47 protein-coding genes and 1 pseudogene (1 of these 48 running past the window's edge) are annotated in these 57,671 nt (G+C 69.9%); 26 read left to right on the top strand and 22 right to left on the bottom strand.

The window, feature by feature from the left end; translation table 11 throughout:
- The 4 genes in view from Amac_RS40220 to Amac_RS40205 are tightly spaced (at most 41 nt apart) and all read left to right on the top strand, a layout consistent with a single transcriptional unit that may run on beyond the window.
- Positions 1-402, top strand: the 3' end of a protein-coding gene (locus Amac_RS40220) for a hydantoinase/oxoprolinase family protein (protein ID WP_218041583.1). It extends 1,698 nt beyond the left edge of the window; 402 of the gene's 2,100 nt are visible here — the last part of the coding sequence; its start codon lies off the left edge, out of view; the stop codon is at positions 400-402.
- On the top strand, positions 399-1,301 hold the full coding sequence (locus Amac_RS40215) for a U32 family peptidase (protein WP_155359680.1): 903 nt from the start codon (positions 399-401) through the stop codon (positions 1,299-1,301). Before Amac_RS40220 ends, Amac_RS40215 begins: the two co-directional genes overlap by 4 nt.
- Before the next feature lie 9 nt (positions 1,302-1,310).
- Complete coding sequence (locus Amac_RS40210) at positions 1,311-2,849, top strand: hydantoinase B/oxoprolinase family protein (protein WP_155359679.1); 1,539 nt, start codon at positions 1,311-1,313, stop codon at positions 2,847-2,849.
- A 41-nt stretch (positions 2,850-2,890) separates the two neighbouring features.
- Positions 2,891-3,556 (top strand): DUF1989 domain-containing protein, encoded by a 666-nt coding sequence (locus Amac_RS40205; protein WP_155359678.1) that lies wholly within the window; start codon positions 2,891-2,893, stop codon positions 3,554-3,556.
- Between the two features lie 75 nt (positions 3,557-3,631).
- On the opposite strand, the gene Amac_RS40200 is transcribed toward Amac_RS40205, so the two are convergent.
- From Amac_RS40200 to Amac_RS40175, 6 genes are all read right to left on the bottom strand, one after another.
- Positions 3,632-4,714, bottom strand: a complete 1,083-nt coding sequence (locus tag Amac_RS40200) for a Gfo/Idh/MocA family protein (protein WP_155359677.1) — start codon at positions 4,712-4,714, stop codon at positions 3,632-3,634.
- Entirely contained in the window at positions 4,699-5,394 is a 696-nt protein-coding gene (locus tag Amac_RS40195) for a ThuA domain-containing protein (protein WP_155359676.1), read from the bottom strand. Before Amac_RS40195 ends, Amac_RS40200 begins: the two co-directional genes overlap by 16 nt.
- Positions 5,395-5,516: 122 nt before the next feature.
- Positions 5,517-6,533 carry a DUF4124 domain-containing protein gene (locus Amac_RS40190; RefSeq protein ID WP_155359675.1) on the bottom strand — a complete coding sequence of 339 codons (1,017 nt, stop codon included), beginning with the start codon at positions 6,531-6,533 and terminating at the stop codon, positions 5,517-5,519.
- 124 nt (positions 6,534-6,657) lie between these two features.
- Positions 6,658-9,897, bottom strand: a complete 3,240-nt coding sequence (locus Amac_RS40185) for an AAA family ATPase (protein WP_170322907.1) — start codon at positions 9,895-9,897, stop codon at positions 6,658-6,660.
- A 396-nt stretch (positions 9,898-10,293) separates the two neighbouring features.
- Positions 10,294-11,643 (bottom strand): DUF1996 domain-containing protein, encoded by a 1,350-nt coding sequence (locus Amac_RS40180; RefSeq protein WP_155359673.1) that lies wholly within the window; start codon positions 11,641-11,643, stop codon positions 10,294-10,296.
- A gap of 198 nt (positions 11,644-11,841) precedes the next feature.
- The gene (locus Amac_RS40175) at positions 11,842-14,301 is read right to left on the bottom strand and encodes a glycoside hydrolase family 3 C-terminal domain-containing protein (protein ID WP_155359672.1); all 2,460 of its coding nucleotides are present in this window, start codon (positions 14,299-14,301) and stop codon (positions 11,842-11,844) included.
- A 267-nt stretch (positions 14,302-14,568) separates the two neighbouring features.
- Here Amac_RS40175 and Amac_RS40170 point away from each other — a divergent pair, with 267 nt between their 5' ends.
- Both Amac_RS40170 and Amac_RS40165 read left to right on the top strand, forming a co-directional pair.
- A complete protein-coding gene (locus tag Amac_RS40170) occupies positions 14,569-18,021 on the top strand; it encodes a discoidin domain-containing protein (protein ID WP_246269017.1) in 3,453 nt (1,150 codons plus the stop codon).
- A 128-nt stretch (positions 18,022-18,149) separates the two neighbouring features.
- The gene (locus Amac_RS40165) at positions 18,150-19,961 is read left to right on the top strand and encodes a WD40 repeat domain-containing protein (protein WP_155359671.1); all 1,812 of its coding nucleotides are present in this window, start codon (positions 18,150-18,152) and stop codon (positions 19,959-19,961) included.
- Here Amac_RS40165 and Amac_RS40160 read toward each other — a convergent pair.
- Genes Amac_RS40160 through Amac_RS40145 form a run of 4 tightly spaced genes read right to left on the bottom strand, consistent with a single transcriptional unit; the run spans position 19,950 to position 23,492 of the window.
- Positions 19,950-20,522: a GTP-binding protein gene (locus tag Amac_RS40160; protein ID WP_155359670.1), complete on the bottom strand. Its 573-nt coding sequence runs from the start codon at positions 20,520-20,522 to the stop codon at positions 19,950-19,952. The genes Amac_RS40165 and Amac_RS40160 overlap by 12 nt on opposite strands.
- Positions 20,503-20,856, bottom strand: a complete 354-nt coding sequence (locus tag Amac_RS40155; RefSeq protein ID WP_155359669.1) for a DUF742 domain-containing protein — start codon at positions 20,854-20,856, stop codon at positions 20,503-20,505. The genes Amac_RS40160 and Amac_RS40155 overlap by 20 nt, the downstream gene beginning before the upstream one ends.
- The gene (locus Amac_RS40150) at positions 20,846-21,259 is read right to left on the bottom strand and encodes a roadblock/LC7 domain-containing protein (RefSeq protein WP_155359668.1); all 414 of its coding nucleotides are present in this window, start codon (positions 21,257-21,259) and stop codon (positions 20,846-20,848) included. Before Amac_RS40150 ends, Amac_RS40155 begins: the two co-directional genes overlap by 11 nt.
- A complete protein-coding gene (locus Amac_RS40145; protein ID WP_155359667.1) occupies positions 21,252-23,492 on the bottom strand; it encodes a sensor histidine kinase in 2,241 nt (746 codons plus the stop codon). The genes Amac_RS40150 and Amac_RS40145 overlap by 8 nt, the downstream gene beginning before the upstream one ends.
- A gap of 235 nt (positions 23,493-23,727) precedes the next feature.
- Here Amac_RS40145 and Amac_RS40140 point away from each other — a divergent pair, with 235 nt between their 5' ends.
- The 9 genes from Amac_RS40140 to Amac_RS40100 all read left to right on the top strand — a co-directional run bounded on the left by Amac_RS40140 (position 23,728) and on the right by Amac_RS40100 (position 33,466).
- Positions 23,728-26,838, top strand: coding sequence for an NACHT domain-containing protein (locus Amac_RS40140; protein ID WP_155359666.1), 3,111 nt, complete (start codon positions 23,728-23,730; stop codon positions 26,836-26,838).
- 59 nt (positions 26,839-26,897) lie between these two features.
- Positions 26,898-27,236 carry a PadR family transcriptional regulator gene (locus Amac_RS40135; RefSeq protein ID WP_155359665.1) on the top strand — a complete coding sequence of 113 codons (339 nt, stop codon included), beginning with the start codon at positions 26,898-26,900 and terminating at the stop codon, positions 27,234-27,236.
- The gene (locus tag Amac_RS40130) at positions 27,233-28,171 is read left to right on the top strand and encodes a hypothetical protein (protein ID WP_155359664.1); all 939 of its coding nucleotides are present in this window, start codon (positions 27,233-27,235) and stop codon (positions 28,169-28,171) included. Before Amac_RS40135 ends, Amac_RS40130 begins: the two co-directional genes overlap by 4 nt.
- A 220-nt stretch (positions 28,172-28,391) precedes the next feature.
- Complete coding sequence (locus Amac_RS40125) at positions 28,392-29,234, top strand: TnsA-like heteromeric transposase endonuclease subunit (protein ID WP_155359663.1); 843 nt, start codon at positions 28,392-28,394, stop codon at positions 29,232-29,234.
- Positions 29,231-30,082 carry a hypothetical protein gene (locus tag Amac_RS40120; protein ID WP_155359662.1) on the top strand — a complete coding sequence of 284 codons (852 nt, stop codon included), beginning with the start codon at positions 29,231-29,233 and terminating at the stop codon, positions 30,080-30,082. The genes Amac_RS40125 and Amac_RS40120 overlap by 4 nt, the downstream gene beginning before the upstream one ends.
- Positions 30,079-31,347 carry an ATP-binding protein gene (locus Amac_RS40115; RefSeq protein ID WP_155359661.1) on the top strand — a complete coding sequence of 423 codons (1,269 nt, stop codon included), beginning with the start codon at positions 30,079-30,081 and terminating at the stop codon, positions 31,345-31,347. Before Amac_RS40120 ends, Amac_RS40115 begins: the two co-directional genes overlap by 4 nt.
- Positions 31,348-31,372: 25 nt before the next feature.
- A complete protein-coding gene (locus Amac_RS40110; RefSeq protein ID WP_155359660.1) occupies positions 31,373-32,650 on the top strand; it encodes a TniQ family protein in 1,278 nt (425 codons plus the stop codon).
- Positions 32,651-32,796: 146 nt separating this feature from the next.
- Positions 32,797-32,997, top strand: a complete 201-nt coding sequence (locus tag Amac_RS40105; RefSeq protein ID WP_155359659.1) for a hypothetical protein — start codon at positions 32,797-32,799, stop codon at positions 32,995-32,997.
- 241 nt (positions 32,998-33,238) lie between these two features.
- Positions 33,239-33,466 (top strand): hypothetical protein, encoded by a 228-nt coding sequence (locus Amac_RS40100; protein ID WP_155359658.1) that lies wholly within the window; start codon positions 33,239-33,241, stop codon positions 33,464-33,466.
- Here Amac_RS40100 and Amac_RS40095 read toward each other — a convergent pair.
- Positions 33,456-33,794, bottom strand: coding sequence for a Het-E N-terminal domain-containing protein (locus tag Amac_RS40095; RefSeq protein ID WP_155359657.1), 339 nt, complete (start codon positions 33,792-33,794; stop codon positions 33,456-33,458). The genes Amac_RS40100 and Amac_RS40095 overlap by 11 nt on opposite strands.
- A 79-nt stretch (positions 33,795-33,873) precedes the next feature.
- Here Amac_RS40095 and Amac_RS40090 point away from each other — a divergent pair, with 79 nt between their 5' ends.
- The 3 genes from Amac_RS40090 to Amac_RS40080 all read left to right on the top strand — a co-directional run bounded on the left by Amac_RS40090 (position 33,874) and on the right by Amac_RS40080 (position 39,512).
- Positions 33,874-35,088 (top strand): NACHT domain-containing protein, encoded by a 1,215-nt coding sequence (locus Amac_RS40090; protein WP_170322906.1) that lies wholly within the window; start codon positions 33,874-33,876, stop codon positions 35,086-35,088.
- Positions 35,085-38,594: a hypothetical protein gene (locus Amac_RS40085; RefSeq protein ID WP_155359655.1), complete on the top strand. Its 3,510-nt coding sequence runs from the start codon at positions 35,085-35,087 to the stop codon at positions 38,592-38,594. Before Amac_RS40090 ends, Amac_RS40085 begins: the two co-directional genes overlap by 4 nt.
- Positions 38,595-38,801: 207 nt before the next feature.
- Complete coding sequence (locus Amac_RS40080) at positions 38,802-39,512, top strand: Clp protease N-terminal domain-containing protein (protein ID WP_155359654.1); 711 nt, start codon at positions 38,802-38,804, stop codon at positions 39,510-39,512.
- A gap of 7 nt (positions 39,513-39,519) precedes the next feature.
- Here the strand turns inward: Amac_RS40080 and rodA are convergent, their stop codons facing one another.
- The 6 genes from rodA to Amac_RS40050 are packed head-to-tail and all read right to left on the bottom strand — an operon-like array spanning position 39,520 to position 45,398.
- Positions 39,520-40,653 (bottom strand): rod shape-determining protein RodA, encoded by a 1,134-nt coding sequence (rodA, locus tag Amac_RS40075; RefSeq protein ID WP_155359653.1) that lies wholly within the window; start codon positions 40,651-40,653, stop codon positions 39,520-39,522.
- Positions 40,650-42,353: a penicillin-binding transpeptidase domain-containing protein gene (locus Amac_RS40070; RefSeq protein ID WP_155359652.1), complete on the bottom strand. Its 1,704-nt coding sequence runs from the start codon at positions 42,351-42,353 to the stop codon at positions 40,650-40,652. Before Amac_RS40070 ends, rodA begins: the two co-directional genes overlap by 4 nt.
- Entirely contained in the window at positions 42,346-42,843 is a 498-nt protein-coding gene (locus Amac_RS40065; protein WP_155359651.1) for a hypothetical protein, read from the bottom strand. Before Amac_RS40065 ends, Amac_RS40070 begins: the two co-directional genes overlap by 8 nt.
- Positions 42,843-43,565 carry a rod shape-determining protein MreC gene (gene mreC, locus Amac_RS40060; RefSeq protein ID WP_155359650.1) on the bottom strand — a complete coding sequence of 241 codons (723 nt, stop codon included), beginning with the start codon at positions 43,563-43,565 and terminating at the stop codon, positions 42,843-42,845. The genes Amac_RS40065 and mreC overlap by 1 nt, the downstream gene beginning before the upstream one ends.
- Positions 43,566-43,574: 9 nt before the next feature.
- Positions 43,575-44,783, bottom strand: coding sequence for a rod shape-determining protein (locus Amac_RS40055; protein WP_155359649.1), 1,209 nt, complete (start codon positions 44,781-44,783; stop codon positions 43,575-43,577).
- A 51-nt stretch (positions 44,784-44,834) separates the two neighbouring features.
- Positions 44,835-45,398 (bottom strand): TetR/AcrR family transcriptional regulator, encoded by a 564-nt coding sequence (locus tag Amac_RS40050; RefSeq protein ID WP_170322905.1) that lies wholly within the window; start codon positions 45,396-45,398, stop codon positions 44,835-44,837.
- A gap of 134 nt (positions 45,399-45,532) precedes the next feature.
- On the opposite strand from Amac_RS40050, the gene Amac_RS40045 reads away from it, so the two are divergent.
- The 3 genes from Amac_RS40045 (at position 45,533) to Amac_RS40035 (ending at position 46,805) form a co-directional block, all read left to right on the top strand.
- Entirely contained in the window at positions 45,533-46,177 is a 645-nt protein-coding gene (locus Amac_RS40045) for a DsbA family oxidoreductase (protein WP_155359694.1), read from the top strand.
- The gene (locus Amac_RS40040) at positions 46,174-46,407 is read left to right on the top strand and encodes a hypothetical protein (RefSeq protein ID WP_155359647.1); all 234 of its coding nucleotides are present in this window, start codon (positions 46,174-46,176) and stop codon (positions 46,405-46,407) included. Before Amac_RS40045 ends, Amac_RS40040 begins: the two co-directional genes overlap by 4 nt.
- 122 nt (positions 46,408-46,529) lie before the next feature.
- The gene (locus Amac_RS40035; RefSeq protein WP_155359646.1) at positions 46,530-46,805 is read left to right on the top strand and encodes a hypothetical protein; all 276 of its coding nucleotides are present in this window, start codon (positions 46,530-46,532) and stop codon (positions 46,803-46,805) included.
- Between the two features lie 40 nt (positions 46,806-46,845).
- Here the strand turns inward: Amac_RS40035 and Amac_RS40030 are convergent, their stop codons facing one another.
- A complete protein-coding gene (locus Amac_RS40030) occupies positions 46,846-47,814 on the bottom strand; it encodes an ROK family protein (RefSeq protein ID WP_170322904.1) in 969 nt (322 codons plus the stop codon).
- A gap of 2 nt (positions 47,815-47,816) precedes the next feature.
- Complete coding sequence (locus tag Amac_RS40025; RefSeq protein WP_218041581.1) at positions 47,817-48,422, bottom strand: SIS domain-containing protein; 606 nt, start codon at positions 48,420-48,422, stop codon at positions 47,817-47,819.
- A 136-nt stretch (positions 48,423-48,558) separates the two neighbouring features.
- On the opposite strand from Amac_RS40025, the pseudogene Amac_RS40020 reads away from it, so the two are divergent.
- Positions 48,559-49,746: pseudogene (locus Amac_RS40020) on the top strand (alpha-amylase family glycosyl hydrolase); the annotation flags it as partial.
- Between the two features lie 44 nt (positions 49,747-49,790).
- Positions 49,791-50,186 carry an alpha-amylase family glycosyl hydrolase gene (locus Amac_RS55575; protein WP_444978811.1) on the top strand — a complete coding sequence of 132 codons (396 nt, stop codon included), beginning with the start codon at positions 49,791-49,793 and terminating at the stop codon, positions 50,184-50,186.
- Here Amac_RS55575 and Amac_RS40015 read toward each other — a convergent pair whose 3' ends face one another.
- Positions 50,187-51,437, bottom strand: a complete 1,251-nt coding sequence (locus tag Amac_RS40015; protein WP_155359644.1) for an ROK family transcriptional regulator — start codon at positions 51,435-51,437, stop codon at positions 50,187-50,189.
- A gap of 117 nt (positions 51,438-51,554) precedes the next feature.
- On the opposite strand from Amac_RS40015, the gene Amac_RS40010 reads away from it, so the two are divergent.
- Genes Amac_RS40010 through Amac_RS40000 form a run of 3 tightly spaced genes read left to right on the top strand, consistent with a single transcriptional unit; the run spans position 51,555 to position 55,023 of the window.
- Positions 51,555-52,874 (top strand): ABC transporter substrate-binding protein, encoded by a 1,320-nt coding sequence (locus tag Amac_RS40010; protein WP_155359643.1) that lies wholly within the window; start codon positions 51,555-51,557, stop codon positions 52,872-52,874.
- Entirely contained in the window at positions 52,871-54,166 is a 1,296-nt protein-coding gene (locus Amac_RS40005) for an ABC transporter permease (protein ID WP_155359642.1), read from the top strand. The genes Amac_RS40010 and Amac_RS40005 overlap by 4 nt, the downstream gene beginning before the upstream one ends.
- A 2-nt stretch (positions 54,167-54,168) precedes the next feature.
- Positions 54,169-55,023 (top strand): carbohydrate ABC transporter permease, encoded by an 855-nt coding sequence (locus Amac_RS40000; RefSeq protein ID WP_373869927.1) that lies wholly within the window; start codon positions 54,169-54,171, stop codon positions 55,021-55,023.
- On the opposite strand, the gene Amac_RS39995 is transcribed toward Amac_RS40000, so the two are convergent.
- Positions 55,016-57,217, bottom strand: a complete 2,202-nt coding sequence (locus tag Amac_RS39995) for a glycoside hydrolase family 31 protein (RefSeq protein ID WP_155359641.1) — start codon at positions 57,215-57,217, stop codon at positions 55,016-55,018. The genes Amac_RS40000 and Amac_RS39995 overlap by 8 nt on opposite strands.
- The coding region (locus tag Amac_RS55570) for a glycoside hydrolase family 15 protein (RefSeq protein WP_218041578.1) at positions 57,214-57,671 on the bottom strand (458 nt) is incomplete at its 5' end. The genes Amac_RS39995 and Amac_RS55570, both read right to left, overlap by 4 nt.

Here is a 57,671-nt window from a genome sequence, read left to right as displayed (position 1 = left end):
TTCGCCGCCGAGTACAGCCGGATCTACGGCGTGCCGGCCGAGCACGGCGACGCCGAGGTGGTGACCTGGCGGATCCGCGCCTACGGCCGTTTCGACCGGCCCGAGCTGGTGCGCACGGTGCCGCCGGCGGCCTCGGGCGGGGCCGCGGGCCGGACCAGGCGGGTGTGGTTCCCCGAGACCGGCCTGGTCGATGCGCCGGTGCTGCGCCTGCTTGAGGAGCCGCCCGGCACCCGGGTGGTCGGGCCCGCGGTGTTCCAGATGCCGGAGAGCACCGCCGTGGTCGGCCCCGGCGACCTGGCCGAGATCGACGAGCACGGCAACCTGCACATCGCCGTCGCAGGATCATCCGGCCGGGCCGTGACCGAGCGGAGCGGGACCGAGCGGAGCGGGGCGACGGCATGATGCTCGACGAGATCCGCGGCTACCTGGCCGCGGCCGGGCTGCCCGGCCGGGATCCGGACACCCCGCCGACCAGCACGGGAAGGTTCGCCGACGGCGGCTGGTACAAGTGGGAGGTCGCCGGTGCCCTGCTCGGCCCGACCGTGCGCGCGCTGGCCGGGCGGTTGCGGCCGTACGGGATCAGGCTCCACCAGGTGACCAACACGGTCGGCACCATGCGGCTGCTCGACGCCGAGCTGGCCGACCTGGTGGCGGCGTGCGCCGAGCACGACGCACAGCTGAGGGTCGCGATCGGGCCGCGCGGCATGTTCGACATCGGCGGTCAGCGGCTCGCCGCCGGGGAGGTGGCCGCGGCCAGCGCCTACCGGCTGCGCGGCATGGAGCAGGTGGTGCGCGCCGCCGACGACGCGCTGCACGCCGCCGAGCTCGGGGTCCGCGGCTTCCTGGTCTTCGACGAGGGCGTGCTCTGGCTGCTCGACCGGATGCGGGCCGACGGGCTGCTGCCCGACACCGTACGGCTGAAGGCGTCCTCCAACATGGGCGCGGGCAACCCGCTGCACGCCAGGCTCCTGGCCGGCCTCGGCGCCGACTCCGTCAACCTTCAGCGTGACCTGGACCTCCGCATGATCGCCGCGGTCCGGCAGGCCACCCCGGCCGCGCTGGACCTGCACACCGACAACCCGCGCGCCACCGGCGGCTTCGTCCGCGGCTACGACGTGCCGGAGATGGTGCGGGTGGCCGCGCCCGTCTATCTGAAGTCGGGCAACGCCGCCCAGGACTTCGCCGACGAGGCCCCCAGCGAGGAGGCGGTCGGCCGGATCGCCCGGCAACTCGCCCTGGACGCGCAGCTCCTCGCCCGGCTGTTCCCTGAGGCCACCCCGTCCGACACCAGAGAGCTCTAGGAGACCACCATGATGACCTGGGATGCCGCGACGCTGCAGATCGTCTGGCAGCGGCTGATCTCGGTCGCGGACGAGATGGCGGCGGTGCTGCTGCGGACGGCGTTCAGCTCCGTCGTCCGCGAGTCCAACGACCTGGCCTGCGCGGTGCTCACCGCCGACCTGGACCTGCTGGTCGAGTACGGCAGGTCGGTGCCGGTGTTCACCGGGACGGTGGCAGGCACGGTCCGGGCCATGGTCGAGGAGATCGGCCGGGACCGGCTGGAGCCGGGCGACGTGCTCGCCACCAACGACCCGTGGGTCGGCAACACCCACCTGCCCGACCTGACGGCCGCCACCCCGGTCTTCCACAACGGGGAGATCGTGGCGTTCGTCGCCAGCATCTGCCACCTCTCCGACATCGGCGGCGCCTCCGAGGGCGCCTTCGCCCAGGACATCTTCGAGGAGGGCTTCTGCCTGCCGCCCGTGAAACTGGTCGAACGCGGGACCCCGAACGCGCTGATCCGGCGGATCCTGGCCCGCAACGTGCGGGTGCCGCGGCAGGTGCTCGGCGACGTGGACGCGCTGGTCGCGGCCAACGCCCTCGGCGTGCGGCGGATCACCGCGATGCTGTCCGACGACCCCGACCTGGACCTGACCGAGGCGGGCCGGCGGATCTGCGCCGCGACGGAGTCCGCGGTGCGCACCGCCATCCTGGGCATCCCCGACGGTTCCTACGGCGCCACGGTCGAGCTGGACGGGTTCGAGGAGCCCAAGCAGATCACGGTGACCGTCGAGGTCGCCGGGGACACGATGGTGGTGGACTACGCCAGCACCTCCGGCCAGAGCAGGTACGGCATCAACTCCGGCTCGCCGACCCTCGGCTACACCCGGTACGGCCTGGCCTGTCTGCTCGCGCCCGACCTGCCCAACAACGAGGGCGCGCTCCGCCCGGTCACGATCAAGATCCCGGACGGCTCGTTGCTCAATCCGGACAAACCCGCTGCGCTCAGCGCCAACTTCCCGGCGCACGCCATCCCGGCCGTGCTCTCCCGCGCGCTGCTCGGCCCGCTGCCTGCCAGGGTCGCGGCGGCGGCCGGCACCCCGTTCTGGGTGGTCGGCGTACGCGGCAGGGACGACGCCGGCCCGTTCGCCTCGCTGCTGTGCTTCAACGGCGGGCAGGGCGCGTGCGAGGGCCAGGACGGGCATCCCACGCTCAGCACGCCGAGCAACGTCTCCAACACCCCGGTGGAGGTGATCGAGGCTCAGACGCCGCTGCTGGTGGAACGGAAGACGATCGTGCGGGGCTCCGGCGGCGCGGGGGCCTGGCGCGGCGGCGACGGCCAGGAGGTCGTGCTGCGCAGCCTGCATGACGAGCCGCTGGACATCATCTTCCTCACCGAACGGATCGACCATCCGGCGCCCGGCCTCGCGGGCGGCGCGGACGGCCTGCCCGGCGCGCTGCGCATCGACGATGTGCCGGTCGCCGAGCCCAAGAGCCGGACGGTCCTGGCCCCCGGGTCCCGCATTCTGCTCCGCACCCCCGGCGGCGGCGGATTCGGCACGCCGTGACGTCCTTTCATCCGCCTATTGAGTCCCATGGAGACCCTGCAATGACCGACACAATGACCGACACCGGGACCGCCGACCGCAACGGCTGGACCTCGACGGGCACCACCTTGGTCCCGCCGCGTGGCAGGCTGGCGCTCAAGCTTCGCGCCGGGCAGACGCTGACCGTCGTCGACGTGCGCGGCCAGCAGGTGATGGACCTGATCGCCGCCATGGTGGATGACCAGGACGAGCGCCTGTCCTGCATGTTCTCCCGGGTGAGTTCCGGCAGATGGGACCTGAAGGAGGGCCACGTGGTCTACTCGACCAAATGCGCCCCCATGTTCCGGGTGGTCCACGACGACAACGGCATCCACAACATGACCGGCGGCTACTGCTCGCAGTGGTCCAACGCCATCCGGTACGGCACCGGCCAGACCTTCACCTGCTACGACAACCTGACCGCCGACTGGGCGGAACTCGGGCTGGACACGCAGAAGATCTCCCCGGACATGTGCATCTCGCTGTTCATGAACATCGCCCACCACCCGGACGGGCGGATGGAGATCAAGGAACCGACCACCTCGCCCGGCGACCGGATCGTCCTGGAGGCCCTCGCCGACGTTTACGTCGGCCTGTCGAACTGCCCCGAGGAGCACAATCCGTGCAACGCCTACCACCTCACTGAGATGGAGGTGACCGTGAGCGGGGGACCGGCCGACGAGACGTGATCAATGTGGCACACGCCCAGCCTCATGGCCGGGCCCACTTGTGCCGGTGGCGGCACGCTCGGGCCGCGTTCGACTTTAGAAGGGTTCCGTCAGGGGGACCGGGTCGGGGCGGGCGCAGGTGGTGGTGATGGGGATGGCCTGGGCTGTGGTGGTGGAGGTGAGGAGGGATTCCATGATGTCCAGGACGTGCAGGGCCAGGGGTGCTGAGGCACGGGGGAGTTCGCCGGGTGGCGTGGTTGTGAGGTCGGCCAGGCCGTAGCCTCGGGAGGCGTTTTGGTAGCCCGCCCGGGTGGGCAGGGGCTGCCAAGTGCCGTCGATGGGGTGGATGAGGACGTCGCCGTCGAAGGTGTTGGGGTCGGGAACGATCAGGGATGCTTTCTCGCCGTGGACTTCGATGGGCGCCGCCCTGGTCGCGGCGGCGTCGAAGCTCATCACCAGCGTGGAGAGAGCGCCGGAGTCGTGAATGAGGATTCCGGTGACGTGCGTGTCGACGGTCACGGGGATCGTCGCGCCCGCGCGCGGGCCTGAGGCGATGGTCCGCTCGGGGCGGGCATGACCGGCGGCGCCGCTAACCCTGCTAACCGGGCCGAGCAGGTGGATCAGCGCAGTGATGTAGTAGGGCCCCATGTCGAGAAGCGGGCCGCCGCCGGGAGCGTAGTAGAAGTCGGGATTGGGATGCCAGCGTTCGTGGCCAGGAGTGACCATGACCGCGGTGGCGGCGATGGGCGTGCCGATCAGGCCGTCGTCGACATGTCGGCGGGCGGACTGGACCCCCGTGCCCAGGACGGTGTCGGGCGCGCAGCCCAGGCGCACCCCTGCGGCTGCCGCGGCGCGCATGACCTGCAGGGCTTCGGCTTTGGTGGCGGCGAGCGGCTTCTCGCCGTACACGTCCTTGCCCGCGGCGATCGCGGCCAGCGCCACACCGGCGTGCGCGGCCGGGACGGTCAGGTTGAGCACCACATCCACGCCGGGGTCGGCGACCAGCTCGGCTACCGGCAGGGCACGGGCGTCATTGGCCACGGCCACCGCCTCCGCCCGCGCGGCGTCCAGATCCGCCACGGCCGCCAGGCGCAATCCGGGCAACCGCCCGATAGTCGCCGTGTACGCCCCTGAGATCGCCCCGCACCCGACGATCCCGACATTCACCTGCTCGCCCATGCCATCCCTCGCTCGATGACGGTACGGACGCTGGGGTCCCGGAGCACGTTCAGGTCATGGCCGGGCGTGGCGACGAAGACGCGGCCCGCACCCCAGCTCCTGGTCCAGATGGCGGGCACGGTGACCGCGCGATGCCACGGAGCGCGGGCCGGATGGGTGGTCGTGGCGAGCACGTCGTTGTAGTCGTCGGCGAGCACCCAGTACTGCTCGGTGACGAGGTCGAAGTCAGCCAAGCCCGTGGTGATCGGGTGATCGGCCGCCTCGGGCAGCATGGTCACGCGATACGGGATGAAACAGTTGTCCTGCGCGCCGTCCACCTGCTCGTGCGGCGGCTTCGCCGGATGGCAGGCGAACTGGCCGCCGACCAGGTGCAGGTAGTCGGGGTTGTTCCGGAAGGAGTCGACGATGCCGCCGTGCCAACCGGCCAGACCGGTCCCCGCGCTTACGGCGGCCGACAGCCCGGAACACTGCTCAGAGGTGATCTCGCCCATCGACAGGCACTGCACGATCAGGTCGACGGTCGCCATGTACGCGGCGTCCGCGTAAGGTTCCGGCGAATCGCACACGCGCACGTCGAAGTGCTGGTCGCGGAGGTAGGGGATGAACAGGTCGGTGGCGGCGACCGGCTGGTGCCCTTCCCAGCCGCCGCGGACCACAAGGGCATTCCGGTTCTCGTTCACGAGGCCAATCCGGTCAGGGGACTCCACTGCCGGAATTATCCCCGAATAAGCGGATCAGGGGAAACCCTTAACGGTCCGGGCGGCGTGGTGGGGGTTACCGCTTACCGCCCGGACCGACCGGTTCACGGCCTGGGGCGGCCGTAGTCGAGGGGGAGGGCCTGCAGGCGTTCGACCGGGATCTCGGAGAGCACGAGGTATTTCTCCACGCCGTCGGGGACCAGGTCGGTGGGGTCGAAGAGCAGGGTGTAGGGGTCGACGCCGCCGTTGCTGGCCATGTACGGGCGAGGGTCTTCGGCGTAGGTGACCAGGGCGCCGCCCTTGTCGGTCATGATCAGGCCGTACTCCTGCATGGCCCGGGCGATCGTGCGGGCGGCGGGGCTGGTGAGGGTGCTGACGTCGAAGGTCGGGTCCAGGCGGAAACGCTGGCCCTCGCACGGGATGTCGGCGCCTTCGACCCAGCCGTCGTTGCGGGAGGCCGGCCAGGAGTTGCAGTTCGCTCGGGTTCGCACCGTGACGATGTTCAGGGCGTGGTCGATGCGGCCGCGGCGGAGCTCCTCGATCCGGATCGAGAACGCGCCGAAGGGCAGGCCGGTGGCGGTCGCGCCGAGCGGGTTGTCGAAGATGCCGGGGTTCTTGGAGTAGTGCTCGATCTTGCCGCCCCAGCAGGCCGACCAGTTCCCGGCGGCGTCCTTCTCGGCGCGCCAGAAGTCCCAGTAGGTGTCGGTGGACGGCTGGTAGATCGCGACCGAGGCGTCGGTGCCCTTGGAGACGATCATGTCAGGTGGGGTGGGGACGGCGGCCAGGCTGTCGGCGATCACCGGGGCCAGGTGGGGGAGGTTGAGGCAGTCGGAGAAGGTCCACTTCTTCTTCGGGGTGTGGCGGCCGACGGTGTAGATGGGGGCCGAGTATTCGTCGGTGTTGATGGCCCACGAGCCGAAATTCTGTTCCTTGTCGAGCTTGATGTTGTCGACGATGGCCTGGGAGTTGGGCGCGAGTCGTACATAGCGGGGGATCTTCGTATTCCACGGGCCCTTGGCGGAGAAGCCGTTGGTGGGGCCGTGGTGGGACGAGGCGAGCGAATGGCCGGGCAGGGCCAGGATGGCGGTGGCGATCAAAGCGATCACTGATCGTCTGCGCATGAGGGGTCAGGCCTCCTATTAATGAGAAAGACGTGATCTGGCAGCCGCAGCGGCGGATCACCTCGACGGTGTCCATGCGGCTGGTTGGGATGGGTTTCTCGTTAATACGGGGTGGGTTTGACGATCAGCGTAGGTCGCGGGTGCTGCCGGGGCTTCCGGGGTGAACCCCAGGGATTTCGTGTGGCCACCCTGGTTCTGGCAGCACCTGGCGGAGTTCGTCGCGGGTGCCGATGTCGAGTTTTCTGAACACGTTGGTGAGGTGGAATTCGATGGTTTTCACGCTGAGCACCAGGCGTTCGGCGATCTCCCGGTTGGAATTCCCGGCGGCGGCCAGCGTGACGACCGCGCGTTCGGCGGGGGTGAGAGCGGCCAGCGCGGCCGGGGGCGCGTCCAAGGTCATTCCGGCCTGGCTGGCGGCGTCCAGGGTCTGGATTATGTAGGCGTTCGCGCCGATCGCGGTGAACCGTTCAATCGCGATACGGAAGGAACGTTCGGCCCCCGCGCGGCGGCCCAGCGCGTGCAGGCACCGGCCGACGGACAGTTCGATCCGCGCCGCTTCCAGGCGCATGCCGGTCTCCCGGGCGATTCGCAGGGCGACGCGGTATTCGTCCAGCGCCTCCTGGTGCCGTCCGGAAGCGGCCGCGATCTGGGCCTTCACCCGGGCCACACACATCTCGACCGACCTGCGGCGAGACGACCCGAGCCGAACCTGGAACCGCGCCAGCGCTTCGGCGGCTTCGGTGGCTCTTCCCAATCGCGAAAGCGCGTCCGCCAGCACCGGCCCGAGCAGGTGCGTGCCCGGCTCCTCCACCGGATAGATCGCCTCCGCCTTCTCGGCCGCCGCCAGCAGCCACGCCGCGTCATCCCTGGCCTGAGCGAGTACGGCTTGCGCCGCCGCCGCGTACACGACCCCCGCCGGGGTTCCCACCTGGCGCGCCCACCTGGTGGCCTGCTCCGCGTGAGCCTCGGCCCTGGCCCATTCCGCCTGCGCCGCGAGCGGATAGCAGGCGATCGCGTGCAGCATCGCGTAGTCCCAGACGCGGCTGTTGTCCTCCGCGTCACCGACCGCGAGCTCCGCGTGCAGCACGGCCTCGCCGAGCGCGCCCAGCCGGTATTCGGCCTCCCCGAGAAAGCCCAGCGCCTGCCCCACCCGCAACGGCTCGCCCCGCGTGGCCCGGTTCACCGCCGACGCCAGATCGCTCCGGCCGCCCTCCAAGTCATCGGTCCACAGCCGGATCATCCCCCGCGCCACCAGCCCGTCCAGCCCCGACGGCGCCCCCGGCGCGTCCACCCCCGCGAGCGCGGCAAGCGCCTCCCCGCTCCGCCCGACCACCGCCAGCCCGATCGACTTCGCAAACCACGCGAACGCCGCGACCCACGGCTCCTTCGCGGTCGCCACCGCCGTCGTCGCGTGCTGAATCATTTCCGGGTACGACACGGTCAGCACGCCGAGGATGGTCAACTGGGACGCGATCCTGGCCTCCAGATCCACGGGCTCCCGCACGTGCCGCTCACCCGACACCAACGCCCGCCGCAACGCCCCCGCCGCTTCGCCAACCTGCCCGGTCAGCAAAAGCTGATATCCCAGCACATAGTCGGCCCACCGCCGGATACCGTCCCCGGACGACAGGTCGGCGACCTCGCCCGGCCGAGAGATTCCGTCCCCCCGCGACCGGTCGGCGACCCCGCTTCGTCGTTGGATGCCGCCTTCCGATGAGAGGCCGACAACGCCGCTCGTTCGAGGGATGCCGCTGTCCGATGTGAGGCTGGCGGCCTCGCCCGGTCGGGGGATTTCGTGCCCCGATGGCCGGTCGGCGATTTCGCTTTGTCGCTGGATGCCGCCTTCCGATGAGAGGCCGACAACGCCGCTCGTTCGAGGGATGCCGCTGTCCGATGTGAGGCTGGCGGCCTCGCCCGGTCGGGGGATTTCGTGCCCCGATGGCCGGTCGGCGATTTCGCTTTGTCGCTGGATATCGCCTTCCGATGAGAGGCTGGCAACCTCGCCCTGATATTCCAGGCTTGTCGCGATATCCCCTGCTACCAGCAACGCCTCGACCGCCGCCAGTAGCCGAGGTCCCCGCGTCGGCCCTGCTGGCGTCAGTTCCAGGGCATGGCGCCACAGCATGGCCGCTAGTGGTATCCAGCCCTGGGCCAGTTGATCCCGTGCTGCCCGTTCGACATCTCTGGCCAGTTCCTCGTTCTGCCCTTCGGCACCGGCGATCCGATGCCATAGCGCTCCGGCTCCACCCCGCCGCGCGGCCCGCCGGTGCAACTCGCGCCGCCAGCCGCGATCGATCTCGTGATAGACCAGCCCTCGCACCATCGTTCCGGGAAATCCCAGCTCCATTCCTGCCGAGCCGGGCACCTCCTCCAGCAGGCGAAGGTCGATCGCCTCGGTAACGGCCTTTCTGAAGGTCTCCTCGGCAACTGGCGATCCGGGTATATCCCCCAGTGGGCCCGGCTCGATCGCCTCCGTGGCGAGGGTCGGCGTTTCCATCAGGGTGCGGAGGGCGGTGAGGGTGGATTTGGTGCCGAGGACGGCAGCCGCGGCGAGGACGTTTCGGGTCGCGGGGGAACATCGTTCGAGGTGGGATCTGAGGGTGGTGGTCAGGGTTCGGGGAGCGGGGAGAGGGCCGTGGCCGTAGTTGATGGCGTGGAGGGGGAGTTCGTTCAGGAGGTGGCGGGCGTGCAGGGGGTGCCCGCCGGTGTGGGTGTGGAGGCGGGCGGCGCCGCCGGGGGAGAGGCCGGGGTGGCCGTGATCGACGGCCAGGCGGATCAGGTCGGGGGCGGTCAGGCCGTGGAGGGAGAGGCGTAGGCCCCGGTCGGAGTCGAAAAGGCGGCGCCAGTTGTCGTCGAGGGTCGGAGCAGGGCCGTCGTGGATGATGCGGTCGAGCGGGCCGGGCGTCTGGTGGATCACGATGAGCAGGATCGGGTCGGCCAGCAGGCGGCGGGCGGCCAGGCGGATGGTGGCCAGCGAGAGGCGGTCGGCCCAGTGGGCGTCGTCGATGACGAGGATCAGATCCTTGCGGTCCTGCAGTTCGCGGGCCAGCGCGTGGCCGATGAACACGGGGTCCGCGCGCGCCTCCCAGGGGGTGCTCGGGGATCCGATCGCCGGGAGGGCTTGGGCGATCTGGGTGAGCACACCCCAGGGGAGATCGATCTCCGCTTCGTCGCCGCTGGCCCAGACGAGGGATTCCGGTTTGGCTTCGCGGAGGAAACGGCGTACTAATGCGGTTTTCCCGATACCCGGATCGCCGTCGATGCTGATGATCCGTGTCTCGTTGTGCTGGGCGCTCTCCCAGGCCTGGTTGAGAACGGCGAGTTCGCGTTCCCGCCCGACGAAACCACTTTCCGGCACGATCACGCCTCGCCTCCGTGGACAACCGTCGTACGCACGATTGAACCGCTGAACGGCCGTTAAGGCGGAGCGTTCGGTTTGATCGGCGGTGGTTGGACGCGGCGGCCGTGGATTCGGATCGAATCCCATTCACCGACAGTGCCACAGGGCATCGCGGAAGGACACGGTCAGAGGTCGTCGGCGCACATGTCGGTCGCCACCGCCATTGAGGCGAAATATCGAGCTAAATCAGCATATGTGGGGCACGTGCCCGGGCCCGGGTGCGCCGGGTGCCGGGTCCGGGCACGTGCGGTCAGCGTTTCGTTGGGGTCGAGATTCCTCGAGTCAGGATTCCTCGGGTCAGGATTTTGCGGTCAGGGTTCGTCGGTGTCAGAGTTCGTCGGGGTCAGCGTTTCTTCGGGGTCAGGGGAGTTCGAAGGCGGGGGTGAGAGCCGCGCCGCGGTGGGGTTTGTACTGGTCGTAGCCGCGCGGGTTGCACTGGAGGCCGCCGTTGATGCAGTGCGTGACCAGGGCCTGCAGGATGGCGGGGTTGTCCCAGGCGTTGAAGAAGTCGTAGTGCCAGGTGTAGCCGCGCCCGCTGGAGAGGCGGGCCTGGGTGAGGTCGCCGCTCGCCGGGAAGGCGATCTTGAATTCGAGCATCGGTACGGCGACCGGGTGGGACTCCGGGCAGTAGCCGCTGACCGGGTAGGACATGTGAGACTTGTGGTTAGCGCTGTCCAGGTTGACGCCGTCCCAGCAGCTGGGCGCCTGGTAGCGGACGTTCACCTGGCTCCCCGCCGGGCAGTTGGTCGGAATATCCCAGCTAAAGGAGATATTTCCGCATTCGAAGCCTTCGACGGTGCCGGGGGAGTCGCGGAACTGCTCCAGGGTCGCGGTCGGGCTGCCGACCACGAACCGCAGCCCCTGCGGGAACGACTGGACCCGCCAGTATTCGAGGATGCCGGACTTGTAGTAGATGACCTGGTCACCGATGGGCTGGATCAGGTCGGCGCCCTTGTAGAAGCTCGGGAACCAGTAGGCGGAGCGGTCGTGCGGGTTGGTGCAGGAGGTGCTCCCCGCGAGGAGGGACGCCGCCGTGCTGCTCGCGTTGGTCGTGGTGTTGCCGACGAAGGTGTGCATGTGGGACGCGCCCGGCAGGCCCGGGTAGACGATCGGGTCGTCCGGGCGGTTTTGGGTGAAGGCGCAGTTGGCCTGGAACTCGTGGTGGGTGACCTCGTCGGTGAAGGTCGGGCTGGGCATGGGGGTGGAGCCGCTGCCGCCGGTGCCGTACACCTTGAACTCCCAGAGGGAGTAGCCGTAGCCGGTGCCGCGGGCGGTGCCGTACATGCGGACGTAGCGTCCGGAACCGGTCACGTTGAGGGTCTGGGTGCCGCCGGTGCCGGTCGTGGTGGAGTAGATGTCCGTCCACGTGGTGGTGTTGGGGGATGTCTGGATCTTGAAGCTCTTGCCGTACGCGCCTTCCCAGGCCAGCACGACCTGGGAGATCGTCGCCGTGGCCCCGAGATCGACCTGGATCCACTGCGGATCGCTGAACGCGCTGGCCCACCGGGTCCCGTTGTTCCCGTCGACGGCCGCCCCGGCTCCGTAGCCCCCGCCCTCAGTGGACGACGCCGAAGCCGGCCGACCCTGCGACAACAAACTGTCCGCCGCCGACGCGGTGCCGACGACCGTCAGTCCCGCGCCGACCAGCGCGACCAGGGTGGCGACGACCAGGCCTAACCGATACCGACCCGATCTTCTGGATGGATGCACAGCCTCTCCTTACGCATGGGGGGTGCCCCGCCGTCCAAACGGACCACGAGGGGGAGAGCGCTCTCCAGTGAGACTGTCCCTCCTTATCCGACCTTGTCAAGACACCCGACTCGCTCAATCCGAAATCCCCAGTTCACACGCGTGAAACCGGTGTGATGGTACGACCGCTCGATGGAGAGCGCTCTCCATTGAGCGAGATCATCCGACCGGGGGCGTGATCGTGGTGGTGAGCGGGAGGGCGCCGGCGGAGGGGCCGGCGAGGACGACGTAAGGCCCGGGGTCGGTTTGCCAGGAGTGGTGGACGGTCGACCAGTGCTGGTACGACCGGGCGGTCAGGCGAAGGACCACTTCAGTGCATTCGCCGGGATCCGCGGTGGCGGGGGCGTAAGCGGCCAGCCAGCGGTGGGGGCGGGAGATCGTGGGGCCGGGGTGGGAGAGGTAGAGCTGGACGAGTTCGCGGCCGGGGCGGGGGCCGGTGTTGCGGAGGCGTACGCGGATGGTTAGGGGGTTGTCGGCGGTGATGGACTCGTACGACCAGGTGGTGTAGCCGAGGCCGTGGCCGAACCAGTAGGTGGGGGAGTCGGGGTGGCGGAGCCAGGCGCGGTAGCCGATGTCGAGGGATTCGGTGTAGGTGAGGGCGCCCGCGGTGGGGGTGGTTGTGGCGATGGGTGAATCGTTCCAGGTGGTGGGGAGGCGGCCGCCGGGTTCTGTGCCGCCGAGCAGGATGTCGGCGAGGCCGTGGCCGGCCTGCTGGCCGGGGAACCAGGTCAGCAGGAGGGCGGGGATCTGGGTGTGCCAGGGCATGGCGATCGGGCCGCCGGAGTTGACGATCACGATGGTGCGCGGGTTGGCGGCGGCGACGGTGGTGACCAGGTCGTTCTGGCGGCCGGGGAGGGCGAGGGTGGTGCGGTCGCGGCCCTCGCTTTCGATCTCTTCGGTGGTGCCGATGACGACGACGGCGATGTCGCAGGTCCGGGCCAGGTCGGCGGCGGCGGCGAGTTCGCGATCGTCGTCGAGGCGGGGTGGATCGGCGGCGAGTACGGTGGCGCGGCCGGTGTCGGGGGCGAGCTGCCGCCTGGCGACGAGTTCGACGGGGGTCTGCGCGGTGAGGGCGAGGTGCGCGGTGCGGTAGGGCGGGTGCAGGTGCACGGTCGCGGGGTCGTCGGTGTCGCGCGGGATCTCCTCGTCCAGGAGCGTACGGCCGTCGGCTTCCAGGGTGACCCGCCCCCATCCGGCGACAGCCAGCCGCCAATTTCCGGATATAGCCGGATTTAGCAGGGCGCGGACTTCGACGGTCGCGGCGGAGTCGACCACGGTTGGTTCCAGGAGGCGGCCAGTCAGGCGATGTTCGGCATGGATCTCCACTTCGTCGGCGTCCAGGATCCTGACGAGCAGGCCGGGTTCGCCGGTGCGGGGATTGCGGGCGTTCACGGTTTCCAGTGGTGTGGGGAGATCGGTTGTCGACACCCCAGGGGCGTACGCGACCTCGGCGGTTCCGCACAAAGCATCGCGAATGCCTTCCAGCGGCGAGACGACGGAATCCGGATATACCCCGGCGCTTCCCCCGCCCTGGATCCGGACGGCCGCCGCGTTCGGCCCGATCACGGCCACTCGCCGCAGGCTTGCGGGGTCGAGCGGCAACAAGGCGCCCTCGTTCCGCAACAAGACACATCCCGCGGCAACCGCCTGCCGCAACAACGCGGCGGTGCGATCGGGAACCGGGTCACCATGACCGCCTCGCGACGCGAGGGCGCGCGGCCGGTGCCCCTCAGCGGTCGCGTCCATCACGTCATCTCCGCCGGGATCCAGCGCCCCCACGCGCTCGGCCAGGCGCAGGATGCGGCGGACCTTGTCGTCGATGGCGGACTCGGGAACCTCACCGGATCGTACGGCGGCCAGGAGAGCGTCACCCCAGTACGCGTTCGGACCGGGCATGGCCAGATCCTGCGCGGCCCGTGCAGAAGCCAGAGTGGAGCGCACTCCGCCCCAATCGGAGATGACGACCCCGTCGAACCCCCAGCGCTCCTTCAACGGATCCGCGAGCAGAGGACTCTCCGACATCGTCGTCCCATTTACCGCGTTATATCCGGACATGATGACCCAGGCTCCGGCGTTGACCGCTTCCTCGAAGGGGGCCAGATAGAGCTCATGCAGGGCCTGTTCGTCGACGCGGACGTCGACCGTCATCCGCTCGGTCTCGGAGTCGTTCGCGGTGAAGTGCTTGGCGGTGGCCGCCACCCCGCCGGATTGCACGCCCCGGATGTAAGCCGCGCCGATCCGCCCGGTCAGCAGCGGATCCTCCGAGAAGCACTCGAAATGGCGACCACCCAGCCCAGAGCGGTGCAGGTTGAGCGTGGGCGCCAGCAGGATGTGCACCCCCTTCCGCCGGGCTTCGGCGGCGAGCAGCGCGCCGAGCCGCTCGACCAGGTCCTCGTCCCAGGTCGCGGCAAGCGCGGTGGGCGAGGGCAGGGTCGGCGAGGTGTTCCTCTCGTCCCAGCCTTCCCCGCGCACTCCCACCGGCCCATCGGAGCTGATCATGGCGCGCAGCCCGATGGCGGGCTCGGCGTGGGTACGCCACACCGTCGCGCCGGCGAGCAGCCGGACCTTCTGCGCCAGGTCCAGTTTCTCCACCAGGTGGTCGAGCTCGTCGTCGATCACGCCAGGTCCTCTCGTCGAGTACGGAGAGCGCTCTCCATTAGGCCCTAGGGTCAGGGCCCGCTCCGATCCGTGTCAATGGCCAAGCTCAGAACCCCTCACGCCGATAAATCCAGAAAAATCGTGTGTCGGGAAAGTGAGCGGAACATTTCGGATTGGGACGATCCCCCCTTGACAACCCTTGTCCGGCAGCGCCAATCTCTCGGTATGGAGAGCGCTCTCCCCAACGTTCCCGGTCCCGGCCGGCACCCCCCGTTCCGAGGAGAGCCCGTGCACCCGTCACCCAGCTCAGGCCGTCTGCGATTAGGCCTGGTCACCGCCATGATCGCCGCACTAGTCGCGGCCGGCCTGGCGCTCATCACCCCGGCCCTGGCCGCCGACACCCTGCTGTCCCAGGGCAAGCCCGCGACGGCCTCCTCCTCCGAGGGCGCCGCCTACGCCGCGTCCGCCGCCGTCGACGGCGACCTGACCGGCACCCGCTGGGCCAGCTCCTTCAGCGACCCGCAGTGGCTCCAGGTCGACCTGGGCTCCACGGCCACGGTCTCCCAGGTAGTCCTGACCTGGGAAGCCGCCTACGCCTCCGCGTTCAAGATCCAAACCTCCCCGAACGCAACAACCTGGACAGACATCTACACAACCACCACCGGCACCGGCGGCACACAAACCCTGAATATTTCCGGCAGCGGGCGCTATATCCGCATGTACGGCACCGCCCGCGGCACCGGCTACGGCTACTCCCTCTGGGAATTCCAGGTGTACGGCACGACCGGAACGCCAACCCCGACCCCCACCGCCACCTGCGACCCCCTCAACATCGCCCAGGGCAAACCCGCCACCGCCTCCTCGATTGAGAACGCGGGAACCCCCGCCTCCGCCGCCGTCGACGGCAACCCCACCGTCACCCGCTGGTCCAGCGCCTACAGCGACCCGCAGTGGCTCCAGATCGACCTCGGCACGACCTACCAGATCTGCAAGGTCGTCCTGACCTGGGAAGGCGCCTACGCCACCGCCTTCAAAATCCAGACCTCCCCGAACGCAACAACCTGGACAGACATCTACACAACCACCACCGGCACCGGCGGCACACAAACCCTGAATATTTCCGGCAGCGGGCGCTATATCCGCATGCACGGCACCGCCCGCAACACCGGCTGGGGCTACTCCCTCTACGAATTCGCCGTCCACGCGGGAACCACCACAAGCCCCAGCCCCAGCCCGAGTCCCAGCCCTTCCCCGTCCCCCGACCCCGGCAACTGGACCGAAGTCTGGCGAGACGACTTCACCGGCCCCGCCGGAACCTCCCCCAGCGCCGCCAACTGGCTCCTCCGCACCGGCACCCAATACCCCGGCGGCGCAGCCAACTGGGGCACCGGCGAAGTAGAGACGATGTCCGCCTCCACCGCCAACGTCTCCCTCGACGGCACCGGCACCCTCGCCATCAAGGCCCTCAAGGACGGCGTCGGCGCCTGGACCTCCGGCCGCGTCGAAACCCAGCGCACCGACTTCGCCCCCCAACCCGGTGAAATGCTCCGCTTCAGTGCCCGCCTCAAGCAGCCCGACGTCGCCAACCCTCTCGGCTACTGGCCCGGCTTCCGCGCCACCGGCGCCGCCTACCGCGGCAACTACAACAACTGGCCCACCGTCGGCGAGACCGACATCATGACGAATGTCAACGGCCGCAACCAGCTCGCCAACACCCTCCACTGCGGCACCGCCCCCGACGGCGTCTGCAACGAGTACAACGGCCGCACCAGCGGTTTCGCCTCCTGCGACGGCTGCCAGACCGGCTACCACGAGTACACGCAGATCATCGACAGGACCAAGCAGGACGAGGAGATCCGCTTCTCCCTGGACGGCCGCCAGACCTGGGTGGTCCGCGAGAGCCAGGTCGGCGTGACCGCCTGGCAGGCCGCCGTGCACCACGGCTTCTACCTCCGCTTCGACCTGGCCATCGGCGGCTCCCTCCCGAACGCGCTCGCGGGCACGACCACACCCACCGCGGACACCACCTCCGGCGGCACGCTCAACGTCGACTGGGTTTCGGTCGCCCGCCAATCCGGGACGACTCCCACTCCGATGACCGACCCCGCCACTCCGGCCGGCCCGAGCGTCGTCCGCGTCACCGGAACGCAGGGCAACTGGCAGCTGACCGTCAACGGCGGGCCGTACGAGATCAAGGGCCTGACCTACGGCCCGCCGCAGGCCGCCGCCGACGGCTACATGCGCGACCTCAAGGCGATGGGCGTCAACACGATCCGCACCTGGGGCGTGGACGACACCCAGACGCCGGTCCTGCTCGACCGCGCCGCCCAGCAAGGCATCAAGGTGATCGTCGGGCACTGGCTCAACCAGGGCGCCGACTACGTCAACGACACCGCGTACAAGACGAGCGTGAAGAACGAGATCGTCGCGCGGGTCAACGCGCTGAAGAACCGGCAGGGCGTGCTGATGTGGGACGTCGGCAACGAGGTCATCCTGACCATGCAGGACCATGGTCTCCCGGCCGACGTGGTGGAGGCCCGCCGGGTGGCGTACGCGAAGTTCGTCAACGAGGTCGCCGACGCCATCCACGCCGCCGACCCGAACCACCCGGTCACCTCGACCGACGCGTACACCCACGCCTGGACGTACTACAAGGCGCACTCCCCGTCGCTGGACCTGCTCGCGGTGAACTCCTACGGCGCGATCGGCACCGTACGCACCGACTGGATCAGCGGCGGCTACACCAAGCCCTACATCGTCACCGAGGCCGGCCCCGACGGCGAGTGGGAGGTCCCCAACGACGTCAACGGCGTCCCGACCGAGCCGACCGACCTGCAGAAACGTGCCATGTACACGGCCAGCTGGAACGCCATCCACGGCCACACCGGGGTCGCGCTCGGGGCCACCGAGTTCCACTACGGCCTGGAGAACGACTTCGGCGGCGTCTGGCTGAACACCTTCACCGGCGGCTGGCGGCGGCACGGCTACCACGCGCTGAAGCAGGCCTATTCGGGCGTGGCCTCGGCCAACACCCCGCCCGAGATCACCTCGATGACGGTGAGCACCCCCATCGCGGTCCCCGCCGGACAGCAGTTCACGGTGGAGGCCAACGCCACCGACCCCAACGGCGACCTGATCAGATACAACCTGATGTACAGCAACAAGCACATCAACGGCAACCGCGGCTTCGACCACGTGCGCTTCACCCAGACCGCGCCCGGCCGCTTCACGGTGACCGCGCCGCAGCAGATGGGCGTCTGGAAGGTGTACGTCTACGCGTACGACGGCCACGGCAACGTCGGCATCGAGCAGAAGTCGTTCCGGGTCGTGCCACCGGTGGTCCAGGGCACCAACGTGGCGATCGGCAAGCCGACCACCGCGTCCACGTCCCAGGCGACCGGCGACGGCGGCCCCTTCACCCCGAACCGCGCCACCGACGGCAGCTACACCTCCCGGTGGGCCAGCGAGTGGGCCGACCCACAGTGGATCCAGGTCGACCTGGGCGCGACCACCGCGATCAGGCACGTGCAACTCGCCTGGGAGTCCGCGTACGGCAAGGCGTACCAGGTCCAGACCTCGCCCAACGGCACAACCTGGACCAACGCCTTCACCACCACCACGGGTGACGGCGGCTTCGACGGCATCGACCTGAACGTGTCGGCCAGATACGTCCGGGTGAACATGACCCAGCGCGGCACTCCCTACGGCTACTCGCTCTGGGAGTTCGGCGTCTACAGCTGATCCGGGACGGCCGTCGCGCTCGACCAGCGCGAGCGCGACGGCCGCGGAGAACGCATGTCACGATGAGGTCTCAACGCGAACAACGGGCGACATTTCGTGATCTCACTGACATGAGGAGATTGCTGCTCGTGGCAGTCCTGCTGGTGGCCGGAGTCGTCCCGCGCGCTTCGTCCGCCGCGAGTACGGCCGGCCCTCGCTGGCCGTACCCGCAGAAGTTCTGCGACGAGCGGCCCCGCACGGCCGCCCCCGCCGGTTTCGGCCCGGCGCAGACCTTCGGCGGCGACGAGCACACCAACATCACCGGCGTCGGCTTCGAGCGGCGCGGCGACCGGACCGTGGCGGTCAGCACCGGCCAGGAAGGCACCCTGCGGGCCTGGGCGCTGCCGGGGCTGACGCCGCTCGGCGAGCCCGAGCGCGGCGGCGAGATCGGCCGTGAAACCGAGGACGTGCGGACCGGCCGCCTGAACGGCCGGACGGTACGCGTCACGGCAGGGGACGAGCTGCGGGTCGTGGACGCGGGCACCGGCCGCCTGATCGCGCCGATCATGTATCTCGGCGAGGACAACAACGTCCACGCGATGGTCCTGTTCACCCTTGGCGGCAGGCTCACCGCGGCCGTGAACGACAACGGCGGCGACGAGAACGAACCAGGCCCCGACGACGTCACCCTCTGGGACCTCGCCTCGGGGACGAAGGCCGGCAAGATCGACGGCGACTTCTCGACCGTGCGCACGGCGACGATCGGCGGCAGGGCCGTGCTGCTCACCGTCAACCTCGGCACCGACCGCTACGAGCTCGGGACCGCCTATCCGCCGGCCGGCACGGTCTCGCTCTGGGATCCGGCGACGCGGAAGGAGATCGCCCGGCTGCCCGGCCACCCGCCGCCCGCGCAGCCCAACGGGTACACCCGGCTGGTCTACGACCAGGTCCACCTGGCCGTCGGCGACCTGGACGGCCGTCCGGTCGCGCTCACCGGAGGCGGCGACAACGCGCTCCGCCTCTGGGATCTCACCACCGCGACGCAGCTCGCCGCCACGACCCCGATCGGCCACACCGACGAGATCGAGTCCTTCGCCGTAGCCGAGCGCGACGGCCGCAGGATCCTCGTCTCCGGCGGCGCAGACGGCACGGTCATGGTGTGGGACCTGGCCACCCGCCAACGCGTCGAGGTCCTGCGTGATACTGCCCCAACGGTGAAATATCCGCTCTTCACTGACATTCCGGGGATGAAGCCAATTTTGAGTACCTGGGATGACGAGTTGCGTTATTGGGAGCTCGGAGCCACGGGTGCGCTCGAACCGATACTGCCGGGATTGGGCGCCGGCTGGATTCTCTCCTTCCACGGTCGCCCCGCCCATCTCGGCGAGGAGTCCGGCCGGGTCCGCCTGCGCGACCTGGCCACCCGCGCGCCGATCGGCGCGCCCATCCCGATCACCGGCGAGCAGCCGGTCACCCGCGCCGTCGTCACCCAGCTGGCCGACCGGGACGTCGTGATCGACGTCAGGAACCGGATCAGGATCTGGGATCTGTACACCGGCCGCCGCCTCGGCACCATCCTCGACGTGCGCTCACCCGGCTCCCGGGAGGCCCGGCCCGACGTCGCCCAGGTGAGCTGCACGACCCTCGTGCTCAGCGGCGCCGGCCCCGTCGTCCGCGTCTGGGACCTGCGCACCGGCCGCGAGCTCCGCCAGCTCAACGGCCACGACGGCACGATCGTCCACATCAGGACCGGCGTCATCGGCGACCGCCCGATCGCGGTCACCACCGCCGAGGACGACACGGCCCGCGTCTGGAACCTGATCGACGGCACCCAGCTCGGCCCGCCGATCAGCGTCGACCGCCGCTACGGCGTCATCGAGCTGACCTACCTGAACGGCCGCACCCTGCTGATCCGGGCCGGCCGCGACGAACGGATCCGGATGTGGGACCTAGGCGGTTAACGAGGGCGCGTGCTCGCGGGCGTGCCGTACCAGGGTGAGCAGGATCTCCTTCACCGAATCTCGGTCGCGGACGTCGGAGAGCACCACCGGCACGTGTTCCGGTAGGGCGAGGGCCTTGCGCACGGCCTCCGGTGAGTGGCGGCGGGCGCCGTCGAAGCAGTTCACGGTTACTACGAATGGGATTTTTCGTTGTTCGAAGTAGTCCACCGCGGGGAACGCCTCGTTGAGGCGGCGGGTGTCGGCGATCACTACCGCGCCGAGGGCGCCGATGGACAGTTCATCCCACATGAACCAGAAGCGGTCCTGGCCCGGTGTGCCGAACAGGTAGATCCACAGGCCCTCGCGTAGCGTGATGCGGCCGAAGTCGAGCGCGACCGTGGTGGTGAGTTTCATCTCCACCCCGGTCGTGTCGTCCACCGCCGCGCTGCGGTCGCTGAGCAGCTCCTCGGTGTGCAGCGGCTGGATCTCGCTCACCGCCGACACCATCGTGGTCTTGCCCACGCCGAAGCCGCCCGCGACCAGGATCTTGATCGCCAAGGTCTCAGAGCGTGCGTAGTCCATTGAGCACTTCCTGATAGATCCGCTCGTTCATGGCGGCGGCGGAGGCCACCGGGCGGTCGATCGACACCAGGCCCTCCCGCCGCAGGTCGCTCAGCAGCACGCGGGTGATGTTGAGCGGCAGGCGCAGGTGCACGCCGATATCGGCCACCGTCGTCGGCCGGACGCACATCCGGAGCACCGTGATGTGCTCCGGCGACAACCCCACCGGCTCGTACGGCATGCCGAGCGTCGTCACCACCGCGACGACGTCGAACGCCTCCCCGATCGGCCGGGCCCGCCCGCCGGTCACCGCGTACATGCGGACCAGCGGCCCCGGGTCTTCCTCAGCGCCCATGAACCTGCCCGCTCGCGGCCCGTGGTCGCGTGCTCAGATGCTCCCCGACCCGTTTCACCAGCATGGTCAGTTCGTAGGTGACCACCCCGAGATCGGCGTCCGCGGCGGTCATGACGGCCAGCCTGGCGCCGTCCCCGGCCGCGGTGACGAACAGGAACGCCGCGTCCAGCTCGATGATCGTCTGCCGGACCCCGCCGACCCCGAACCGCCGCCCCGCCCCTTGGGCCAGGCTGTGGCTGCCGGCCGCGATCGCCGCCAGATGTTCGGTGTCCTCGCGGGTCAGGCCTTGGGAGCCGCCCATCGCCAGCCCGTCCGCGGAGAGCACGATCGCGTGCAGGACACCGGGTGTGCGCCGGATCAGGTCGTCGAGCAGCCAGTCCAGCTCCTTCGCGAGTTCAGCCATCCGTCGTGTCCTTTCGTGTGCCGTACAGGTCGGGCTGACCCGTTTCCCTGCGCCCGCGTTCCCAGCCGCGCTGCATGGCCGTCATCAGACCGGCCCGCCGCTCCGCCGTGGACGCGTCGATGTCAGCTTGGTTGCTCGGCCGTTCCGGCTCGGCGCCCCGCAACTGGGCGGCGAGATGAGTTTGCGGCACCCGCTGCGGCAACCCTTCCATATCGTCGTCTTCGCTCACGACGAGCGGCGGCGGCGGTGCGGACGGCGTGGGCGGTGGGGTGCGTGCCGGGGGTGGCGGCGGGGGTGGCTGGTGCCGTACCGGGCGGGTGGGCATGGTTCCGGCGCGCTCGTCGGCGGCGGCCAGCATGCTCGGCGGGATCATCACGATCGCCGTCACCCCGTCGTACGGGGACGGGCGGAGGACCACCTTCACCCCGTGCCGGGCGGCCAGCCGGGCCACCACGAACAGGCCGAGCCGCTCGCTGTCGGCCAGGTCGAACTCGGGCGGTTCGGCCAGCCGCCGGTTGAGCGCCTCCAGCTTGGCCGGCTCGAGACCGAGGCCGCGGTCCTCGATCTCGATGGCGTAGCCGTTGGCGGCGATCTCGCCGCGGACGAACACCCGGGTGCCCGGCGGCGAGAACACGGTGGCGTTCTCGATCAGCTCGGCCACCAGGTGCATCAGGTCGGTGACGGCGGTGCCGACCACGGTCGGCGCGTGCCGCATCTCGTGCACGGTGACCCGGGTGTAGTCCTCCACCTCGGTGACCGAGCCGCGGACCAGGTCGAAGATCGGCACCGGCTCCCGCCAGCGGCGGCTCGGCGCGGAACCGGAGAGGATGATCAGGTTCTCGGCGTGGCGGCGCATGCGGGTGGACAGGTGGTCGAGCCGGAACAGGTCCTCCAGCGTCTCCGGCTCCTCCTCCCGGTGCTCCATCACCTCCAGCAGGCTGAGCTGGCGGTGCAGCAGCGACTGGCTGCGCCTGGCCAGGTTGAGGAAGACCTGGCCGACGCTGCGGCGCAGTTCCGCCTGCCCGACCGAGGCCCGCACGGCCTCGCTGAGCACCGAGTTGAACGCCTCGGAGACCTGCCTGACCTCGGCCGTCCGCCCCTCCGCCATGGTGGGGGTCTCCTCGGCCGGGTCCACGCTGTCGCCGCCGCGCAGCCGCCGTACCAGATCGGGCAGCCGGGTTCTGGCGATGTCGACCGCCGACTCCTGCAGGTCGCTCAGCTCGCGGACCAGGCGGCGGCCGAACCGGACCGAGACCAGGATCGACAGCACGACCGCGATCAGGCCGAGGCCGCTGATCAGCGCGGTCCTGGTGAACACGGCGGTGATCCGGGACTCGGCGTCGTCGAGCGCGCGCTCGATCGCGGCCGCGGTGACCCGCTCGATGGCGGCGCTCACCTCGCCGGCGTCCCGAACCCACTGCTCCAGCTCGTACGGCAGTTCGCCCGGCGTCGGCACGAACGCGATGATGCGGTCCTCGCCCGCCACCACCCCGCTGTACACGGGCAGCGCGAAGATCCGCTCCAGCTCCACGCGCAACTCCGGGCTCAGGTCGCTGTGGCCGTTGCGGAGCAGGAACTTCCGACTGCTGGCCAGCTCGCTGAAGGCCGTGTGGGTGGACGGCGCGAGATCCTTCTTGGCCACCGCGTCGGCGATCAGGCTCTGCTCGCGGGCCAGCAGGTCCACCGCCAGTTCGAGCGACCCGAGCGAGCGGATCTGCGAATACTGCTCCAGCGACATGCCGTCGTTGCGGGCCAGACCGGCCATGAAGCTGTAGATCCCGTCCACCAGGTCGCTGTAGACGCGCATCGCGGTCAGGCCGGTGCTGGTGCCCGTGTCGACCGACCGCCGGGTCGCCGACAGCCCGTCCAACTGGGTGATCAGTTCGGTGGTCTGCTCAGGCAGGGTCTGCGGGTCCTGCTCGGCGGTGGCCGCCCGGAACACGTCCAGGGCCTTGTCCGTGGCCCTGCGCTGCCTGGTCAGCTCGCCGCGCGCGCGGTCATCGTCATCGTCGTGGAGCGCGACAACGCTGAGCCTGCGTTCTTCGCGGATGTTGTTGTTGAGGCCCTCCACGGGACCCAGATAGGAGCTGTAACGTGCCGCGATCCCCAGCAGCGTGGTCGCTTCGCCGATGGCCGTGACCGCCGTATAGGCCCAGATCGCCGTCAGCGACAGCAGCGGGACCACGAGCAGGGAGAACGCCTTGGACCGAATGGTGTCACGTCTGAAACCCATGGCTCTCGTCTCGCTCGGGTGCTGGCGCCATCATGCAGCGCCCCCGAACGCACGGCAGCGCTGATTATGCGCCGCCACAATCAGAGCAACATAGTTCTCCTCCTGCCCCGCCCGCAACTCCGCTCAACTGCCGGAAACACCGGTGCCGGCGCGGAATGTGAATCACGGAGTGCACTCCGCGGCAGCCCGACGATGGGATAATCCCGGGCATCGGGGGATCGACCGTTCTGATCGAATGGGGACCACTGTGCCGGCGGAATCCGTCAGCTCACTGCTGCCCTATGGCGGCGCGCTGCTCGCGCTGTTCGTATTGCTGTGGATCGCCGACAAGTTCACCGGCGGCATCGTCGAGGAGCTCGGCAAGCGCTTGCTGGACCGCCTGCAGGCCGGGCCCGAGCACAACCTGCTCAAGCGCCGCGCGCTGAAGCTGTATGTCGCCGCTGTCCGCAAGAACTACGGCACCCACACGATGGGCTTCCGCCGCGACGACGCCCCGATCGCCGTCGAGGAGGTCTACATCCCCGTACGGTATGAATCCGACGGCGAGCGACTCGACGTCGAGGAGCGGCTGCGCAAAGCGGACCGCGCCGTGGTCGTCGGCGAACCGGGCGCCGGGAAGTCGATGCTGCTCAAACACCTGATGCTGGAGTGGACCAGGGACCCGCGCCGCGACCCGTCCGTCCCCGTGCTCGTCGACCTGCACCTGTACGGCACCAGCGGCGCGACGCTGAAGGACTTGGTCGCCCGGGCGCTGAGCCATGGCAAGTGGCAGTTCACGCTCAAGCAGCTCGACGCCGCCCTCGGGGAGGGCCGGTTGCGCCTGTACTTCGACGGCCTGGACGAGGTGCTGCGCGACCGCTACGCCGCGGCGCTGGCCGAGCTGAAGGACCTGGCCCAGCGGCACCACAGTTGCCCGATGGTCGTGACCTGCCGCGACGAGGTCTACGACGGCGAGCTGGCCGCCGAGTTCGGCCCGCCGATGAAGGTCGCCGACCTCGATGACGCGGCGCTGCGCCTGCTGCTGCGGCACCTGCTCAAGGACGACGAGCGGATGGAGTCGCTGTTCGGCGCGCTCCAGGCCAACCGCCCCGTGCTGAGCCTGGCGCGGAGCCCGATGCTGCTCACGATGATCGCGTACCTGCACCTGGAGGGCGTGTTCGGCGAACGGGGCGAGCGGATGCCGCGCTCACGCTCGGAGTTCTACGAGAAGGCCGTCGCGTACCTGCTCCGCCGCGACGAGGCCCGGGGCCTCGGCCAGGTCACCCGGCACGGTCCCGCCATCAAGCTGGCGATCCTGCGCAAGGTCGCGCTGATGCTGATGAGCAGGCAGGAGGCCGACGGCCGCGGCGACCGCAGGGCCATCACCCGCCGGGATCTGCTGGCGGTCATCCGGGCCGAGGGCGACGACTTCAACCTCGACCGCGCGGAGGCCGACGAGGTGATCCGCGAGATCGTCGAGCGCAGCCGGTTGCTGATCCGCCTGGAGGGGGCCGAGGAGCTCTACGGCTTCCGGCACCTGACGTTGCAGGAATACCTGGCGGCGCTGGAGCTGGGGAAGAACTGGGAGGAACTACTCCAGCATTATCGGCGTCATCCCGAGACGTGGCGTGAGGTCGTCCGGCTGTGGTGTGGCCTGGTAGCCGACGACTCGGCGCCGCTGCTGCGGGCGATCTACACCGGCGAGAGCGACGAGGGACGCGTGCTGGTCGTGCGCTGCCTGGCCGAGGCCACTCGGGTCGAGAGCGCGTTCGCCGACGAGGTCATCGGCCACTTCCTCGGCCAGCTGACCTCAGGCGTCGTGCTGGCGGACTCGACCGTCCGCGCACTGGGCGCGCTCGCGGGCGTCGGCGGCCCGCGCGGTAGGACGGTGCTGGACACGCTCCTGCGCATGGTCGGCCAGGCGCATCCAGGCGCCGTCGGCGAGCCTGCGGATCGCCTGCCGGTTCCCGCGCCCGCCATCGGCGAGCCCTGGCGCCAGGCGATCCGCGTGCTCGCCGCCTCCGGCCATTCCGAGGCCGGGGCCGCGCTGACCGAGCAGGCGTCGTTGGACCCGTTCGCCCGCGCTGAGCTGCGCTCGATGGGAGAGCTGGCGATCCCCCCGCTGCGAAAGGCCGCGCACCGGGGTCTGCTCTGGGCGATCGACGACATCGGCCTGATCGGCACCCCGGCCGCCGCCGAGGCGCTGGTGCCCCTGCTCGCGCCGGATTCCCCCGCGCCGGAGTCCGCGCGCCTGTCGGCCGCATGGTGGCTGGCGGTGCTGCTGAACAGCGACGACGTACGGGCCGTGCTGGACAAGGACCGTCGCGATGAGGTCGTGCCCGGTGAGCGCCTGGAGTGGGTCGTCAAGCCCTACCGGCGGGAGTGGTCGCCGCGTCTGTCGTCGGTCGTGGGCAGGGTCGCCTGGCTTATCAGCGAGGGCATCAGGGCGGACGCCCTCGGCCCGCTGCCTCCGGTGACTCCGTTGATCGCATTGCCGTTGCACGCCGCCAGGCTGGGGTCCCGTGGTGGTGAGCGGGTGGTGTGGTCGATGGATGCCATCACGAAAAAGCGGATGGACGAGCTACGCGAGCACGTTCCCGGCGTCTCCGTCCTGGCGCATGTTCGGGGCTCTCCCCAGGAGAGCTACGCGATGCTTGAGAACGTGGGGCTGGCGGCACTTTCAGGGACCGTTGAACCGCGTGTGCAGGTCGCCGCTCAGGCCTTGGCGGACCGGGTCATCGACAAAACCGTAGAGGGCGGAGCCAGCAGGCAAATAATCCGCGCCCTCGACTGGCGCGTCGGGCTCATACTGGTGGCCAGCTTCGGAGCCAGGCGCTGCAGCCGGCAGGACTGGGAGGCGCTGGCGGAGCGCACACCGGAGCCACGCGTGCTGCGGCTGATCCGAACCATCGTGTGGGGGCTGCTGGCGTGGTGTTTTGCGATAGCGGGATCCGTGAGGCTGTGGGGCACAATCACCGGATCGTGGACGTTTGGTCCGGCATGGATCGCCTGGATCGTTGCGGTGGCCACCGTCGTCGTGATCGCCAGCGTAGTGATCGTCGTGTTGGAGGACATGGGCAAGCTGTCCAACGATCTCCTTGGCGGGGTGAGCGGGTTCACCATGCTATTCGGGGGCTTTATCGTCGCGTCCGGGTTCCTCATCTATGGCGCGGTCACCACCGTCGCGTGGCTGGAGCCGTCGATCGGGACCTGGGCAGGCTGGGTCGTCGTCGTGGCCTCGGCAGGCTTGGCGTTGCTCCTAGGCAAGGCCGTGTCGTCGAAGACCCGGCGGTTCCAGAATCCGTTCCAGCGCATTTTGGGGAAGTGCGCGCCACATCTGCTTCCGGCTCCGGAAGAGGAGGCGTGACCGTCAGATCAGCGGGTAAAGCCCGCACTATGTACCGATGAGCGGTATATATAGATGACATGAGACAGATGCAGGAGCCGACGTTCCTGATCCTGACCGCGCTCGCGGCGGGGCCGCAGCACGGCTACGGCGTGATCACCGACGTGGCCGAGATCTCCGAGGGGCGAGTGGTGCTGAGGGCGGGGACCCTGTACGCCGCTCTCGACCGGCTTCGCGCCGAAGGACTGATCGAGGCCGATCGCGAAGAGATCGTCGACGGCCGGGTGCGCCGCTACTACCGGCTCACCGGCGAAGGCGCGACCCGCCTGGCCGAGGAGGTGGACCGGATCACCCGGCACGCCAACGCCGCCACCACCCGGCTGCGGCAGCGTTTCAGCACGGCCTGGGGGATGCCATGACCGATCTGGAAGCCCGGTACCGGCGGCTGCTGCGGTGGTATCCGCAGGCGCATCGCGCGGTGCACGAGGAGGAGATGCTCGGGGTCCTGATGGCGGGTGCGGAGCCGGGGCGCACCCGTCCGAAGGTCGCGGAATCGGCCGACCTGATCCGGGGAGCGGCGCGGATCCGGCTCCGGCACGCCTTCGGCCCGGAGTCGGGCCCGTCCTGGCGGAGCGCGTTCGCGCTGGCGGGGCTGGTCGCGACGCTGGTGCTGGCCTGCGAGCTGGTCCCTCAGTCCCTGTTCTTGTTCTGGAACGGGTATTTCTGGGCGCCCGCGACCGCGTTCGGTTTAGCGCTGGCGCTGGTGGCCGTGCTGATTCTGCGCGCGCCGCGCTGGCTGGCGGCGGGGGCGGCCTGGGCCTGGGCGGCCGGCTATCTGGCCTGGTCGCTGCCGCAGGTGTTGCCTCTCGATTTCTCTGACATGTACTCGTTCAGTTCCAGCCAGCCGTTACCCGTCGTTCTCCAGTTCGCGCCGGTCGTGCTGGTCGCGGTGCTGGTGACGCTGCGCCCGGACCGGCCGGTCGTGCCGTACCGGAAAGTGCTCGGCTGGTCGGCGCTGCTGGTCGGCGCGGGGCTGCCGCAGCTCTACCAGTTCGAGAACTGGTTCTACGAGACGATCGGTTCCCTGGGCTACGAGACGGAGGCCATCCTGTTCATGTTGCCGCTCACCGTGCTGGCGGTCCTCGCGGGCCAGGCCGCCCGCACCGCGACCGGTCGACGCACGATCGTGCTGGCCGCCGTCCCGGTGCTGCTCATGACCGGCTACGACCTGCTGGTCCTCTGGATGACCGGCTCCTGGCTGTTCGGCTCGCTCGGCCTGCTCATCCCGGCCGTCATCATGTTCGTGCTGGCCCGACGCGGAAAGCCGGTCCCCCAGACACCCGTGCCAGGCTGAGGTGCGATCGTGTGACCCCCAGCGATAACTGTCACTGAGTGCCTGCCGCGTCGAGGTCCTCGGCACCTCTTGCCCAGCGGTATTTGTCACTTGTTCCCAGGCGTGATTGTCACCTGGGCGGGGTCGCTTGCGGTTGTTGTCACCGTGATCATTCTGCTAGGACACAACTGTCACTCTGTGTATATAGATCCGAACGTTTCGTGATTTCTACGGTGGTGCGATGGTACCGCTGGGACGGTCTGACACAAGCGAGGTTCTCTCGCACCGCTGTGGCCTACTGGACCTGATCGTCGGAAATCCGGGAGCGGTGTCCTGGAGCGAGCTCGGCTGGACCATGAGCCCGGACTGGTCTCGGAGATGGACGACGTCGTGGCGGGTCAACAGCGCGGAAGTGGTCTGTCCCGTCCGTGACATCCCCTCGTTCGAGGTGCATCGGGCTGAGCCGGTGCGCCGGTTCACATGGCGGACGGGGCAAAGACATAGGCCCGGGCTGGCCTTCATGGTCAGTACGGGGCTGCAGGTGGGATTTGAGAGTCTGCAGGAAGCCAAGCTCCTGCTCGCACTGGACTTCCTGGGCGGGATCGCCACGCTGTTGTGTCAGCCGTTTTGGCTGCACTTCGTCACGCCAGACGGCGCTGTGAAGCATGCCCCCGATGTCCTGGTGATCACTACTACGGGGACCTGGCTGATCGATGTCCGCCCTCAGGGCCGGATCGGCGCGGAGGACCGGGTGAAGTTCGCCGCCACGGCGGAGGTCGCGCTGGCCTGCGGGTGGCGGTATCTGGTGGTGGCTGGCTGGCGGCAGCAGGTGATGACGACGCTGGACGGCATCTCCTCCCAGCGCCGGTCGTCGTCTGATCCATTGGAGCTGCGGCCGCTCATCCTGGACAGGACGCGATCCGGGCCCTGCTCCTTCGGCACGCTGGTGTCCGGCACGATCGCCCCGGCGGTCGCTCGCGCGCAGCTGCTGCACCTGTTGTGGTGGCGGCGGGCAGGCGTTGACCTGGCTCGCCCGCTCACCGACGACTCGATCATTTACCCCGGCGAGGAGGACGGGCGATGAGTGCGGGATTACTGAACCTTGCGGTCGGCTCGGACCTGGAGATGCATGGCATGCGCTGGGTGGTCGATCGACTCGAACCTCAGCACAGCCGGGTAGTGCTGACCAGCGAGAACGGGCTGCGGGAGCGCATGAACATCCGGTATTTGATCACTCACGCAGGCTTCGGAATGGAACCGCAGGCCGCGGGATCGCCGGCCAAGGGCAGCCGTCAGCCAGCCGTGCTCGACGATCTGACACCCCATCAGCAGGACCTGGTCGCCTTACGGATGGCGCACCTGCTGGAAGTCGCCACCGGCTTCCGCGGCGGCGCCCCCACACGGCCCGGCCCGGGCGAGCCGAAGGCGGCCTACGACCCGGCGATCACCACGCTCACCCAGAGGCGCCACGCGAAGGTCGCCGAACTGCGCATGCTCGACCGTGAGCACGCCCGGTTGCTGGCACTGGACAAGGTCGGCTACCGGACGTTGATCAGGTGGGAGGTCCGCAAGCGACGTTTTGGCGCGTTGGGCTGCGCGGACGGCCGGTGGCTCCGGCCGGGAGGCGGCCATCCCAGCGTCACCGACCTGGTCCTGGAAGCGATCTATGAGGTTCGGCAGGAGTCGTTACGACGCTCGCGGATGAGCATGGCCTCGCGCGAGGTGCTGCTGCGCCAGCTGGTCCTGCCCATGACGCAGCGCCCCGCACTGGCGGTTAGGGCGGTTGATGCCGAACGGAGGCGCCGACGTGAAGCGGCGGTTCCTCAGCAGTCCAGCCTGCCTCCCCGCCTGGGAGACAGCTACCGGCCGCGGCAACCTGTTCCTGTTGCCTGCCGTGGACACGGCAGAGAGCCCGGAGGACAGCGGACATGACTCAGCCTGAGCCTCCCGGAGATGTTGTCAGTCCGTTCGTGCTCCCGGCACCGCCACCGGACCGCGAGACCCTCGCGGGCTGGCAGCATTATCGGCTCAGCCGGGCATCCTTCCTCCCGGCACCGCGGCTGACGCTGGCGGACTACCGCCGGCTGGGCCCGCGCCGCAAAGCGCTGCATGACCTGCACCGCACCGCCACGCACGTCAACCTGCCGTTGCTGGAGACCCCGATGAGCGCGGCCGTCGACCGGCTGATGCGGTTCCGGATCCAGAACAACCTGCTGAAGACCAAGGCGACCACGCAGTCCGGTCTGATGATCTCCGGGGGCGGTTTCCAGGGGAAGACGGAAACGGTCTGCGACAGCGCGGCCGCCTTCGAGGACTTCCTGCGTGATCTGCACCAGCAGCTCAACCCTGACGCCGTCGCGGGAACCAGGGATCTGCACGCCCCGGTCGCCTACGTCCAGACACCCGTGACCGCCAAGCCGAAGAGCGTCTGCGAAGCCATCCTCGACTTCTTCGGCGCACCGATCCCCCGGGGCGCGACCCTGCCCCAGCTCTGCCGACTGGTCCGCGCATCGCTGCGTGACCATGGCACCCGCGTACTGATCCTGGACGATGTGACCCGGCTGAAGATGCACCGCGAAGCCGACCAGGACGCCCTCGACCTGATGCGCGGGCTGATGAGCATGAACGTCACGCTCATCCTCGTGGGAGTCGGCATCCGAAAATCAGGCCTGCTGACCGGTGGACACCACGACCCGGCATCCGGCCAATGGCACTTCCCACCCCGCAAGGGCGGCAAGAGCTACTTCAACGACGAGGCCGGGACGCAGACCGACCGGCGCTTCGATCTGATCGACCTCAACCCCTTCCGCTACGACACTCCGGCCGGTATCGCGACCTGGGCCCACCACCTGGCCGGCATGGAGGACTGCCTGCGGCTGTTCCGTGCCGAACCGGGCATGCTGACCACCGGCGACATGCCGGAATACCTGTTCCGCCGCACCCAGGGAGTCGTCGGCCTGCTGGAACGGCTCATCGAAGACGGCTGCGCGGCCGCGATCGACAGCGGCACAGAGAAACTCACCGTCAGCCTCCTGGATGGCATTGCCATCGAGTTGCGCGACGTCTCCGGACGCGACCCTGAAGCCGGGGAGATCCCCGAAATTCCTGCCCCTCCGGCAACCTCGCCCCCCGCCAAACGCGGCCGCAACACGGTCTTTGACGACCGGGGACCGGCCAGCAGGCCCTCAGCGAGCTGACCACAGAACCGACCACGGAACGGACATGGACACCCTTCCTCTGCCCCGGAGCCTGGACCCGCTGCCCGATGAATCGCTTCGCGGTTATCTCCTGCGGCTCTCCTACCGGCTGGAGATCGCCCCCTCCCAGCTAGCCGTCCTGACCGGCCTCGTTCCTCCCGTCAAGCGACTCGGTCTTCCGGCCCACATACCCCACCACATCCCCAGCCGCCGGCTCGCCTCCTTCGACGACGCCTCCACCCTCCGCGCCTTCGCCCACAGCACTCGCCTCACCGGGCAAGAAGCCGAGAACCTGCAGATGGCGTCCTTCACCGCCCTACAACCCCACCGGCATGCCGACCGGCGAGGCACCAGATCCCCCGATGACCGCCGCCCCGCCTTCGAGATTCCCTGGGTCTTCACCGCCGCCAGCCGCTGGTGCCCTCAATGCCTGACCGGTGACGGCAGCCCCATCCAGACCGAACTCGGCGGCCCTTGGCGCAAACACTGGCATCTGCCCACAGTTTTCATCTGCCCGGCGCACATGACACTCCTATCCGACCGCTGCGGCTCCTGCCTGCGCACCACCAACTCGCAATCCCCGCCCTGCGCGATCGACCGGGCAACCGATCCCGGCCTGCATCCTCTGCAATGCCGCGCCACCGTCGGAATCACCCTGGAGAAGATCCCCGACGCGCTCAGGCCACGCAAACAGGCCTGCGGAGCGATGCTCACCGACACCACCGCATACGCCGACACCCCGCTGGACGCTTCCGACCTGCGCCGCCTCCTCAAGCTTCAGACAGAGCTGCTTGGCTACGTCCAACCCGAAGGACCCCTGGCACCACAACCCACGGTCTTGGGCAGGGCCGTCGATCCGTTCCAGTACTTCACCGACACCGCCCTCACGGCCAGCCTGGTGTTGCTCTCCTGGCCAGCAACCCGCCGACTCTGCCCATCCTCCACGCTCGCCGCGGCGATCGACGCGAAGTCGAGCTGCGCCTGCGGCATCAAGACGCCTCCACCACCCCCATCAGGCAAGGCTTCCGCTCCCCCTGGGCCGCTTCACCGGCCAACTCTCTCGCCCGCGCCGCCCTGCTCTGCATCACGCGCAAGCTTCTCAACAAGCCTTCACCAGAAAGCGCACGCGACACGTTCCACGACCTCATCGCCCGCGCCAAGCACGACCAGCAGACGGCCGAGGCCATCCGCACCAGTTCCCGGCGATCTCCCGCCCTCGCAGAAGCCCTCAGACGCCTACCTCCGCGCAACCTCAACCCCTCGCCGCCTCCTAAATCCACCAGATCGACCACACCGGCACTGACCGGGCTGGAGTTGCTTACCGACTACTACGCTTCGGGACCCGCCGCTTTGGCATGGCGAGAACGTGGGGAACTCCTCCCGCTCGAGGACGCCTTGGCCGCAGTCCGCTCTGACCCGAATCCAACGCCGGATGCCGCGATCGCGCTCGTGACGCTGACCATCGAGCGAACCCGCCAGATCCTCCACCAACTCGACAGGGACGAATACGAAGCACTCACCGTCGCCAGAAGTCTCCCCAAGCCCGTGAGCTGGGCCGAACTCGGCGCAGCGGTCGGCCTGTCCGCCCTCCACCAGCAATACGCCCGCCAGCAACTTTTCGTCACGCGCAGCTACCGGCGGGCGCCCTAGAGCCAGCCATCTAGCAACCGATGTCTGGCGCAGCGGTACTTGATAGTGACACCCCACACTGACCTGGGCGCTATCAGATAGACGGATATCGAAGCAGCGCGGTTGACTGGAACAGGCCAGAGCAGACTCCTAGCTCCCTGCAGGAAACTCCTCGGGAAACTGATCCAGGAGATCCGATCCCGGCCGGTGGAGGTCGTGCTGCCTAAGGCTGGTGAATGACCGAAACGGGAAAGGCTGGGGCATGCAGGCGCATGAAGCATGCGCCCTGCCGATCTACTCCGACACCGGACTGGCCGGTATGACCATGCCGATGCTGGTCATCGCAGGCGACCGCGACGCGTTCATCAAAGGACCAGAGACGGCCCGGCGGATCCGTGCGAACGTGCCGAAGGACGATGTACGGCTACTTTCGGGCGTTCGGTCACCTCGTCACCGGCCAGCCGGCACCATCGGGGAGTTCATTCAGTGAAGTGCTGAGTGATCTGGTTGTGGTCGCCGATGGTAACGCCCTTGCTGCCGTACACGGTGACCGTGTATTTGCCGGCGGCGGCACCCTGCGGGTCGGCCGATTCGAGCACGGCCGAAGCGGCCCGCAGGACCTCCGGGTCATCGCCGAGGCCGCCGAGCAGTTCACGCAGGAGATCCGGGTCCTGGCCGGCGTCCTCCAGGGCGGGATCGTCGCCGAAGCGCCGGACCAGCAGGTTCTTCAGACCGGTGTAGGCGTCGGTGACACCGGCGGTGACACCGGCCGCCGCCCCCGCCGCGAGAGCCTCAAGGATCAGGGTGACCGGGTCCATGGGTGACCTCCGCCGGAGTCGGGGTGAATCGCCGTCATTGTCGCAGCACAATTCGTACCGGAGCAGTGATAATCGGGATGTGAACTGGATCACGGATTCCCGTGGCGTGGTGATCGGCGACGACAACACCATTTACCAGCATTTCCACGGCGAGGCCTACGCGCCGCTGGCCCGCAAACTGATCAGTTTCACCGACCTGATCGCCGACAAGACCACCGGGTTCGTCGGCCGACGGTTCGCGGTCGACGCCATCGACCGGTTCGTCGCGGCCCGCTCGTCGGGATACTTCATCATCGAGGGTGTGCCCGGGGTCGGCAAGACGTCCCTGCTCGCCCATGTGGTCGCCGAACGCGGCTATCCGCACCACTTCGTGGTCGCCGCGCTCGGGGTGAACCGCCCCGAGCAGTTCCTGGAGAACGTCAGCGCCCAGATCATCGCGGCGTACCAACTGGACCGGCCGCCGTTGCTGCCGGTGGAGGCGTCCAGGGACGGGGTGTTCCTCAGCGGGCTGCTGGCCGAGGCCGCGCGGTCCCGGCCGGAGCCGGTCGTGGTGGTGCTGGACGCCCTCGACGAGGTGTCACACGCCGGAGACCCACGCGAGAACCTGCTCTACCTGCCGCCAAGGCTGCCCGACGGCGTGTTCCTCGTCGTGTCGACCCGCCCGCGCGACCACGCCGACCTGCGATTACAGGTCGAGTCCCGGGAGTTCTTCCTGCTGGACGCCGGAGCGGCGGCCAACCTGGCCGACGTCACCGAGTACTTGGAGATCTTCGCGGCCCGGCCCAGGATGCGCGACCTGCTCGCCGCCCAGGGCATCGCTCCGGCCCTGTTCGTGACGACACTGCTCGGCAAGGCCGAGGGCAACTTCATGTATCTGCACCACGTGCTGCCCGCGATCGAGGAGGGCCGGCTGGGGGCCGGCGGTCTGGGCGATCTGCCGCAGGGGCTCCAGGCCTACTACGAAAGCCACTGGCGGCTGATGCGCGGTGCCGACTTCGAGACCTGGCTCACTTACCGCCAGCCGGTGATCGTCTACCTGGCCGCGGCGCGTGAACCGGTCAGCCCCGCGCAACTGGCGGCCTGGACGCGGCTGCCCCTCAGCCGGGTGGTGGAGGCGCTGCGGGTCTGGCGGGAGTTCGTCCACGTGGAGGGCGGACGGCACCGCATCTACCACGCGAGCTTCCGCGACTTCCTTCAAGCCAAGGACGAGATCGGCGACATCGACCTGGCGGGCACCAACCGGAAGATCGCCAACCATCTGGAGCAGTTGCTGTTCGGTGAGAGCCCGCCGTGACGACCCCCGACCAGGAACAGATCCGTTACGCCCTGGAGCACCTGGCCGAACACCACGCCGCCAGCGGCGAGATCGCCAAGCTCCGGGGGCTGATCACCCCGCTCTGGCTGGATCGCAAGCGCGAGCACTTCGGCCTCGACGCCTACCAGTCACTGTCCCGCGACGTCTCTCTGGCGCTGGCGCACCGCCCCGAAGGGCCCGGCGAACTGCCCGCGTTCCTCCGGCTGTGCGTCCTGGCCGCCACACTGAACGCCATCGTCACCGAGCTGCCGCCCCAGGCCCTGACCGCGCTCACGGCCGACGGCAGGGGAAGCCAGGCGCTCGCCTCCGTGGCCATGATCACCGGCCGGTACGAGCAGGCCAGAGCCTTCCAGGCGGTCGCGCGAGGCCAGGAGCCGGGACAGGCCGCCGAGTTGTGGCACCGGTCCGCGACGACGGCCGCCACGCTCGCCGACGACGCCCAGGCGGGACGACTGCTCGCGGCGGCCGCCCGGGGGCTCACCGAGCTCGGCCTCCCGGCCGGGGACCTGGCCGGGCAGGCGCACGCCCGGCTGTCGGCCACCTCGGCACAGGGCGCGTCCTCGTGGCTGCTGGTCACCGAGGCGTACACCGACCTGGCTTCGGCCGATCCCGAACCGCACCCGCGTCTGGACGCGGCCCTGACTGCGCTCTACAGCGTCGACTACGAACTCGACGACAACGACCACGCCCTGGTCGAGCCGCTGCGGGCGCTGGCGCGGGCCTTGGCCGCGAGCGGCCGAGGCGACACGCTCGACATGATGATCGGCCAGATCGCGAGCCAGGACCAGCGCCCGCCGTTCTCCCGATACGGTCGCACCCTGATCTCGCTGGCCGTGGTCGCGGTCGGCGCGGCCGAGGGGGGCGAACCGGAACGGGCCCGCACGGCGCTCGACCTGGCCGCGGGGCTGGGCAGCGGGCACCGTAACGTCGACCGGGGCTTGGACCTGCTGCTGCGCGAGCGCGACTTCGACGATCCGACCACCTGGGACTCCGACCACTTCACCCGCGTCCACCGGGCCGGCCTGCTGCCGGACATGCGGCTCCGGGCGGACGAGGCCGCCATCCTCGCCTGGGCCGACGCGCTCGTGCGGCCCGAAGCCGACGGGGTCCGGCGGCTGGCCGCCAAGGCCGACCGGGAGCTGGACCGGCTCTGCGACGAGGAGCAGCGGCAGGTCGACCACACCCGCCTGGGCGCGACCCGGCTGGACGCGCTGAACCAGCGGGAGCCGCTTGAACCCGCGATCCTCCAGGAGGAGCAGGAGCGCGGCCTGCTCACCCGCTGCTACGCCGCCGCCCGGCTCGCGACCGCGTTGCACCACACGGGCCAGGACGCGGACCGGCGCTTCGCCGAGGCCATCACCCTGACCGCCCGGCTGCGCGCGGGTCACGGCGGGGTCGTGGAGGTGCTGCTAGCCCTGGCCGCCGATCTGCGGGCAGCGCCCGGGGAGACCTCGAAGACGATCACCAGGATCGTCGACACGGCCCGGCTCGACTGGGCCCGCGCCGTGGACACCGCCCTGGACACCGCCCCGGACGGCACGCTCGACTACGCCGCCCTGGTCCGCCGGCTGGCGCCCGCCCGCGCCTCCGCCGGAGACGTGACCGGGCTGCGGCTGATCGCCGCCCGGACGCCGGCCGGCCACCGGCACGATCCGGCCAAGGCAGAGCTGGCCTACCAGCTGGCCCGCGCCGGTGACGCCGAGGCGGCCAGGAAGCTCGTCGCGGAGATCGGGCGCGGACGTCCCCGCAGGGGCGGCGTCTTCCGCGCCCTGGGCGGAGCCCTCCGCTACGGGATCGCCCTCGCCGACACCCACGGCATGCGCCGCACGTGGGGCTCCCGGAGGGACTCGCGGCGTGGGCTACGCGACGGACTGCGGTACTCGCGACGGCGCGAAGGCCACATCAACGCCGCCGACGACCTGCGGACCTGGGCCGCTCTCGCCGACACCCACCGCGTCCTGGGCTCGCCCTCGGACGGCCGGCGCGCGCTGCGCCGGGCGCTGCGGACCATCGCCGGGCTCGACTCCTACCTCAACCCGCCCAAACAGGTCATGCCGCTGCTCGCGGCGATGATCCGGCCGGCCGTGGGACTCGGGGAGACGGCGATCCTGGCCCGGGTGCTGCACACCATGTCCGGTCTCGGCCGGCCCGAGCTGATGAGGGACGCCCTCGCGGACGCGGTGCACGATCTGAACGATCTCGAAGCCGACCCGCCGCTCGGCCGCCGCCCGCTGCGGCTGCCGGACGACGCCCGCGCCCTGCTGTCCCAGGCGACGCTCGCCGCCTACGACGGCAGGGCTCATGATCCGGCCACGCTGGAAGACCTCGGGGATGTCGCGGCGGTCGTGCACGCGGGCGGGATGCTGGATCGCGAGGGCGGTCCGCAGGGCCGGTTCCGGGCGTTCACCGCGCTGATCCGCATGGGCTCCCCCGACGCCGTCGACGCCGCGCTCGCCCTCATCCGCTCGCCCGAGTTGGCGGCGGCCCCCGGGGCGCTGGCGGAACTGGTGGCCGCCTGCGTCTGGACCGCCTCCGGCCTGGACGCCGCACAGGTCCAGGCGCTGCGGGAGCTGGTCGCAGAACAGGGGGCGGCCGATCCGGACACCGTGGCCGCGTTGATCGACCTCGGGCTCGCGCTGCCCCGCGAGGCCGCCGGAGACGTCCTGGCGGACGCCGACCGGTACGCACACCGGCTGCGTGTGGATCGGCCCGAGCTGCTGGCGGGTCTGGCCAGAGCCGGGGACGACCCGGTCGGGCTAATCGCCAGGGGCGCCGTAGCCGCCGTCGGCACCGGCGCATCCTCGGTGCCGGGGCGGCTGACGTCCTACCTGATGGCCGCCGCCCCGGCGGCGCAGGCCCTCGACCCTGGCCTGCCGGGCCGGATCTGGGCGCGGATCCACGACCTGCGCACCTTCCGGACCGAGGAGCGGCCTGCCCCCGTGCGCGCCTCCCGCCGGGATGTCGCCGCGCACATCCTGGAGCGCGTGCTGATCACGGCGTTCTTCTATCCGGTGAGCCTGGCACTGACCTGGGTGGCCGTCGGCCTGGTGGCCTACCTCGGCGGCGGAGAACGCGGGCCGTTCTGGATCACCGCCGGGGTCGCCTTGATCGGGGCGGCGGCCGCGCTGCGGCCGGCCCGGAGCGTCCGGCAGTCGTCACTGAACTGGTTTCCCTTTCTCGGGACGACGCTCGGCATCGCCATCACCGCGCCCATCAAATTCGCCCAGATCGCGCTGGCCGTCCGGCTGCATCCTCAGGGCGACACCCCGCTGCCCCGCCAGGCGGTCCCGGTCCTGGGAGCGCTCCGTCTCCTGTCGCTGACACCGGGCGCCTGGTGCCTGGCCGACGGGCTGGTCCGGCACTGGATCCCGCCCCTGTCCGGGGTGAACGTGTTCGCCGTCTTCGGGATCATGACGGCGACGGCGGCGCTGAACGTCGCCTGGAGCAGCCTCCGCCTGTGGTCGGGCAGCGAACTGCCGTACTAGGTCCTGCTCGGAAGCCTTCGGGACCCACCCACGAGCAAGGGTCGGAACAGGCCGGACTCACGAGGATGTCACTGTCCAGCCCCGCAGGAGCGGGCTACGCTACCGATCTTGGTGACAGTTATCGATGGGAAGTGACAACTATCTCTGGCAGTCTCAGATCGTCAACTTGCGGTTGACGGCACGTTCTCGTCAACCTACAGTTGACGCATGGATATACCTCGGTTGGACGATCTCATCTCCGTCATCAAGGACCGTCGTCCCGATGGGGACGCCCTGGATTACCTCACGGAGGCCGTGGTCGTCGGCGAGCATCTCGGTGAGCAAGCCGATCTCCTGGTCGGTCACTTCGTGGCCTTGGCCAGGGTCTCAGGCGCCACATGGAGCGAGATCGGCCAGAGCTTGGGCGTCACCAAACAGGCCGCCCAGAAAAGGTTCGTTCGCAGAGTGCCCCCCGACAATGCCGAGGCGGACCTCCGGACCTTCGCCCGCTATACCGATGAGGCGCGCGCCGCGGTGGTGCAGGCTCAACAGGAGGCCCAGCGGGCACGGCATGATCACATCGGCCCCGAGCACATCACCCTCGCGCTCCTGCATCAGCCGGAGACATCGGCGGCCAAGGCCATCGAGGCTCTTGGAGTCCCGCTGGACGTTGTCCGAGAATCGATCACCAGCCGGCTCGAACCCCCAAGCGAGACCGCGCCCACTGGGCCCGTCCCGTTCGCGGCACAGGGCAAGCAGGCACTGGAGCTCACGCACGCTGAGGCGCTACGACTCGGCCACGACCACGTCGGCGTCGAGCACGTGCTGCTGGGTCTCCTCTCCCTCGGGGACGGCCCGGTCGTGGCGGAGTTCGCACGGCTGGGGGTGACCAAGGAACGCGTCGAGCAGGAAATGACACGATTGCTCGGCGACGCGTAACCCCGCGCTAACCAGAGATGATCGCTGACCTGGTCCGGCGTACGCACTGGAGCAGGCCGACGGCGGCCAGGCAGGCGATGGTGGCCGAGCCGCCGAAGGAGACGAAGGGCAGCGGCAGGCCGGTGATGGGCATCAGCCCGACGGTCATCCCGACGTTCACGAACGCCTGGAACGCCAGCCAGCTCACGACCGCCCCCGCCACCACCCGCCCGTACGGCGAGGCGCTGGCCGCGGCGATCCGCAGCCCGCGCCAGAGCAGCGCCGTGACCAGCAGCAGGATCACGGCGCACCCGGCGAACCCCAGCTCCTCACCGGCGACGGTGAAGATGAAGTCGGTGTGCTGCTCGGGCACGAACCCCCCGGCCGTCTGCTCGCCCTGGAACAGCCCCCGCCCGAGCAACCCGCCCGAGCCGATCGCGATCTTCGCCTGCGCCGCCGTGTACCCGCTGCCGTCCGGATCGGCCGAAGGATCGAGCAACACCGCGAGCCGCTCGAGCTGGTACGGCCGCGCCACCGTCACCAGCCAGGCCACCGCCCCGGCCGAGGCGAGCACCAGCCCCGCGATCAGGCGCTTGCTCGCCCCGGACACGAGCACCGCGCCGGCCGTGGTCGCGGTGAACACCAGCGCCGTGCCGAGGTCCGGCTGCAGCATGATCAGCCCGATCGGCAGCCCCGCCAGCCCGAGCGCCGCCAGCACGCCGCGCGCCCTCGGCCCATGTTCCCCGTGCGCCAGCGGCACCGCCACCACGAGCACCAGCGCGACCTTGGCCAGCTCCGACGGCTGGAACCGCAACCCCAGATCCAGCCAGGACCGCGCCCCGTTGACCCGATCCCCGAGCGGCAGCACCGCGGCCAGCAGCACGGCCGCGACCAGGGAGAACACCGGCGTGAACGACCGCAGCACCCGAAGGTCGAGCCGAGCCAGAACCGCCATGGCCACCAAGCCGAGCCCGACGGCCACCCCCTGCCGCCGCGCCAGCTCCGCGCCCCCCGACGACCAGACCAGCAGCAACCCGATCCCCGACAGGGTCACGGCCACCCCGGCCAGCACCCAGTCCACGCCACCCCGCTCGGGCGCCCACCCTCGCCCCGCGCTCACCCAGGAACGCCCGCCCAGGTGGGGATCTCTGACGATCGTCATAGGGAGATGCCCTCCCAGATCGCGCGGGCGGCAGGGGCCGCGGTTTCCGCGCCGGTGCCGCCCTGGGAGACGACCACGACCACCACGTGCCGCTGGTCGAACGAGGCGAACCAGGACGTGTCCGCACGGCCGGACACTTCGGCTGTTCCGGTCTTGCCGGCGATGGAATGGGCGAAGCCGGTGAAGGCGGTGGCGGCCGTGCCGGTCCGGGGGACGTCGGTCAGGGCGTCGCGGATGAACGCCAGGACGTCAGGCGGGACCGGAACACGTCCGGACGGCGGGGTGATCGTCCGGATGACTTCGCCGCCGGGGCGGACGACGGCCTTGGCCACGCGGGGGCTGAACAGCGTGCCGCCGTTGGCTATCGCGGCGTAGGCGCGGGCCAGTTGCAGCGGCGTGACCAGGACGTCTCCCTGGCCGATGGCGAAGTTGGCCGCGTGCCCCGGCAGGTCGCCGGTGCCGGGCACCGCGCCTTTGGCCTCACTAGGCAGGTCGACGCCGGTCCTGGCGCCGAACCCGAATCCCTTGGCCACCTCGCCCAGGACGCCGTCCCTGCGGTCGGCCCAGAGCTCGTCCGCGATCCGGTAGAAGATCGTGTCGCAGGACTGCACGAGGGCTTCGCGCAGGTCCATCCGGCCGAGCGCGAGGCCGCCGAAGTTGCGGAACGACCGGTCGCCCACCCGGTAGTTCCCGGGACAGTCGTAGCTCGCGGACAGGTCGTACCCGGCTTTCGCGGCGGCGGCCACCGAGGCGACCTTCCACGTCGAACCGGGCGGCCACTGCCCGAGCACGGCCCTGGACGCGAGCGGCAGCGCCTCGAATTCGCGCTGGGACACCCCGCCGGTCCACACCTCCGGGTTGTAGGAGGGGTTGGCCGCCAGCGCGGTCACCCGGCCGGTCGCCGCCTCCAGCACGACGGCGGCGCCCGAGTCCGCGGGCAGCCCCCGCCGCCGGGCCCCGGCGATGGCGTCCGCGAGCGCGCGCTCGCTGACCTGCTGGATCCGCGCGTCGAGACTGGTCACGAGATCGGCCCCCGGGACCGGTGGGATCTCGCGCAGGACGTGCGCCACCTCGCCGGTGCTGCCCACGACCACGTCCCGGCGGCCGGGGGTTCCCGCCAGCTCGCGGTCGTACCCGGCCTCCAGACCGTCCTGCCCGGTCCCGGCCTGGACGTAGCCCAGGGTGTGCACGGCGGCCGGACCCAGCGGATACGTGCGAATCGGCTGGAGTTCGGTGCTGACGCCGGGAAACTCCTCCTGCCGCTCGGTGATCTGCAGCGCCGTCGGCACGTCCACCTCGCCCGCCACCGGAATCGGCTGGTACGGCGACCCCGGCCAGCACGGCCGCCGGACCTCCCCACCGCACAACCGCACCCGCTCGGCCACCCGCTCGTACGGCTCCCGCAGCACCTCGGCCAGCCGCGCCAGCACAGCGCGCCCTCCATCGGCCTGATGGGTGAGCGCCATGTAGTCCACCGCCACGACCGGCACCGTGCGGTTGGCCACCAGCGGCAGGCCGGTCGCGTCCAGGATCCTGCCGCGCACGGGCGCGATGGCCACGGTCCGGACCCGCGTCTCCGCCGCCGCCCGCACGTAGGCCGGGCCGTCGGCCACCTGCAGGTACCAGAGCCGCCCGAGCAACGTGATCAGCATCGCCCCGATGACCACGTGCAACACGAGCAGCCGCCCCGGCCTAGGCATACCGCCTCCGCAGCACAGCCCGCCCGGCCCTCATCCGCCGCCGCGACAGTCCCACCACCGCGACGGCGCACGCGACCACCGCCCCCAGGTTCCACCCGACCTGCCAAGCGAGATCGTCTAGGTCGAGCCCGGCCAGCGCCAGGGTGGCCGCCACCGTGATCACGCCGAGCAGCCCGACCCAGGAGGCCGCCGACCTCTCTGCCGCGGACCGCTCGCCGAAGGCCGACAGGGAACGCTCCTGGAACCGGCGAGCGCCCAGCTGCCCGGCGGCGTACCCCGCGAAGGTGAGGACCAGGGCGCCGGTCCCGATCGTGTGCTCCGCCGGTGGCGCGACATCCGCCGCGATCCCCGCCACGAACCCGAGCACCGCCCCCGTTCCCGCCGCCCGCGCCAGCACCACGACGGCCACCAGCGCCAGCTCGGGACCACCCCACCGGCCGATCACCATCAACTGCGCCACCGGCGCGAGCAGCACCAGCACGACGGCCATCACGGGAGCACCACCGTGACCAGATCGACGGTGGTGAGCGCGGCGTACGGGCGGACCAGGGCGGTCTGGGTGGACGCGCCCGGGGTGGGGTCGACTCGGATGACCTCACCGATGGGCACGCCGGGGATGTAGGGCCGGTGATTGTCGGAGCCGAGCGTGGTCACCCTGTCGCCGGGCGTGAGAGCGGCCTGGGGGTTCAGCAGGCGCAACAGCAGCAGGTCGTCGTGGCCGGTGATCGTGCCCACCTCGCCGGAGGGCACCCGGGCGCCGATCGAGGAAGCGCGGTCGGTGAGCAGGGAGACGGTGGCGGTGGTCGGGCCGGCCCAGGTGACGCGGCCGATCAGGCCGTCGGCGTTCAGGACGGTGAGGTCGCGGGTGACGCCGTCGCCGGTGCCGATGTCGATGGTGATGGTCCCGGGGGCGAAGCCGACGGCGTGGGCGGGCAGGCCGCGGTAGGCGCGATCCGGCAAGGTGATCGCCGCAGGGGTCTGCCGCCGGGTGAAGTTGTCGGCGCGAAGGGCCGCGTTCTCGCGTTCCAGGGCGCGTAATCGGTCCGCGTTGTCGCCGATCCTGGTCGCGGCGGCGATGAGCGAGGCGGTCGTGCCGTACAGCAGGGAACCGGCGCGGCGGAGCGGGTCGAGCGGGGTCCAGCGGTCCAGGGCGATGAGCAGGAGGGAGACGGCGGCGAGCAGCAGCAGCACGCGGGCCGGGCGGCTTCTCATCGGCGTTTCCTAGCGGCGGGAGTCTGGCAGGAAGACCTCGCGCAGCGCGTCGAACCGCTCGACGCACTGTCCCGCGCCGAGCGCCACCGAGTAGAGCGGCCGCTCGACGAGGTGGATCGGCATGCCGGTGGCCTTGCCGAGCCGATGCGCCAGGCCGCGCAGCAGGGCGCCGCCCCCGGTGAGCACGATCCCGTTGTCCAGCAGGTCTCCGGCCAGCTCGGCGGGACACTGGTCGAGCGTGCTCTGCACCGCGTCGATGATCGTCTGGACCTGGCCCTCGATGGCCTCGCTGATCTCGGCCCGGTTGATCTCGGCGGTCTTCGGCAGCCCGGTGACGAGATCCCGCCCCCGGATCGTCATCGTCGTCACCTCGGGCTCGGCCGCCGCCTCCCCTGGCGGGGCCTGCGACGGCTGGTCGGCCCGCCGGAACGGGTTCCACCCGCGAGCCGCGGGCACGGTCCGCTCCGGCGGTTCCTCGGCTGCCTCCTCGTCGGCCACCGGTTCCACCGGCAAGCCGGTCCGATGCCGCCCCTTCGGCGCGTCGGCCGACCGCTCGTCCTGTACGGCCCCGAGCGTGATCTTGATCCGTTCCGCGGTGTGCTCCCCGAGCAGGAGGGCGTGCTCCTTCTTGACGAAGGTGATGATCGCCTCGTCCAGCTCGTCGCCGCCGACCCGGATCGACTTGGCCACCACGGTCCCGCCCAGCGACACGATCGCCACCTCGGTGGTGCCGCCGCCGATGTCCACGACCATGCTCCCGGTCGCCTCGCTGACCCGCAGCCCCGACCCGATCGCGGCGGCCATGGCCTCCTCGACGATGTGCACCCGCCGGGCCCCGGCCTCGTAGGCGGCCTCCTTGACCGCGCGCTGCTCGATCCCGGTCGTGCCGCTCGGCACGGCCACCACGATCCGGGGCCTGGACAGGAACCGGCTGCGGTGCGCCTTCCTGATGAAGTGCCGCAGCATGCGCTCGGCCGCGTCCAGGTCGGCGATGACGCCGTCCTTGAGCGGCCGGATCGTGGCGATGTGCGGTGGGGTGCGGCCGATCATCCGCTTGGCCGCCTTGCCGACGGCGACGATCCGATCGTTGTGCAGGTTGATCGCCACGACTGAGGGCTCGTTCAGGACGATCCCCTTGCGGCGGACGTAGACCAGTGTGTTGGCGGTACCCAGATCGACCGCGATGTCCCGGCCGAACAGACCCCACGCGATGCCCATCGTTACCAGCCTTAAGACGGGGGGAACTCCGTCTGCCCTGGACGCGAGGGGTTAAACCGCCGCGCGGTGGACGTGTAGGCCGTCCAGAACGAACTCGAGGTGTCGCCGCCAGGCGTCCTCCTCGACCGTCGTGGCCGCGCGCAGGATGCCGGAGTTCGCGAGGAACATGGCGGTCAGGTCGGCGATCCGGAAGTCCCCGCGCAGACTGCCGTCGGCCTGGGCCGCCTCGATGAACCGGGCCGCGTGGGCGAGGGCGTCGTCGCAGTGGTTGGTCAGCTCCTGCGAACCGGGGTAACGGCGGGCCATGATGTCGTCGACCGGGGGAGAAGCGGCCTGGAGCTCGAGCAGGCGCGTCACGTAGAACCGGAACCGCGACCACGGGTCGGGCTGCGCCTGCGCCTGCGCCGCCAGCCTGCCCGTACGGTCCGCGGCGATGACCGGAACCACGGCGTCGATGAGCGCTTCGCGGGTGCCGAACCGGTTGTAGAGCGTGCCGATGCTCACCCCCGCGGCACGGGCCACCTCCTCCAGCGGGGCGCAGAAACCCTGAGCCAGGAACACCTTGACCGCCGCCGCCGTGAGCTTTTCCAGGTTCTCCCGAGCGTCACGGCGCAACGCCCTCGTACTGTCCGCAGGCGCCATGCTGGTCTCACCCCCTAACTTGATGGCTCCCTCAAGTTGGTGTTACCGTACGGAAGGTAACTTGAGGCGAAGCTCAACTTATCACGGGAGAAACGAGGTTGGCAGCCGTGGTCAGCACCATAAAGGTCGACATCTGGTCCGACATCGCGTGCCCGTTCTGCTACATCGGGAAGCGCAAGTTCGAGGCGGGCGCCGCCGCGTCCGGCCTGCCGGTCGAGGTCGAGTTCCACTCCTTCGAGCTCGCGCCCGACACACCCGAGGACGTCGAAGAAAGCCACGTGCAGCTCATCGCGCAAAAAATGGGCGTCACTCTGGCGCAGGCGCGCGAAATGGAGCAGAACGTCTTGAAACTCGCGCACTCCGTCGGACTCGAGTTCGACTATGGCCGGCTCAAGCCGACCAAAACCCTCCGGGCACACGAGCTGCTGCACTATGCGAAGGCACGCGGACGCCAGGCGGAGATGAAAGAACGGCTGATGGCGGCCTATTTCACCGAAGGCCGGCACGTGGGCCGCGTCAGCGAACTCGCGGACCTCGCCGCGGAGATCGGTCTCGATCGCGACGACGTCGTGCGATCGCTCAACAGCGACGAACACCTCTCGGACGTGCGCGCCGACCTGCAACAGGCCGCGCGGTACGGCATCCGGGGCGTCCCGTTCTTCGTCTTCGACGGCAGGTACGCGGTCTCCGGCGCCCAGGACGCCACGACGTTCGCCGACGTACTGACCAAGGTGAAGGAGAACGCGGCATGAGCAGCCCCGCGAGAACCGATCAGACCCCCGAACCCGACGCACCGACAGGGCTGCTGACGGTCCTCGGCGACGCCGACGCGGCCCTGTGCGAAGGCGACGCCTGCCTGCTCCCGCCCCTGTCATCGACCCAACCCGGCAAGCTCGACGGCTCCAACCTTGCCCGCGTCGCCCTGCTCACCGGCCTCACCGCCGAGCAGATCAACGCCGTCGGTGGTGTCCGGGAGGACTGATCCTGCGATGCGGCGAGCCCGTCCCACTCGACGACGGGCGCCGTGCCAGGTTCATGACGCGGTCGGGTAAAGGTCCTTCACTGGCGGGCTTCGGCTGCTTTTCCTCGGGGAGAACTCGTCGCATGACCTACGATGTTCGGCCTGCCGCGGATGACCTGCTGAATCACGCCCGGCAGTACCACGAGCTAGCCATCCTGCTCAAGTATGACAAGGACTTCGAGGACAAGTTCAGCGCCGCCGTCGAAGCGGGTGACGAGGCGGGGCTCGGGAGCCTGCTCGCGCCGTTGGGGATACAGCGTGTTTCGATTGCCGCGCAGGGCGCTCGGGACCTCGCCGATCCGTGTGAGCATTGCTGGCTCTGGCACGACAAGTGGGTCTGCGTTCCCATCTGCAAGTAACGGTGTCGGCCCCGCGCGCGGTTCTGGACGTGCTCGGACGCTACTTTGGCGGGAGTTCCGTGGCGGCCATGCGGGCGAGTTCGAGGGCTCCGCGGAGGGCGCTGTCGGGGCCGAGGCGGGCGGGGAGTATCTCGGTGGGGTGGAGGGCGTCGAGGCGGGCGGCGGTGTGGAGGGGGTGCCAGAAGGCGTCGCCGGCTTGGGCCACTCCGCCGCCGATGATGATGGCGTCGGGGTCGAGGAGCAGGCCGATGAGGGCGGCGGCGCGGCCGACGAGGGTGCCGGCCTCGCCGAGGATCATGGTGGCGAAGGCGTCGCCGTGGCGGGCGGCCTGGTCGATGTCCTTGGCGGTGAGGGAGCCTCGTTCGCGGATTACGTCGTGCAGGGATGATCGTGCGTTGGTCAGCCTGGCTTCGGCCGCTTGGGCGATGGCGGGGCCGGAGGCGTACGCCTCCAGGTGGCCGGTTCCGCCGCAGGGGCAGCGGCCGCCGGGGCGGACGGGGATGTGGCCGACCTCGGCCGCGAGGCCGTGGCGGCCCCGGTGGGGGCGGCCGTTGAGCAGGAACGCGCCGCCGACGCCGGTGCTGACGGTGATGTACGCGAGGGTGTCGCGGCGCGCCCCGGCCGGCATGCTGACGTACTCGCCGTGGGCTGCCGCTTCACCGTCGTTGGCGATCAGAGTGGGGGCGCCGCCGAAGGCGCGGGCGAACTCGGCGCGCAGGTCCAGGATCTCCCAGCCGGGTACGACGAGGGATTTCAGGTGGGGCGGCCGGTCGGTTCTGACCTGGCCGCCGAAGGAGACGCCGATGCCGGCCACCGCGTGGTCCGCGGCCAGTTCGCGGGTGATGGCGAGCAGCGTGTCGAGGGTTTCCCGGCCGGTCGCGGGGGTGGGGAATCGCCGCCGCGCGAGGTAGGCGCCGTTCGCCTCCGGCGGCGGGGCCGCGATCGCGAGCGCGGTCTTCGTGCCGCCGATGTCGACGGCCACCAGGACGCCGTTCCTTGTCGCGCCCACGGTCAGGCGACCCGCTGGGCGATTCGCTCCCGCAGGACGGTGGCGAGCACGTGGTTGTAGATCACGTGCAGGTCCTCGATCTGTTCCATGACCTCCACCGGGGCCAGGAGCGCGTGATCGGCGAGGTCGAGCATCTGCCGCGCGGTGGCGCGGGTGCTCGTGAAGGCGATGGTGGTCGCGCCGAGCAGGCGGGCGTACCGCATGGCGCGCAGCACGTTCGGGCTGGCCCCGGAGCCGCTGATGGCCAGGACCGTGTCCCGGGCGGTGAGGACGATCTTGAGCTGTTCCATGTAGATGTCGGCGAAGTCGATGTCGTTGCCGAGCGCGGTGAGCAGCGCGGAGTTGTCGGCCAGGGCGACGACGCGCAGCCGGCGGGCGCCCGGCACCGAGGGGCCGGTGCCGAGGTCGGGGGAGGTGTTCTTGGCCAGGTCGCAGGCGAGGTGGGAGGCGAGCGACGCGGAGCCGCCGTTGCCGAGGGTGTAGATCGTCGCGCCGGTCTCCCAGGCCCGCATCAGGACGTCGGCGATCCCGTTGAGCTGCGCGTGGTCCACGGCGGCGGTCGCCGCGTACAACTCGGCGAGGTACTGCTCGACTATGTCTTTCGGCACGAAAGGGACCTCTCGATCTCCGGCCGGCGGGGTTGCCCGATCGGCCCTCAGCGTTTATGTTCCTGACTAGAACTTAAAAGGACGCTAGAGCGTCGGTACGCGAGGCGTCAAGCCGTACCCTCTGGAACGGACAGCGATGAGACCCCATGCCCTGGCGACCGCCCCCACGACGTTGTGGTGGGAGGACGCGGTGATCTATCACATCTACCCCCGCAGCTTTCAGGACTTCGACGGCGACGGGATCGGTGACCTGGGCGGTCTCCGTCAGCGCCTGGACTACCTGTCCTGGCTGGGCGTCGACGCGATCTGGCTGTCGCCGTTCTACGCCTCGCCCGCCGTCGACTTCGGGTACGACGTGGCCGACCACTGCTCGGTGGACCTGATCATGGGCACGCTGGACGACTTCGACGCCCTCGTCGAGGAGGCGCATCGGCGGGGCATCCGGGTGCTGGTCGACTTCGTCGCAAGCAACACCTCGATCCGGCATCCCTGGTTCGCGGAGTCGCGCGGCTCCCGGGAGTCCGGCAAGCGTGACTGGTACATCTGGGCTGATCCCGGGCCGGGCGGCGGCCCGCCGAACAACTGGATCGCCGTCTTCGGCGGCTCGGCGTGGACGTGGGACGAGACGAGCGGGCAGTACTACCTGCACTCGTTCCTGCCGGAGATCCCCGACCTCAACTGGCGCAACCCGCAGGTCGAGGAGGCGATGCTGAACGTGCTGCGGTTCTGGATGGACCGCGGCGTGGACGGCTTCCGCATCGACGCCGCCGAGCACGTGCTCAAGGACGCGCGGTTGCGCGACAACCCGGCCGCGGCACCCGTGACAGGGGGGCATCCGAAGAACCTCGGCGAGTACGACCGGTTGCGGCACCTGCACGACCGGGGCCATCCGGACATCCACCCGCTGTACCGGCGGATCCGCCGACTGCTCGACGAGCACAGGCCCGCGGGGCCGCGGCTGTCGATCGCCGAGATCGTGCCCGAGCCCGGGGCCGGCCTCGGCCACTGGGCCGGCTTCTACGGGCAGGCCCTGGACGAGATCCACATGCCGATGAACCTGACCCTGCCGGCGCTCCCGTGGGACGCCACCGCCTTCCGGGACGCCATCGCCGCGGTCGAGGCGGCCATCCCGGCGGGCGGGCGTACGACCGTCGTGCTCGGCAGCCACGACGAGCCGCGGGTCGCCGGCCGGTACGGGCAGGACCAGGCGCGCTGCCTGCTCGTGCTGCTGCTGACCCTGGCCGGCACACCGGTCCTGTACTACGGCGACGAGCTGGGACTGCCGGACTCCCCGGTCCCCCTGGCCAGGAACGCGACCCGTGGGGGCGGCGCGATCCGGCGTTCAACCGCGACCTCGGCCGCGCGCCCATGCCCTGGACCACCGGCCACGCGGCCGGATTCACCACGGCCGCCCAGCCCTGGCTGCCGCTGCCCCCGGACGCCAAGGCCCTCAGCGTGGCCGCCCAGCGGGCCGATCCGGAGAGCACCCTGCGGCTGACGCGCAGGTTGCTCGCGCTGCGCCGGCGCTCGGCGGCGTTGCGCGCGGGCGCCTACCGCGAGCTCCGCCTCGGCGACGGTCTGCTGGCCTATGAACGCCGGAGCGGCGAGGAGCGGGTCGTCGTTGTGATCAACTTCGACTCGCGGGAGCGGCGGATCTCCGGCCTGCCGCCTGAGCTGCGTCTCACGCTCGCGACCGGACCGGCGTCAGGCGGGCTCACCTTGGCCGGCGTGAGCGCCGCCGTCCTGAGCGATCGATCCTTCTGATCAGGCCACGACGGCGAGCGGGTCCGCGAACAGCGTCTCGAAGGCGTGCTCGGCCGCGCCCAGGATCGCGGCGTCCTCGCCGCAGGCCGCGGGCCGGATCACGATGTCCCTGGCCTCAGGGGAGAAGCCGCGCTCGCGCAGGGGTCCCCTGATCGTGCTGGGCGCGAGTGCCAGCAGGTCGGCCAGGTAGCCGCCGAGCACGATCCGGTCCGGGCCCAGGATGTGGACCAGGCTGGCCAGTCCCGCCCCCAGCGAGGCCGCGATCCGCCGTACCGCCGCCGACGCCGTACGCTCGCGCGCGGCGGCGTCGGCGAGGACCCGGGCGACCGCGTCCTTGGCCGCCTTTCCTTCCAGCTCGGCGCCGACGCCCGCGGCGCGCAGCAGGGCGCGCTCGTCGACCTCCGTCTCCCAGCAGCCGGTCGCGCCGCAGTGGCACCGGATGCCCTGCGGGTTGACGGTCATGTGGCCGATCTCGCCGACGTACCCGCCGGCTGCGGCGAGCAGGTGCCCCTGGTCGATGATGCCGCCGCCGACGCCGACGTTGCTGTGCACGTACAGCAGCCGACGGGCGCCGGCGCCGGCGCCGCGGCGGAACTCGGCGATCGCGCCGAGATCGGCGTCGTTGGCCACCGAGATCGCCTGGACCAGCGGACGTCCTCCGGCGCGAGCGGACAGGCCGTCGGCGAGCGCCGCGCCCAGGGCGACGTCCCGCCAGCCGATGTTGGGCGCGTTGTAGACGAAACCGTCATAGCCTCGGACGATCCCCCAGCACGCCACGCCGACCGCCTGAAAGGCGGCTCCTGCCCGGCGCCGGCGCCTGGCCAGGTCCCGCAGCACCTCGACCAGCGTGGCGACGCCGGCCTCGGCGGAGCCCTCGGGGTCGTGCGCCCACTCCTTGCGGCTGAGCACCCGGCCCCCGAGCCCGACCACGGCGAGGCGCACCGCGTCCACGGCCAGATCCACGGCGAGCACGCCCGCCCTGGCCGGCACGGTGTCGATGATGGGCGACGGGCGGCCCCGGGTGCCGGCCAGCGCGGGGGAGCGTTCCGCCAGCAGGCCGGCTGTCACCAGGGCGTCCAGCAGGACGCCCACGGTGTTGCGGGCGAGTCCCAGCCGCTCGGTGATCGACGCTCGCGTGGTCGGCCCTTCCTGGTGCACCAGGCGCAGCACGCGCCCGAGGTTCTCCCTGCGCAGGTCGGCGGTCGTCGGCGGCCCCGAACTTTGTGCGAGACGCGAACCTTCAATGGTCACCGTCTCAGCATACCCACGTGGGAACTCCTGTTAATTCTTGACGTCGTCTGGATTAAAAAGTTAGAGTCCAGGACATTATCTGCGGCCCCTGGCCGCGTCCGCGCAAGGAGGAAACACATGCGCACCCCCCGATCCCCGTGGCACACCCGCGCGGCCCTCGCCGCCGCGGCGAGTCTGATAGCGATCACCGGCTGCTCGGCCGGCGAACCGGGCGCCGGCCCATCCCCGTCGCGCGGCGGGACCCTCACGGTCGCCGCCGTCTGGACCGGCAAGGAGCAGCAGACCTTCCAGACGCTGCTCGACGACTTCAAGGCCAGGACGGGCGTGACCGCCGAGTACGTCGCCACGGGCGACGACATCGCCGCCGTGCTCGGCACCAAGATCCAGGGCGGTTCGCCGCCGGACATCGGGGTCCTCCCGCAACCCGGCCTGATGGGCCAGTTCGCCAAGGCGGGGAACCTGAAATCCGCGAGCGCCGACGTCGCCGCCGCCGTCAAGGCCGGCTACGGCTCCATCTGGACCGAGCTCGGCAGCGTCGACGGCACCCTGTACGGCGTCTGGGTCGACGCCTCCAACAAGTCGACCGTCTGGTACCGCACCGGCGCCTTCGCCGAGGCGGGCATCACGCGGGCCCCCGCCACCTGGCCCGAATTCCTCCAGGCCGCGCAGACCCTGTCCGATTCGGGGGTGACCACCCCGGTCTCCATCGGCGGCGCCGACGGCTGGACGCTGACCGACTGGTTCGAGAACGTCTACATCCGCACCGCGGGGCTGGAGAACTACGACAAGCTGGCCAAACACCAGATCCCGTGGACCGACCCGACCGTTACCGCCGCGCTCGACACGCTCAAGGGACTGTGGTCGAACCGCGCCCTGGTCGGCGACCCCGCCAAGGCGCTCCAGGCCGACTTCCCGACCTCGGTCGCGAACGCGTTCAGCGACCGGCCCACGTCCGCGATCGTGTACGAGGGCAGCTTCGTGGCCGGCGCCATCGCCTCCAGCACCGGCAGCAAGGTCGGGGAGGACGCCAAGTTCTTCCCCTTCCCCTCGATCAACGATTCGCCGCCCGTCGTGGTCGGCGGCGGCAACGTGGCCGTCGCGTTCACCGACAATCCGGCGTCCCAGCGGTTCCTGGCGTACCTCGCCACCCCGGAGGCCGCGAAGCTGATGGTCGCGGGCGGCGGTTTCACCTCCGCGAACAAGGCCCTGGACGCCGCCGCGTACCCCGACGAGACCTCCCGCCAGATCGGGCAGCAGATCGTGGCCGCCGGGGACAACTTCCGCTTCGACATGTCGGACCTGGCCCCGTCGGCGTTCGGCGGCACCAAGGGGTCCGGCGAGTTCAAGGACCTGCAGGACTTCCTCGCCGGCCAGGACGTCCAGGCCGCGCAACGCCAGCTGGAAGCCGACGCCAAGGCCGCGTACTCCGGCCAATGAACCCGACCAAGGCAGGCACATCGGCACGGCGTGGCCGGTTCGCGGTGGTCCTGCTGTTCCCGGCCTTGGGGCTGCTCGCGGCGCTCGTGCTGTACCCGGTTGGCTACTCGCTCGTACGCAGCCTGCTCGACGCCGGCGGACAGTGGACCGGCTTGGGTAACTACCTGCGTCTTTTCACCGACTCCGGGACGTTCACGGCGCTGCGGAACAACCTGGTCTGGGTGATCGTCGCCCCGACGCTGGTCACCGTCGTCGGGCTGATGTTCGCCGTACTGACCGAGCGGGTCCGATTCGCCACCGCGTTCAAAACGGTCGTCTTCATGCCCATCGCCATCTCCTTCCTGGCCTCCGGCGTGATCTTCCGGATGGTGTACGACCAGGATCCGGAGAAGGGCATCGTCAACGCGGTGCTCGTCGGCCTGCACGACACCTTCGCGCCGCCGTCCGGCTATCCCGACGCCCGCCCCAGGCCGGGCGAGGAGCTCAGCGTGATCGCCGGCGCTTTGACGACGACCGGCACTCACGCACCGGGCGCTCCGGCCGCGCTGCCCCTCGTCGGGGTGAAGGCCGGAGACGTCCCGGCCTCGGCGTCCCAAGCCGCGGCACCGCCGCCCGGCAGCGGGCTCGCCGGAACGGTGTGGCTCGACTTCGCCTCCGGTGGCGGCGGACGCGAAGGCGTCATCGACCCGGGTGAGAAGGGGCTGCCCGGCATCAGCGTCGAGGCCGTGATCGGCGATCGGGTCGCCGCCACGGCGATGACCCGTTCCGACGGCACGTTCCGCTTCGCCGGCCTCACCTCAGGCGGCTTCCGGCTGCGCTTGCCGGAAGCCAATTTCGCTCAGCCGTACGCCGGAGTGACCTGGCTCGGCCCCGGCCTGGTCACGCCGTCCATCATCGCGGCGTACCTGTGGATCTACGCCGGTTTCGCGATGGTCCTCATCGCCGCGGGACTCGCCGCCATCCCGCGGGACTCGCTGGAGGCCGCCCGCATCGACGGCGCGAGCGAATGGCAGGTGTTCCGGCGAATCACCGTCCCGCTGCTCGCGCCGGTGCTTGGAGTCGTGTTCGTCACGCTCGTCATCAACGTCCTGAAGATCTTCGACCTCGTGTACATTCTCGCGCCCGGTTCCGTGCAGTCCAATGCGACCGTGCTGGCGCTTCAACTCTGGAACGTGTCCTTCGGCGGAGGAAACGATCAAGGCATGGGCAGCGCGATAGGCATCGTCCTGTTCGTCCTCGTCCTCCCCGCCATGCTGTTCAACCTGCGACGATTCCGCCGGGAGCAACGGTGACTCTGACGTCACGTCACGCACGCGGCGACGGTGGACGGCTGCGCGGGACCGTGCTCCAGGGCGTGCTCGCACTGATCGCGCTGTTCTGGCTCGTCCCCACCTTCGGACTGCTCATCGCCTCCCTGCGCGAGGAAGGCGACAACTCCACCAACGGCTGGTGGAACGCGCTGAGATATCCCGCTCAGCTGACCTTCGCGAACTACGCGACCCTGCTGGACAACCCGGCCATCACCGGCTCCTTGACCAACACCCTCATCATCACCCTGTCCGCCACGCTGCTCGTCGTCGGCATCGCCGCACTGGCCGCGTACGCCTTCGCGTTCCTGAAGTTTCCCGGCCACGACTGGATCTTCCTTGCCGTGGTCTGCCTGCTCGTGGTGCCCGTACAGGTCGCTCTCATCCCCGTCGCCAAGCTGTACGGCGCACTCGGCGTGTTCGGCTCCCTCGCCGGCGTCGTCCTCTTCCACGTCGCCTTCGGCCTCCCCTTCGCGATCTTCCTCCTCCGCGACTGCTTCCTGGAAATCCCGCGCCAGCTGATCGACGCCGCCCGCCTCGACGGCGCCGGCGAATGGCGCATCATCGCCCGCGTGGTCCTCCCGCTCGGCCTGCCCGCGATAGCCTCCCTGGGCATCTTCCAGTTCCTCTGGGTCTGGAACGACCTCCTGGTAGCCCTGGTCTTCGCAGACCAGTCCAACCAGCCCATCACGGTGGCCCTGCAATCCCAGGTACGCCAGTTCGGCGCCAACATCGACGTCCTGGCCCCAGGCGCCTTCCTGTCCCTACTCGTCCCGCTGGCCGTCTTCCTCTTGTTCCAGCGTTTCTTCGTCCAGGGCCTCATGGCCGGCTCAGTCAAATAGTCGAGAAGCTCTCTGCCAGGTCGGTCCAGCGTTCGGCGCGGCAGAGCACCGGGGGGCGTTCGATCGGTGCGGGTAGCGTGACCTCTCGGGCTCCCTGGTGTTCCGTGCCGGTCCACACGTCTACCCAGGCGCCTGCGGGCAGGTAGCCGGTGACCTGGTCGACGCCGGGTTCGGTGACCGGGATCACCAGGAGTGCGTCGCCCAGCTGGTACTGGAGTGGGAAGCGCCAGATCTCCGGGTCGGTGGGGTGGTCGAAGAACAGGCCGCGCATCAGGGGGGCGCCGCCGTGCACTGCGGCTCTCGCCTGTTCGGTGAGGTACGGCACGAGTCGCTCGCGTAGGTGTGCGAATTTGCGGAAGACGGGGATCACCCGGGGGTCGCCGGTGCGTTCGGCGATGTTCCACGGGGTGCGGTCGCCTTTGGGCTGGCGGTGGTGGTTGTACTCGGAGTGGTACTGCATGATCGGCATGAAGCAGGAGGTTCCGGCGGCGCGGAGGTAGAGCTCCCCGTCCGGGATCGGGCCGGAGAAACCCGCGATGTCCCAGCCCCAGTAGACGATGCCGCAGGCTGAGGCGGTGATTCCGGCGGTGATCGAGGAGCGGAAGGCGGTCCAGGTGGAGGCCTCGTCGCCGGCCCAGAAGGCGCCGTGTGCCTGGGAGCCGGTGAAGCCGGCGCGGCTGAACGTCACGGGGGGTTTGCCGCAGGAGCGGAGGAGGTCGCCGAAGGCGCGGGCGTAGTTGACGGGGACGAGGTTGTTGCCGTCTGAGCCGCGGCGGCCGTCGGTGTAGCGGAGGTCGTGGCCCCAGGCGTGTTCGCCGCCGTCGGTTTTGAAGCCGTCGATGTCCAGTTCGTCGACGAGGTAGCGGCGTTTGGCCGTCCACCAGTCGCGGATTTCCTGGGAGCTCAGGTCGGGCATCAGGGCGAGGGGGAACCACCAGCCTCTGTTGCGGTACGGGCGGCCGTCTGCTTCGCGGACGCCGTAGCCCTTCTCGACGAGTTGGCGGGCGTCGATGGCGGCCTGGCCGGTGGGGTGGGGGCGCATCTTCTGCAGGGGGATCTGCCAGAGGATGACCTTGATGTCCCTGGCGTGGAGTTCGTCGATCATGGCTTTGGGGTCGGGCCAGGGGGAGTCGTGTGTGAAGCTGTAGTCCGCCCAGGTGTGAGGGTGTTCCGTGGGGTCGTATTGTGCGCCGCGGAATGCGGTGAAGGTGGATTCGTCGCTCCATGCCTCGATCACGAGGGCGCCGACGGGGATGTCCAGGTCGCGGTGCTGGTTCATTTCGGTGAGTACGCGGGCCTGGGTGTTCCACTCGTTGGCGCTGGCCCAGAGGCGGAACACCCACGAGGGGAGTTCTTCGGGCGCGCCGACGTCTTTGACGAACTGGGCGAGGATTTCGGTGGGGGAACCTTCGTAGGCGTGCAGCGTGAGGTCGCCGCTTGTTTCCGCCTCGACGCGGAGGAGTCCTGGGTCGGAGGCGCCGACGTCGAACCAGACTCGTGCGGAGGTTTGCACGTGCCAGCCGTGGCTGCCGTTTGGGCCGATCACGAAAAAGAAGGGCATGGGCAGATATGTGCGGCCTAGTGTTCCTTGGTTCTTGTACTGCTCGAACACCACCGCGTCGAGGGTCCGGCCCCGCTGGTCGACGGCGTCGAAACGTTCTCCGAAGCCGACCACGTGCTCGTCCGGATTTATCGTGATATCGAATCGCACCCGTAGGAGCCCGTCGCCGTCGTGCAGCCACCGGACGCTTCCCGGAACGACCCGATCGGCCCCTTCCAGGTTCCCGCCGCTCTCCCGCCAACTCGCCGCCGTCACCTCAAACCATCGGGAGGTACGGCTTGCGCCGTCGGCTGTGGCCGCCCGGAACCGGTAGGCGTACCGCGATCCGGCCCGCAGCACCGGTGACCGAACCGACCAGCTGCCCGCAGCCGCCGCCCTCGTGGCCTTGGCCTGAGCCGACGCGAGATGTCCGCCATCCCCGGCGCTCGTTCCTTCCGCAGCGGCGCTCGCCTTCTCCATGGGCAACTCGATCGGCGTCCCGTCGGCCACCCACTCGCACACCACGGCATCGACGTTCGCCGCCGCCCGCACCCGCAACTCCACGCTCTCCCCCTCAAGCGGCCGGGCGGGCACCCGCTGATCCTCGGTCTCGGCGTACGGATGCCCCGACCCCATCGGACGATGCCGGATCATGCGACCACTCCCAATTCATCCGCGAGCATCAAATACATCCCATGCGACCACAACAACGGACTGGCCACCGGCCCCCACCGCTCGACCCACTCCTGCCGACGCCCAGGCGCCAACAACCGATCAGAAACCTGCTCCGGCAACTCCCCGTCAGCGTCGCCCTGCGCCGCCATCCACCGCAGACACGCCATAGCCGCCCCAGTCCTCCCAGCGGCAACATGGTTCAACCCCAGGAACCCGGCAAGCAACACCCACCTTCCACCCCCGTAGAAGGTGTCCTCCAAATACCGATAGACCCCATAACCATCGACCAGAGACTCCTCAACCGCAGCGACCGTCCCCACGGCGACCGGATGGTCCGGCGGATAGAGCCCGAACGGCTGAACACAGGCCAGCAAACTCCCATCAACTGCCTCCGTTCCAAGCCACTTGGTGAGGTGGGTTCTCCCACCCACCC

The organism is Acrocarpospora macrocephala (assembly GCF_009687865.1).
In the GTDB taxonomy this organism is placed as follows: domain Bacteria; phylum Actinomycetota; class Actinomycetes; order Streptosporangiales; family Streptosporangiaceae; genus Acrocarpospora; species Acrocarpospora macrocephala.
This window is presented reverse-complemented; position numbering and strand designations above follow the sequence as displayed.

What these genes read in the sequence shown, in the direction of transcription:
- Amac_RS40120 (WP_155359662.1), top strand. Translation starts at nt 29,231, where the DNA reads ATGAGTGCGGGATTACTGAACCTTGCGGTCGGCTCGGACCTGGAGATG.
- Amac_RS40145 (WP_155359667.1), bottom strand. Translation starts at nt 23,492, where the DNA reads ATGGGTTTCAGACGTGACACCATTCGGTCCAAGGCGTTCTCCCTGCTC.
- Amac_RS40215 (WP_155359680.1), top strand. Translation starts at nt 399, where the DNA reads ATGATGCTCGACGAGATCCGCGGCTACCTGGCCGCGGCCGGGCTGCCC.
- Amac_RS40110 (WP_155359660.1), top strand. Translation starts at nt 31,373, where the DNA reads ATGGACACCCTTCCTCTGCCCCGGAGCCTGGACCCGCTGCCCGATGAA.
- Amac_RS40065 (WP_155359651.1), bottom strand. Translation starts at nt 42,843, where the DNA reads ATGGCCGTCGTGCTGGTGCTGCTCGCGCCGGTGGCGCAGTTGATGGTG.
- Amac_RS40135 (WP_155359665.1), top strand. Translation starts at nt 26,898, where the DNA reads ATGAGACAGATGCAGGAGCCGACGTTCCTGATCCTGACCGCGCTCGCG.
- Amac_RS40190 (WP_155359675.1), bottom strand. Translation starts at nt 6,533, where the DNA reads ATGCGCAGACGATCAGTGATCGCTTTGATCGCCACCGCCATCCTGGCC.
- Amac_RS40005 (WP_155359642.1), top strand. Translation starts at nt 52,871, where the DNA reads ATGAACCCGACCAAGGCAGGCACATCGGCACGGCGTGGCCGGTTCGCG.
- mreC (WP_155359650.1), bottom strand. Translation starts at nt 43,565, where the DNA reads ATGAGAAGCCGCCCGGCCCGCGTGCTGCTGCTGCTCGCCGCCGTCTCC.
- Amac_RS40115 (WP_155359661.1), top strand. Translation starts at nt 30,079, where the DNA reads ATGACTCAGCCTGAGCCTCCCGGAGATGTTGTCAGTCCGTTCGTGCTC.
- Amac_RS40040 (WP_155359647.1), top strand. Translation starts at nt 46,174, where the DNA reads ATGAGCAGCCCCGCGAGAACCGATCAGACCCCCGAACCCGACGCACCG.
- Amac_RS40210 (WP_155359679.1), top strand. Translation starts at nt 1,311, where the DNA reads ATGATGACCTGGGATGCCGCGACGCTGCAGATCGTCTGGCAGCGGCTG.
- Amac_RS40070 (WP_155359652.1), bottom strand. Translation starts at nt 42,353, where the DNA reads ATGCCTAGGCCGGGGCGGCTGCTCGTGTTGCACGTGGTCATCGGGGCG.
- Amac_RS40130 (WP_155359664.1), top strand. Translation starts at nt 27,233, where the DNA reads ATGACCGATCTGGAAGCCCGGTACCGGCGGCTGCTGCGGTGGTATCCG.
- Amac_RS40080 (WP_155359654.1), top strand. Translation starts at nt 38,802, where the DNA reads ATGGATATACCTCGGTTGGACGATCTCATCTCCGTCATCAAGGACCGT.
- Amac_RS40125 (WP_155359663.1), top strand. Translation starts at nt 28,392, where the DNA reads ATGGTACCGCTGGGACGGTCTGACACAAGCGAGGTTCTCTCGCACCGC.
- Amac_RS40035 (WP_155359646.1), top strand. Translation starts at nt 46,530, where the DNA reads ATGACCTACGATGTTCGGCCTGCCGCGGATGACCTGCTGAATCACGCC.
- Amac_RS39995 (WP_155359641.1), bottom strand. Translation starts at nt 57,217, where the DNA reads ATGATCCGGCATCGTCCGATGGGGTCGGGGCATCCGTACGCCGAGACC.
- rodA (WP_155359653.1), bottom strand. Translation starts at nt 40,653, where the DNA reads ATGACGATCGTCAGAGATCCCCACCTGGGCGGGCGTTCCTGGGTGAGC.
- Amac_RS40055 (WP_155359649.1), bottom strand. Translation starts at nt 44,783, where the DNA reads ATGGGCATCGCGTGGGGTCTGTTCGGCCGGGACATCGCGGTCGATCTG.
- Amac_RS40150 (WP_155359668.1), bottom strand. Translation starts at nt 21,259, where the DNA reads ATGGCTGAACTCGCGAAGGAGCTGGACTGGCTGCTCGACGACCTGATC.
- Amac_RS40100 (WP_155359658.1), top strand. Translation starts at nt 33,239, where the DNA reads ATGCAGGCGCATGAAGCATGCGCCCTGCCGATCTACTCCGACACCGGA.
- Amac_RS40160 (WP_155359670.1), bottom strand. Translation starts at nt 20,522, where the DNA reads ATGGACTACGCACGCTCTGAGACCTTGGCGATCAAGATCCTGGTCGCG.
- Amac_RS40205 (WP_155359678.1), top strand. Translation starts at nt 2,891, where the DNA reads ATGACCGACACAATGACCGACACCGGGACCGCCGACCGCAACGGCTGG.
- Amac_RS40010 (WP_155359643.1), top strand. Translation starts at nt 51,555, where the DNA reads ATGCGCACCCCCCGATCCCCGTGGCACACCCGCGCGGCCCTCGCCGCC.
- Amac_RS40200 (WP_155359677.1), bottom strand. Translation starts at nt 4,714, where the DNA reads ATGGGCGAGCAGGTGAATGTCGGGATCGTCGGGTGCGGGGCGATCTCA.
- Amac_RS55575 (WP_444978811.1), top strand. Translation starts at nt 49,791, where the DNA reads ATGCCCTGGACCACCGGCCACGCGGCCGGATTCACCACGGCCGCCCAG.
- Amac_RS40095 (WP_155359657.1), bottom strand. Translation starts at nt 33,794, where the DNA reads ATGGACCCGGTCACCCTGATCCTTGAGGCTCTCGCGGCGGGGGCGGCG.
- Amac_RS40155 (WP_155359669.1), bottom strand. Translation starts at nt 20,856, where the DNA reads ATGGGCGCTGAGGAAGACCCGGGGCCGCTGGTCCGCATGTACGCGGTG.
- Amac_RS40140 (WP_155359666.1), top strand. Translation starts at nt 23,728, where the DNA reads ATGGGGACCACTGTGCCGGCGGAATCCGTCAGCTCACTGCTGCCCTAT.